The following is a 40,418-nucleotide window of genomic DNA, read 5'->3' as shown; positions in this document are numbered from 1 at the left end:
ACCCGACAAGCCCCTCACGCCATCGCGCGTTCGGGCAATAGCTCCGCGATCTGCACCGCGTTCAGCGCAGCGCCCTTGAGCAACTGATCGGCGGCGACGAACATCGAGATCGAATGCCCGCTGGGATCGCTGAGATCCTTGCGGATGCGGCCGACCAGCACGTCGTCCTGGCCGGAAGCGTCGATCGGCATCGGGAAGTAGTTCTTGGCGCGGTCGTCGACGATCTTGACGCCCGGTGCCTGCGCCATGATGGCGCGGACCTGGTCCTCGGTGATCGGCCTCTCGCATTCGAAGGTGATCGCCTCGCAATGTGCGCGCAGCACCGGTACCCGCACGCAGGTGACGCCGATCGCGATCTTCTCGTCCTCGAAGATCTTGCGGGTCTCCTTGATGACCTTGGTCTCTTCGTCGTTGTAGCCGGTCTCCGGATCGACCGCCGTGTTGTGGTTGAACAGGTTGAAGGCGTAGGGGTGCGGCATCACCTTCGGGGTGTAGACCTGTCCGTTGAGATTGGCGCGGGTGGATTCGACGAGCTCCTCCATCGCGGCGGCTCCCGCGCCGCTCGCGGCCTGGTAGGTCGAGATGATCACGCGCTTGATGCGGTTCTTCTGATGGATCGGCCACAGCGGCACCAGCGCGGTGATGGCGGCGCAGTTCGGGTTGGCGATGATGCCCTTGTGGTCGCGGATGCGATTGGCGTTGATCTCGGGGATCACCAGCGGCACGTTCGGGTCCATCCGGAACGCCGAGGAATTGTCGACCACGACAGCGCCGGACTTCACTGCAAGAGGCGCGAACTTCTTCGAGATGCCGCTGCCGGCCGAGAACAGCGCGATGTCGACGCCCTCGAAGGCGCGCTCGGTCAGTTCCTCGATCACGACCGGCTTGCCGCGGAAGCCGATGGTCTTGCCGGCCGAACGGGCGCTCGCCAGCGCCTTCAGCTTGCCGACGCGGAAGCCGCGCTTGTCCATGGTGGCGATGAATTCGGCGCCGACTGCGCCGGTGACGCCGACAATCGCGACGACGGGATCGTTACTCACTTTGTCCTCCATTCGAGTCTCGGTTGAGCATGATCTGATCGGAAAACCGGTTCCCACTTTCCCGGATCATGCTGTTGTGCTGCAGGCAATAAAAAAGCCCCGGACCTTCATCAGGCGGGGCTTCGGGTAGAGATGATGCGGTTCGACCGACTACGCGCGCACGCCTCCCGAGGCCCCGGAGAGCTCAGTGGTTTTGGTGGTGCGTTTGGTCGCGGTGATCATGGTGGCGACTTATGCGGGACAGATCGGCGTCCGTCAACGGCTTTTGGGCGAAAATCTGGCAGGGAAAAACCTTGGCCGGAGAAAACCTGGCGAGAGAAAACCTGGCAGCGTAGCCGGTCTCAGCGCCTGCGCGCGCCCGGCGGCTCCAGGATCACCTCTTTCAGATCGCTGCCGGTGAGCACCACGATGACGAAATTGAGCTTGCCGCGGTCGCGCATCAGGCCGCCGCTGATCGCCTTGCCCGACGTGGTGTGTTCGGCAACCCGCACCGCATCGGCGAGGCGGTGGCGGAGCGCCCTCAGCACCATGAGGTTGCCGCGGTCTTCGGCGTCGAGCGACGTCAGCGGCGAGGCGGCCTCGCCACCCACCACTTCGCCGGTTGCGGCGTCGATGGCGTGCCGCCAGATCCGGTCCTGCTGCATGGTCTTGACCCGGTACACCGCGGGAAACGATGCGCCGTCGAAGCTGATGTCGGCGGTGATCGAGCCGGCGTGCAGCGCCTCGGCGATCGCCATCGCCTTGCGCAGCGAGATCTGGGCGGACTGGAAGCTGTCGAGCTCGCGCCGAACCGCGTGCATGTCGAACGCGCTGTCATTGTCGGGCGGAGTGAGAGCCGCGGCCGCGGAGCTCGTGACCGCATGGGCCGGCGACGCCAAGGGAAGGGCCAGCGCGACGGCTGCAAGCAGCCCCGTTCCGAATGCCCAACGCCGCAGTGCGTGTAGTCGTCCCGTCGTCATGGTCGCATCCGTCGCGTCGAACCGCCGCCCCAGGCAGAGAACTAGGCAGAGAAGATGCGGCCGACCCCCGTTAGTCAGAGGTCGGCCGCCGAACGTTCAGACGAAGCGATGGCGGCTGCTCCGTCGTGACGATCGAAGTTTACAAGGCGACACAAAACCGTTGGGGGGCTGAACTAGGTCCCGCGTCTCTTTGCAACTAAACAATACGGTTTCGTTCTGTTTATTCAAGACTCATCACGGCAACGTGTAAGGCGATGAATCGATCCTGCGAAAGTTTCAGCGCGCCGGCCGGCGGCGCGCCTTGCTGGCCTCCCTGGCCGTGTCGTGCAGCCGGTCCCGCGGCCCGACGGCGCCGGCCAGGAACAGCCGGATCGAGACCTCCATCCGCGTCTCGGCCGCCTTCATGTCGATCGGGATCCCGAACGTCGCCATCCGGTGGGTGTGGCCGACCACCATGTTGAGGAAGGTCTCGGCCGCGATCGTGGTGTCCTCGAGATCGAGCACGCCCTTGTCGGCCAGATGGTCGAAGAAATCGGCGGTCGTGGACACGGCCTTCGACCAGCCCTCGTCGACGGCGAGCTTGGCGACCTCGGGGAAGTTGATCGCCTGTGCGGTCAGGATCCGGCTGAAGGCGATCGAGTCGGCGCTGCAATTGAGCACCAGCAGCTGTCGGCCGAGCTCGATCAGCCGTTCTTCGGCCGAGCCATCGCAGTTGCCGTCGCCCCGCGCTTCGGCCGCGGCGGCGGCGAGCGGGGCGAGCCAGCGCGCAATCTCGCGCCGGAGCACCGCCGTGAACAGGCCGCGCTTGTCGCCATATTGGCCATAGACAGTGGGCTTGCTGACGCGGGCGGCCTCGGCCACCGCATCGATCGACGTCGCATCGAAGCCGCGCTCGAGGAACAGGCGGGTGGCGACCTCGATCAGCCGCTGGTCGCGCTCGATCGCAGCGTCCCGGGTCGGCCGGCCGCCGCGTGACTTGATCACGCCGCGTTTGGCCGCCTTGTTGGCCGCCTTGGCCCTGGTAGCCGTCAATCCCATTTGCCCATTCATCTCGTTGTGCGCCGGACGGGTTCGTCCGGTCTATAACCCGCGCAGTGCGGATTCGTCCATGCGGCGGTACCCGGGGCAGGTCGCTCAGGGCGGCGTCGCGGTCCAGGCGTGCCCGGCGGCGGCCTTGTCGTAGCCGTACTGGTAAAGCGCGCGCATATAGCCGGTGTCGAAGCCCTGGGTTTCCGCGGCCGGGTAGTCGCGCTCGATATAGGACAGATGGAAGCCGAGGCGGTTGCGCCGGGCGAAATCATAGGTCGACAGAATGACGGAGCGGGTCTGCGCCTGCGTGATCGCGGAAATGCTGCGCGAGGCGACGTCGATCGTCGAATTCGACACCAGCTGGAAATTGCCCTCGAGCTTCTTGTTGACGAGGATGTAGATGTTCATGCGGCCATTGGCCGGCCAGGCACGCTCGCGGAACATCAGCGCGTCCGGCAGCGTCAGCACTGGTGCGGTCACGCCGCCGTCGACATGCATCTCCTGGAAGCGCCGGCCTTGGCCCTCGGCGTCGATCATGATCGGCGGAAACACCAGCGGGATGCTGGCGGAGGCCGCCATCACGTCGCGAAACAGCTGCAGCGCCTCGGGCGTGCCGACGGCTGCGATCCGTCCCATGTCCCAGATCACGGTGCGCTGGGTGTCGAGATCGGTGGTGACGATCAGCAGCTTTCGGCCCTTGGCGTTCTCGCGCGCCACCTCGCTCAGGATGTCGTCGCCGACGTAGCGCGCCACCAGCTCACGCAGCCGCTTGTTGCCGAACAGGCCGGAGCCGAACAGCACCCGCATCAGGCTCGGATCGTCCAGCAGGCTTTCGGCGATGCCTGACGTGTAGACCTCCTTCAGCGTCTCGTCATAGCGCGAGCCGAGGAAGGCAAATGGTGCAATCAGGCCACCGGTGCTGACGCCGGAGACGACCGAGAAGCTCGGACGGTTGCCCGCTGCGGTCCAGCCGTTGAGCACACCTACGCCATAGGCGCCGTCGGCGCCGCCGCCGGAGAGGGCGAGATAGGTCTTGATCGGGGCGATGTTGTCCTTCTCGAGCCGGAATTTGGATGCCGGCTCGTCGGCATAGCGGCGCAGGCCGTCGAGATCGAGCACCCGCGAATTGACGGCGTCGGCAGCCGTGTAGGGCGTCCGCGGCAGCGAGCTGCAGGCCGCAAGGGTGAAGGCGAGCCCGCACAGCAGGGCCAGTTGCCGCATCGCATGAGCTGTTGCCGTCCGATGGCGGACGCGGTCAGGCCGGGCGCTGAAAAGGGAGAACATCTCGGTCTGGTTTGGCGCGGATTGGAGTCGCGGCGGGAAGCTTGGTCGCCATATTGTTGACATAAAACGATACGGTTTCGTTTTGTTTAACCGACGTTCTGTTCCTGGGCAAGCGCTGGTCGGGCCGTTCGCGTTCACGAAGTCGCGGGGAAGCTGTTATCGGACGGGTTGATCGGGCTTCGGCGACACGCAATAAGCAGCCGCATGAATCTTCCCAATCATTTCGAGCTGCTGGCAACCGACGGTGCCGCGCGCACCGGGCGCCTGACCACGCCGCATGGCCCCGTCCGGACACCCGCCTTCATGCCGGTCGGTACCGCCGGTGCGATGAAGGGCATGCATTGGCGCGAGGTGCGCGACGCCGGCGCCGATATCGTGCTCGGCAATACCTATCATTTGATGCTGCGGCCGGGCGCCGAGCGCATTGCCGGGCTTGGCGGCCTGCAGCGCTTCACCGGCTGGGGCGGCCCGATGCTGACGGATTCCGGCGGCTTCCAGGTGATGTCACTCTCGGAGCTGCGCAAGGTGACCGAGAAGGCCGTGACCTTCCGCTCGCATATCGACGGCGCCAAGGTCGAGCTGTCGCCGGAGCGCTCGATCGAGGTGCAGCGGCTGCTCGGCTCCGACATCGCGATGCAGATGGATGAATGCGTGCGGCTGCCGGCCGAGCGCGCCGACGTCGAGCGTGCGATGCAACTGTCGCTGCGCTGGGCCGAACGCTCCAAGCGCGCCTTCGAGAGCGCACCCGACGGCTACATGCTGTTCGGCATCGTGCAGGGCGGCGATGTCCCCGATCTCCGTCGCGCCAGCGCGAGCGGGCTGACGGACATCGGCTTTCACGGCTACGCGATCGGCGGGCTGGCCGTCGGCGAGCCGCAGGCGGTGATGCTGTCGATGATCGAAGAGACCGCGCCGGCGCTGCCTGTCGATCGGCCGCGCTATCTGATGGGCGTCGGCACGCCGGAGGACATCCTGGAGGCGGTGGCGCGCGGCATCGACATGTTCGACTGTGTGATGCCGACACGGAACGGACGCCACGGCATGGCGTTCACCCGGTTCGGGCAGATCAATTTGCGCAACGCCCGCCATATCGACGATCCGCGCCCGCTCGATGAAGAGAGCCCGTGGCCTGCGGCACGCGACTATTCGCGCGCCTATCTGCACCATCTGGTGCGTGCGGGCGAAACACTTGGGGCAATGCTGCTGTCCGAAATCAACGTCGCCTATTACCAGGAACTGATGCAGGGCATCCGCGATGCGGTGGCAAACGGTACGTTCGAGGATTTCAAAACGAAAACGCGCGCCGGTTGGGCGCGCGGTGACATCGCTCCGAGATGAGCTATGTGATCAGTTGCACACGATCGGGATCGGTTTCACCGAGTGCTTGGTCACGAACCCGTAACCGCAATTGTCGCAGGTCCAGAGATAGCTGATCAGATTGTCGAACAGGTAAGCGGACGCCTCCGCCGCGACCATTGAGTCAGCACACACCGGACACGTCGGCAAATCGCTGCCGCGCGGATCGGGCCTGGACGCGACGGTCGACAGAACTTCAGCAAGTGCTGGCATGTGCGCCTCCCTTTGCGTTCTAAGCTGCACCTGACGAAAGTGTATATAGACCCGTTTGTTTGACCTTGTCGCAACACAAATGCGTAGGTTTTACGTTATTTGTGCGGGTTCTGATTTTGCGATGCAACGAAGATGCAGCGAACGTGCGTCGCAGCGGTTTCTCACTTGCGCGGCATGACGCGCTGCTCCACATGAGAGAAGACCGCATATTTCCAGTACATCCCGCAACAAGGAGCCGCCTGATGGACGCGCCGTCGACAACGAGTGCAGTGCAACCCGGACGCGGCCGCGTCTTTGACTCGATCGTCGATGCGATCGGCTCGACGCCGATCGTGCGGCTGCGCAGACTGCCGCAGGCGAACGGTGTCAACGCGACGATCCTCGCCAAGCTGGAATACTTCAACCCGGCGGCCAGCGTGAAGGATCGCATCGGGGCGGCGATGATCGTGGCGATGGAGAAGGCCGGCATCATCAACGCCGATACCGTGCTGATCGAGCCGACCTCGGGCAACACCGGAATTGCGCTTGCCTATGTCGCGGCATCGCGCGGCTACCGGCTGAAGCTCGTGATGCCGGAATCGATGTCGATCGAGCGGCGGCGGATGCTCGCCTTCCTCGGCGCGGAGATCGTGCTGACGCCGGCGGCGCAGGGCATGAAGGGTTCGATCGCGACTGCCGAAGAGCTCGTGCGCACGACGCCCAACGCGGTGATGCCGCAGCAGTTCAAGAACCTCGCCAATCCCGAAATCCATCGCCGCACCACCGCCGAGGAGATCTGGAACGACACCGGCGGCAACATCGATTATTTCGTCGCCGGCGTCGGCACCGGCGGCACCATCACCGGCGTCGGGCAGGTGCTGAAGCCGCGCAAGCCGTCGTTGCGCGTGGTCGCCGTGGAGCCGGAGGAGAGCCCGGTGCTGTCGGGCGGCCAGCACACGCCGCACAAGATCCAGGGCATCGGGGCTGGCTTCATCCCTGACATCCTCGACCGCTCCGTGATCGACGAGATCGTCAAGATCAACAGCGCGACTGCGATCGAGACCGCGCGCGCGCTGGCGCGCAATGAAGGAATCCCCGGCGGTATTTCGTCGGGTGCCGCGATCGCGGCCGCCTTGCAGATCGGCAAGCGGCCGGAAGCTGCGGGCAAGACCATCCTGGCGATTGTGCCGTCATTCTCGGAGCGCTATCTCTCGACAGTGCTGTTTGAAGGAATCTGAGACACAGGAATCCAGGATATGGCCGATCAGCCGAGGCGACCGCGAACCCTGAACGATGCCCGTAGCGAAGCCGAGGCGGCGTTCAAACGCGCCACCACCAAGGTCGCTGACGCGGTGCCAAAGACCGTGGCCGTCCCCGGTGTCCGGGAGCAGGTCACGCTGCGGATCGATCAGGACGTGCTGCAGTACTTCCAGGAGGGCGGCCCCGGCTGGCAGGACCGCATCAACGCGGCGTTGCGCAAGGCCGCCGGGAAGTAAGCCCCTTCGCGGCAGGGAGCCCGGGATCAACCCCGGGCTGCTTGCTATCACCGCGTAACAGCATTGCAGGTCGCGATACGCAGCGTCAGCTCGCGCGCGCTCGCCTTGTTGCGCCCGGCTTCAGGTTCAGCAGGTTGCCGGCCAGGATCATGGCCGCGCCGAGCACCGTATAGGCGTCGAGCTGCTCGGCATAGATCAGCCACCCGGCGATCGCGGTGAGAGGGACGCGGACGAAATCCATCGGGATCACGACGGTCGCGTCGGCGTGGAGCAGGGCGCGCGCCATGCAGTAGTGCGAGAACGTGCCGCAGAATGCGATCACGGCGAGCCAGCCCCAGGTGGAGAGCGGCGGCCAGGTCCAGACATAGAGCGCGGGCCCGATGCTGGCGAGCGACTGCACCACCAGCATCCAGAACATGATCGTCAGCGTCTGCTCGGTCCGCGTCAGCGACTTGACCACGGCGACCGAGATGCCGAAGCCGACCGCTGCGGCGAGCGCGATCAGCTGGCCCGGATTGATCGCACCGGTCGCCGGCCGGACGATGACGACCACGCCGACCACCCCTAGCACGATCGCGACGATCTTCCAGGATGTCATCCGCTCGCCGAGGAAGCTCGCCGCTAGGATCGCGGTCCAGATCGGCATCGTGAATTCGATCGCGACCACCTGGCCGATCGGGATCAAGGTCAGCGCATAGAACCAGCCGAGCTGCGCGCAGAAATGGATCAGATTGCGCGCGACGTGGACGTGGATGCGCGCGGTCTTCACGATCGCGAACCCGCCATTGAGGTGGATCAGCGGATACAGCATCACGAAACCGAGCACGCCGCGCACGGCCATCAACTGGAAGACGTTGACCTCGCGTGTCGCCTCGCGGCCGGCCACCGCCACGATCAGCATCAGCGCGAGCCAACCGGACATCCAGAGCGCTGCGCGGGTCTTTGAGGGTGTCCGATCCATGACGGGGGCAAGGTGCGACGGGACGCCCGGTATCAGCGAGCTGATACGAATTTGCAACGCGCAAATCTGCCGACGTGGTGATGCGTCGGACGCGCGATCGATGCTAAGCAGGACCGGAATAATCACATCAGGAGGATCTGCTCATGCGTGTCTTGCAACCGGCCGAATGGTCGAAACCCCGCGGCTTCGCGCACGGTGTCGCGTTCGACGCCCCGGGAAAATGGATCGTGCTGGCCGGGCAGACCGGTGGGGACGAGAAGGGCGAATACGCGCCCGAGATGGCCGCGCAGGTCGGCACCGCGCTGAAGCGCATCATCAAGCTGCTGAACGAAGCCGGAGCCGGTCCCGAGCACATCGTCCGCCTGACCTGGTACCTGACCAGCCGCAGCGAATACGAGGCCGCGGGCGCCGGCATTGGTGCCGCCTGGAAGGAGACACTCGGGCGCAATTTCCCGCCGTCCACGCTGCTCTATATCGACGGGCTGGTCGATCAGCGCGCCAAGGTCGAGATCGAGGTCACGGCGTTCGTGCCTGCCGCCTAGCGCCGTTGAGGCGTGAGCGATCGCCGCTATGCGGCCAACAAAAAGCCCTCGGGGATGACCCGAGGGCTTCTTCGTTGGCCTATCGATGGATTACTTGGTCAGTGTGATGTTGGCGCCGCGGAACTGGCTGTCGGCCCTGATCGTGACCGACTGCTTGTTGCCGGCGGTGCGCATCGCGATGTCGGCGTTGAAGCCGGGGGCGCTGGCAACGACCTGGAAGTTGCCGCCGCCGCCGCGACCGCGCAGGTCGCCGCTGACATTGCGGCTCGCCTCGCTCCAATTGCCGGTGAGCGCGCTGCCTTCAGCCTGCACGTCGGCCGCCAGGTTGAACTTGTAGGCGTCGCTGGCGCAGGTGAGGTTCATGGTCATCCTGGGGCCGCCGACGTGATAGGTCGCACGGCAGCGAATGCGCTCGCTGGATCCGTCGTCCAGGGTGACCGAACCGGCGCCCGACCAGGTGCCCGCCATGCCGGCGAACGGGGCGGACTGCGCATGGCCAGCATTGCTAGCCAGTGCAGTCACGAAAAACGCGGCGGCTGCAAATGCGGGCCGCCGCGCGATGGCGAAGAAACGCGATACGCTGGTGATCTTACTGACGGGATGCTTCCCATCGGCCGCTGCACGGTACGCCAGCTGATGCCCCATTCCACTTCCCCGATCCGGAGTTGCCACTGAGTTGTCCGTTCGCATATGCACCATTGATCGAGACTCGCACAAGACCCCCACTGCCGACGGTGCCGGAGATCGCCGCGCCCTGCGCCGAGATCTTTCCTTCAGCAACCGTCACGGTCGAGCTCTGCGACGGTTCGCAGCTGCCGGTCTTGGTGACCACAGTGACGTTCCAAAGGCCGTCATAGGGCTGCTGAGCGGTAGCGGGAGCCGCGGTGAGCGCAGCAGCCGCGGCGACCGAAGTGACCAAAATCAGGTCGCGAATGCGGATCGAACGCATGAATCAAATCCCTGTCATTTCGTGTGATGACGCGGCTTATCCTGTCACAATGTGTTCAAAATTTGCTGCGTCGCGGGAGTCCCCGAATGTTCCTGTGAACTCAAACACATCATGGTGAATTCGGTTCCGGGGCGGGAACGAAGAATCTGATCCCTGGCCCTCAGTTGTTGGTATTTTGACACCGTCGTCTGGATCAGTGTTTGCCGGGGCTCAGATTGGGCGCCTTGGTCGCAAACTGCTCATCCTGCGGCTTGGCCGGCAGTGCGCCGTTGACCTTGCCGTAGTCGATGACCTCGCCGAGCAGACGCAGGCCGAGTGGCGCGAGCGCGCGCTCCCACAGTTCGCGTGCGGTCTCGCCCTTCTTGACGAACACCCAGTCCTGCGCGGCGATGGCGCCGGCATCCATGCGGTCGGCGAGATGATAGATGCTGCCGCCGGCGATCGGATCGCCTTCCTTGATGGTCCATTCCACCGCTGCGATGCCGCGATGGCGGGGCAGCAGCGACGGGTGGTAGCCGATGCCGCCAAGCTTGGCCACGGCAAGCGCCTCCTTGCTGACGCGGGCGTGGCTGTGGGCAGTCACGATCAGGTCGGTACCGGGGGCGATCTCGGCGGCCGTCACCAGCTTGGGATCGGCCTGGACGACCACTTCAATGCCGGCCGCCTTGGCCGCTGTTGCCAGCCGGTCCTCGCCGTCATGCACGACCACCCTGACCAGCGTGACGTGGTGCTCGCGCAGCATGTTCAGGGTCGTCACGCCGAAATGGCGGGAACCGACAAGGGTAATGCGCATGGGGATCACTTCCGTGGGGTTTACTCAGGGATTGCTCAGGCGGCTGCTATGCCGATAGCACACCACGGCCGCCTGTTTCGCTGTCCTGCCGCTTATCAACAGGACCGCCGGGTGGCAAATCTCAGGCCGCCGGCTGTTTGCTCGCCAGAACTTTGTCGATGCGCCGGCCGTCGAGATCGACGATCTCGAAGTCCCAGCCCTGCGCGGTGGTCTTCGCGCCGGTGTCGGGGATCGCTCCGAACGCGTGCAGCAGGAAACCGGCCGCGGTCTGGTAGGGGCGCGGCGAGGGCAGCGCGATGCCGAGCAGCTCGCTGAACTCGAGCGCCGGCATCCAGCCCGAGATCAGATAGGAGCCGTCGTCGCGCCTCATATAGGAGGGCTCGGCCGGGCCTTCCTCGGTATGGAAGGCGCCGACGATCGCCTCGAGGATGTCGGCGCTGGTGACGACGCCCTGGAAGGTGCCGTACTCGTCGTGCACGAGGCCGATATGCACCGCGGAGTCGCGCAGGATCGCGACCACGTCGCGGGCGTCGACGGTCTCCGGAATGATCGGCGCATCACGCGTCAGCGCGCGGATGTCGGGCGTCTGGCCGGCGAGGTAGACGTCGAGCACGTCCTTGGCCTGCACGATGCCGAGCGCATGATCGCGGTTGCCGTCGAACACGACGCAGCGCGAGTGATTGCTCTTTTGCAGCGTCGCCAGGATCTCCGGTGCGGGGGCGGCGAGGTCGATCAGGCTGACTTCGTGGCGCGGCGTCATCACGGCGCCGACCGGAAGATCGCCGAGCCGCATCACGCCGGCGATCATCTCCTTTTCGCCGGGCTCGAGCACGCCGGCATTCTCGGCCTCCACCACCAGCGTCTTGATCTCGTCCTCGCTGACGCGGTCCTGCGCGTCCTCGCGATGGCCGAGGACCCACAGCAAGAGCTTGCCGGACCGGTCGAGCAGCCATACCAGCGGCAGCGACAACCGCGCCATCATGGTCATCGCGGGGGCGACCCGCACGGCGATCTGCTCCGGGTCACGCAGTGCGATCTGCTTCGGCACCAGCTCGCCGACGATCAGCGAGGCATAGGTGATCACGCCGACGACGATGCCGACGCCGGCGGCGTCGGCGACGTTTGCAGACAGCCCGAGCTCGAACAGCCATTGCGAGAGTCGCTGACCGAGCGTGGCACCGGAAAACGCGCCCGACAGCACGCCGATCAGCGTGATCCCGATCTGCACCGTGGAGAGGAATTTTCCGGGATCGGAGGCCAGCGCAAGCGCGCGGCGCGAACCGCTGACGCCGCGTTCGACCAGCGCCGCAAGGCGCGCCGGACGGGAGGAGACGATCGCGAGCTCCGACATCGACAACAGACCGTTGACGACGATCAAGACCGCCACGATCGCAAGTTCCAGATAAATCACGGGAGTCCCTAAGCTTTGGCGGCGTCGGCCGCGCTCCGACGCCCAATATAGGCATACCGGCGCGATTTTGCTGTGCCTCGTCGGGCGCCCCCGCACAAGCAGAGGGTGCGTATGGCGCGCATGCAGCAGGAGATCGCGGCATTTTGGCACGCGGGCTGGTGACACGAGATGCGGCGGTGAATGCCGGCACGCTCCGGCCCCGGCGACGAAAGCGCCGCGACCTCTAGGCCAGGATCCGCAGCTCAGGCTTGGCGAATGTCTTGCCCGCTGCGGCCGGCTGACTCAGCATGTGCCTGGAAGCAGCCTGCAACTGCATGCGCAGATCGGCGTTGCATTGCTTCATCTGGTTGCGCAGCTCTCTACGGGAGAAGGCGGTGAGTGTGGGGTCCGCAAGCTGCTGCCAGGCGTTGCGGAGCCATTCCTGCAGCTCACGAATGTTCTGGTCCAAAACCTTCTGATCCACGCCGGGCTGGGTCATGCAGCCAAATCCCACGAAGTGATCAGTTGCAAAGTAACGCTGATTCGCGTCGCTTCACCTAGCGCTATGTTGCTTCACGCGCGTGTATGATGGGGGAGATCGGATGCGGCAGGCGTGCCGGCGCCGGCATCAGCACGCGTCGGTGCACAGCAATCCGGTACAATCGCGTGCGAGGCGTCGGTCGGCTTCGCACGTCACGGCGACCGATCCGGCAGGCGAACCAGAGAGCAACGACCTCGCTTCCGCGGGTGATAGTCGCGCCGATTGGGAATTCGGAGGGCGATGGCCTGCCGCCCGCGAGCGGCCTAGCGAGGCTGATTGCCTTCGGGCTTGCCTTCACGCGGAAGCTTGACCGGGACGTGTGGCGAAGTGCTCACCACGCGCGGGCTTCCGTCGGAATGGGTCTGACCGTTGAGCAATGTCTCGAGAACCAAAAAGAACTTTTCAGAAAGCATGGGCGTAGCCCTCGTCGTTCAATGTCCTTATGTCGCGGCGCTCCGCGGAAAATTCGATCAACTAAATGCGAGTCGCATCGGCATGGCGATGCTGCGGCGCAGTGCCTTCGATACGCAATCCGGAAGATTACCGGTGCCGGCGCCGTCAACCCATCGAGGCTTGCGCGAAATAGTTGCCAAATTCCTAACGATTGCTGGCGCTGCACGTGATGGCACTCACCGTTCCTTCAAGGATGCACGTTAACGATAGGGGTATGGATCGTGACCAGGATATCGACGAGGGATTCGGATCGGCGCTTCGCCGCAACTACGGGCGACTGGCCTGGTGGATCGTGCGGCTCAATCGCGTGTTCGAGCCGTCGCGGATGGCTGATCCCCCGCGTACCGAGCTGCCGTCGCGCACCGCCGTTCCGCCACGGCGGCCCTTGCCGCCGCGCCCCGAATAAACCTCACCAGGATACCGGCGCCTCCTGTATCGGCCGCCCGGCCGGACTGCTATTCCTGCGCCATCCGCGGGCCCCACGGGCCCGCCGTTTTTGGGGATGCGGCCGTGCGGCCGCACTAGCTGCGAGGAACGAACGCAATGATTGAGACGGTTGGCATTATCGGCGCCGGGACCATGGGCAACGGCATCGCGCAGATCTGCGCGGCCGCAGGACTGAACGTGACCATGGTGGATATCTCGGACGCGGCAGTGCAACGCGGCCTGAAGACGGTCGGGAGCAGTCTCGATCGCCTGGTCTCCAAGGAGAAGATGACCGCCGCCGATCGCGACGCGACGCTAGCGCGGATCACCGCGACCACCGACAAGTCGAAGCTTGCCGCCTGCGATCTCGTGATCGAAGCCGCGACCGAGAACGAGGAGCTCAAGGTCAAGATCCTCAGGGATCTCTGCGCCGGGCTGAAGCCGAGCGCGCTGGTCGCGACCAACACCTCGTCGATCTCGATCACCCGCCTTGCGGCCTCGACCGATCGTCCCGACCGATTCATCGGGATGCACTTCTTCAATCCGGTCCCGGTGATGGCGCTGCTCGAACTGATCCGGGGCTTGCAGACCTCGGACGACACGGTCGCCAAGGCCGAAGCGTTCGCCAAGCGCGTCGGCAAGGTCGCGATCACCGCGAAGAACAGCCCGGGCTTTGCGGTCAACCGCATCCTGTGCCCGATGATCAACGAGGCGATCTTCGCGCTGCAGGAAGGCATTGCGACCGCGGAAGAGATCGATGCCGGCATGAAGCTCGGCTGCAACCATCCGATCGGACCGCTCGCGCTCGCCGACCTGATCGGGCTCGACACCATGCTGTCGGTGATGGAGGTGTTCTACACCGGCTTCAACGATCCGAAATATCGGCCGGCGCCGCTGCTGAAGGAGATGGTCGATGCCGGCCATCTCGGCCGCAAGACCGGGCAGGGCTTCTACAGCTACAGCAAGTGACGTCCGCGCGCGGCTGATCCCCGTAGTCATCCGGGATGGATCGCGCGCGCAAGCTCGCGTAACCACGACACCTGATCCGCCACGAGGCGGGGGACATCAGACACGAGGCCCGGTCTCCTAGGCACACCGGGCCTCGTGTTTTTTGTATGTCCCGATCCCATGCGGAGTGTGCCTTTGGCCCCCGACGTGCGGCGTGACGCCCGGGTCACAGCTTCTTGAGGCCGTGCGCAGAAACCTCGCAGATCGTGCCGGCGTACCTACATCGAGGGCTGGGTGCCGATCGACGAAGGAAGCAGGATCATGCGCAAGACGAGTTGGGCGATTGTCGCGTTCGCGGCGCTCGGAACGAGCTGGATCGCCGGCTCCGTGCAGCCGGCGGCGGCCGACCCCTACGACTATCCCTGGTGCATCCAGGGCAGGGACGAGGGATATCCCGGCTATTGCGGCTACCAGACCTACGAGCAGTGCCAGGCGTCGGCGTCAGGCCGGGACGCCTATTGCGGCATCAATCCGCGCGTTGCGTTCAGCCAGCAGCGGATCGCGCCGCGGGCGACCCGGTAAAGCACGGTGCGCATGTCGGCCGGGCAGCCATCAGGCACGATGGTTGCATTGCCGATGGCTGGACAATTCCCCCTGCGTTGGAGAGTACATGGGCGAGATCATCAGGTTCATCTCGAAGTCTGAACTGGAGCGTGCGCGCCTGATCCGCGAGGCCCGGGCCAACTACGAGCGGATCTTTCCATCGGTCGATTCGGCCGATGCGCAGGGCGCCGCGGTAGAGGGCGACGGCAGCGAGGCGACGTCGAAGCCGTAGCAATCATTGCCCGGGGACAAGGCGGACGCCGCGATGTGGAAGCAGACCTGGCAGCGCTTGTGGCAGCGGTGGTGGCAGACGTGGACGATCGACAAGCCGGCCGCGCTCGGCGACTGGCTATGGCTGGTCCTGGTCGTCGAGCTCGCCGCCTTGCTGGATCGGCTGACCTTGCGGAAGCTGATCGCGTTGATCCCGGTCGTCATCCTGATCGTCGCCTATTTGCACCGGATTCCGCTTCCTCCCGAATTGATGCTGGTTGGCGATGCGCTGGCCTATATCGACATCTTCTCGATGATCTTCCTGATCGGCCTGTTCACGCGTCTCGCGACCGTCATGGCGGTCGTGAGGCAGGCCATCGCGTTCGTTCGCGACATCGCGGGGCGGGTGCCGAAGGCGCTGCACAGGCTCGACATGCGTCATCGCCGTGCGACCGACAGCGCGCGCCGCAGGCGGCTCACGCGCGCCGGGAATGACGATGATGACGGCGCCGTCGTCGCTGGCCTGGCCTGGGCCTAGGCGGTGCGGCGATGAGAAACGCGATTGCGCGGCCTAACGGGACCGGTGGTCCGCTTGATCGCCGTCACCGGCTACGAGCCGGGCAGGGCTGCTCGCGGACGAGGTGTCCTGGCTGCGCCGGTGCGAGCTCGACAGATCGGTCGGCCCCTGCCGGGAGCGATGAAACGCGAAGCCCATCTGGACACTCCAGATACCGAACAGCAGAGCGCCTGCCACGCAGGCTGCCACGAAGACCCAATCGCGTTTCTTCATCTGGTTCAACAAAGCCAACTCAACGCTGCGCCGTCGCCATCCTCGCGAAGATGCCCTTGCACTCCGGTCGAGAGTTGCTGCGTCCGAAGCAAGACTCACGCATACTGAAGCGATCGGGTGCACTTGTCGATCAGCCCGACGCGGCGTCAGCGCCCGGCGCGCGTCCGCGTCCGGCGCGCATCCGCGCGGGTCACGGAGCGGTGATTATCAAATCATGCGTTCAGCAACATTCCGACCAGATAGTCCGGCGTTCGCAACAATCTTGCCAAACTTTCACTAGGCCGTTGGCGCAGTGAGTTCGAAACTGCAGAACGCAATCGGACGAATCGCAATGACTGAACTTGAGGAGCTTCGATACTTCGAGCACCAGTGCCTGGAAATGGCCAAGCAGTCGACGCTGCCGGATGCTCGACGTGCGCTCCAGATCCTGGCCCGCAACTACGCCACGGCGGCCGAAATGCTCGAACGGCGCGCGCAGTCCGCCAACACGGCGCTCGCCCAATTGTTTCGATGCCTGCGGCTGTGAGCCGCGACGGCCAAACCTAGGGACCGTCGAGATCCTGCTGCCTGACGAGATCCGTCATCAGGACGAGCAGCTCGCGGCCTAGTTGATCACTATCGATCTCTGACGGATTGGCCAGCAGCCCTTCCATCTTGCGCGTCCATACCGGGCCGGCAGTGGAGCCGGCATAGGCCATCGACCAATCGGGGAAGCGTCGCGGCGTAGACGGCCTGAAGGTCAGAAGGGTGATGTTCCGGTGCCTCGGATCGGATTCGATCGCGCCGAAAATCTCCTCGACGGCCGCCCGCTCGCCTTCAAGGACCTGGCAGAAATAACCCTGGCTGAAGAGCAGCGCGCCGGTCACGCCGAGCCTCGCATTCTTCGCGCGCGACTGCGCCAGGATGCTGCGAATGATCTCGCTTGCGGAACTGTCGTGCACATTGCTGTTGCTGCGACTGACGTAGATCAAGGCATGCTCGGTCAGCGACATCTCAAATTGCCTCAGCGCGTCAAAAAGGAAGAAGTCCCGCGCTCGACACGCGGCAAAATGAAAAGGGCCGCGTCACGTCACGGCCCCGACCGGCAAATCTGGAAACTGCGAACTGGATGGAACCAGTCCCGGTTCCCGGCTGGTAGCGCGGTTCGCGACTGAAGTGGAATCCGGAGAAACACGGGACCGCAAACGGCTCTACCGGTCTTCTGCGCTTGCCTGGCGTGGCGTCGAACGCGTCACAGGTTGAACAGGCGTTCATCAAAGTTCCGCAGGAAAGTTTCGAACCTGTTCCTGCAACATGCGCGGACGCCAGCCGTTAGCAGGGTACTGGAAAGGAGGATGTCATGACGAAGTTGACTTACGCTCTTGCTGCAGCGGCAGCCCTCTCGATAGCGGCACCCACCATTGCCAGCGCGCAAGGTGTCGGCGTCTATATCGGCAGCAGCCCCGGCTATTACGGCTATCGATATGACGGCCCGCGTGTTTACCGGGAGCACGATCGCGGCTGGCACCACGGTTGGTACCATCATCGCGATGACTACCGTGACCGCGGCGTCGTCATCCGTGGTCGTGACTGGGACGACGATTAGCGGATGACGGACGCATCTCGCACGATCAGCACAATCAAGGGAGGCCTCGCTTCGGCGAGGCCTTTCCTTGTCGGCATTGTCGGCGAGCTCAACGCAGGGACGCCGCCGTCGTGCGAACAACGTTTCATTAACCCGACTCACCCACGTTCATGTTGGGCCGTCTGGATGGGCCGCTATGCAGAAGGCCGTCACGAGGTGCTCCGTGGCGGCCTTTTGCGTCCCGACAGTGCTGAGGGAGACGACCGATGGACTACGGCGCCTTCACCGACGCCAGCCTGAAGATGATGTACGAGGCCGTCCGCGGCGCGCTCAAGGCCGACGATGAATTCGAGGCGAGCGGCGAGGAGCCGAAATTCCGCGTCCGCGCGACGCCGGAGTGGAAGCGACATGCCGGCAGCCTCGAGGCGGAGATGCTGAAGCGAGGGCTTCAGGTCGATATCATCGACTGGACAGGCGGGCAGGGCGAGCTGCCGTTGTCATCCTGAACGACGTCGACCTCGATCGACGCTGACCTCGCCGCTGCGTTCAGCGCTGTGCGATTGATTCCGCAGCAGCACCAACGCCCATTCTACCCTTTGGGAATCGGTTTCCCTCCCGCAGGACTTATCGGCTTCGGATCCGCCAGGGGCGGAGGGCTGATGGACGGAAACGGAATCTGATCTGTTTCGTTGGTTGATTTTGCCGGTCGTGTCCTGGGACGAACCTCGTCGTCCAATGACGGACAAGTCTTCTCCCAGCCCGGACCATAGGCCGTGTCCAGAAAATCGACCTGATCCGTCGCGAAGGTCTGCACGATCCGCTGCCTGCTGCAGGCGGAGACGATTGTGCTTCTCGGCTCCTTGCCGAGCGGACCTGTCAGCGAATAGCGCAGTGTCACCGGCGCGCCGCAGCGATTGACGACGGTCCATGTCTGCAAGGTACCGTCCTTCGTCTTAATCGGGCCCGTGAAGCAGCTTTGTGCATTGGCAGTTGCGGCAAATGCGCAAGGCGCAAGCCAGACTGCGACGGCCCTGGCGAGTTTCATGTGCCGGCTCCTCACGCACGAAGACCCACGGAAACAATCCGTGTGCGCATATTGCCGGGATTGCCGGCGCTGTTGCGGCGACGATACAGAGGTACGAGCGCAACGATGCTAACCAACCTGCATCTGAACCAGGATGGGGTTGTGTCGTGTCGGGATCTGATCAGTGGAACGGTGCGAATAGTTCGTACTCGTCTGCCCAGGCGCCGCAGCTGCGCGATGAGCAGCAGCAGTTCGACCACTATCACAAGTTCGACGACGCCATCGCGCGATCGGCGCAGGGTGGCTCGAAAACCGTAATCTGGGATCGCTACAACCCGCCGGTTCGTTGATCCCTTCAGCGGCCGGGCATCCTGCCGGCGGAGGCATGCTGTTCCGACCGTCCCGAAAAAGTACGCCGCCGGGCCCGAAATGATTTGTCCCGGCGGCGCCCTGTTTCAATCTGGGGACTGCAATCCCAGCAGAGAACGTAATCGCAAGTTCAGTGCCAGTCGGATCAGCCTGGCTCAGGTTTGCCGGTCACCGTTCATCACGTCGGCACCTATCGCCGGACGAAGCAGGCCAAGCCGAGCACGTGTGCACGGTCCGAACTGACTTCCGGCTGGCTTGGGTCTTTTTCTGTCTTAAGTGATTGATTTAATTGGTGAGTGCGGAGGGACGCGCGCCCTCGACCCGTGATTAATCCGGAATGCTCCGGGCGTCTGCTTCAATGACCAGAGCGATGATCCCGCGTACCTGTTTCGGGATAAGTGCTGGCTCCGCAGGCATAGCTCACTCCGCAGTGTCGGCCGTTGTCAGGGCGCGGCGCGTTAGTGACGGTCACTCCGCCTTCCCCCTGCGCGGAGCCACGATGGTCGCGGACTGAGGCAACTTGTGGCGCAGCGAAAGAATGAGCGCTCATGCCTCCGCCACCGCCGTGACCACCTGCGAACGCCGACGATCCCGAGAGAAACGTGATGGTCATACCAACGGCAACAATAAACTTGTTCATCTGATCGCTCCCTTTGCTGACCGGATCATTCCGGCGATGGGAGGACCTTATGCGCAGGCCTCGACGCGCGATGTGACCGACGTCACGTTCGCCTGAGGGAGCTGTCCTCGGCGAGTTCCGCATAGATCAATAGCGAATTGTACAGGACAATTTGCGGACGCTCTCCTGCACGCAGCGGCACGCTACAGCTTGGGCGAAGTTTTCACCTCTGGCAGAGGTGACTTTCTGGGGAGGCTGGTTGGCTATATCCGGAATGGCGAGAAGAGCCCCGCTTTCGGCGGCGGCAATCCACTCGGCATCACATCCAACTTCCTGAAGAGAGCCATTGGCTTGTAGCCAAGTGTCGCTCAACCAAGGATGAAACGGCAAGCAGTGGTTCTACGGGGCGCGATTTGTGAACTGGTTCACAAACGGCGCCCTCGATGGCTGCTAGAGCGACCTCGCTGGGGGATTTCAGGGGCCCGGTATCAGGCGCCGTCGGGACAGCCCATTTCGAACCCGGCGGCGTAATTTTTTATGGGCTGTTGGTGGTGATGATCAGCAAGTTGTTCAGGACAGGCGTGGAGCAGAACGCCACCACAAGAGCAATGTTGTACGGGTTGTTGCTACGCCAAAGCAGCCACATCATGAAATAGGTTAAGGCCAGCTTCGGCATAAGCCACCAAGGACCTAGCCATGTTTGCGCAATGTGCATAAACGGGTTCGACTCGCCACCGCCGGTAGTCAAAATTATATTGGTGGTGAAGAGATCGGCTAGCCCGAGAAGTAAAACGGCGAGCACCAGAAGCGTCTTGGCTACGTAACCGGGCCCTAAGATGATTTCGTAGGCGAATGCGACCCCCTCAGGATCGTTCTGCTTGAACCAAGACTGCGCGGCGTCACTTGTTGCAAAGAGCTTTAGATGCTGAGGGTCGCCAACGTTCTTGCTTGTATCAGTGTAGGCCCAAATCTTCATATCGCCATCTCAAATAGGCAAACCCACTTTAAAGCCGCAGCTTTGCGCATTTGGGCATGTGCTGCAGCAGGATGTGCGCCGCGTGGTGGCCGCTATTCGTCGCGTTTGAATTTAATCGGTCCAAGTACGGTCTCCGCACCGCTCGCATTCAAACGTATGAATGACAACTCCGCTTTCAGATTCCATGATCGTTCTGACGAGGGTGAGTTTCGCTCCGCAAAAGCGGCAGTCATGGTGTGATCGGTCCGGGACAGTTGCGATCTTCTCAGCTCGAAATAGATCCACGGTGCCGCGCAATCGGTTTTGGAAATGGTGCCGCTCTCGCATTCGCGAAACCGGAATGCGCTGTATTTCCAATTGTCAGGCGGGAGCTCGATTAACGCCGGGCGGCCCACGTAGGCCGCCAAAGCATAGCCTGCCATTCGCGACGGGTCCGAGGCCCATGGAGTCATACTCCTGAAACCTACGCTACGGCGATTCACGCCCGCGGGGTGTGGCGCAATCCACACTGTGGACAACAATGCAATTTACTCGGAACGCGCGGCGCGACGCTTGCCCGCAGGCAGCGGCAGGGAATCCGTCAACATCTGCCTTAGATTTTCAGCCTGTTCCTTCGTCAGCTTCTCCGCGAACCGGCCTCCCTTTTCCAATTGCGCTGGCCCTTTGAGTTCTCGATCGTAGACCATCCAGCCGGAGCCTCCTGTCCGAACGAGAAACCTAGCCTTTTGAGATGCTGTGCTGTTCAACGATACCTCCCCATTGATCCGGGGTGCCGTCTCAAAAATACACCGCCTAGCGGCGTCTATTCCTGGGACACTAAATCCTCAGCAGGAAATCTAATGCAGGGGTCGTGCCATCGATTGGGTGGGTGTCGCGGACGGAGCCTTGACCGATTGATGGTGGGTGGAACGTTGCTGCCCGCTAGGCTTCGTGGATTGCCGCCGGGACGCGAAGCAGCTGCAGTTGCAATCATGAGCGACCACCCAACCAAGATCACGTTCGGCGAAATGCGCAAAACGAGCGCGACGCGCATCATCGTGTTCTGCAAGGACTATCGGTGGCTCACACAACGTCACGATCGACGCATCGAAATGGTCGGACGAGATGCGTCTGTCCGATCTCGAGCCGCGCTTAAGGTGGACAGGGGGGGCGAATCCGCCAGGAGCGGCCCCAGCGACCCTTTGGGTGTCCTGGGAGGCTTGGAGCGCTGGAGCCGCTTACTGGCCCGTTTGGCGCATGCGAGCCGGTTCTCAAAAAACCGGGACACTGAAATTCCCAGCGTAAATCTAACTGCACGGCCCGTGCCGCCGCCTCGGCGCTTCTGGCGCGCGCGCCGACGCCGTTCGAGTAAATTCTACAAGCAGCCAGGCTTGAGCCGCATCGACCGCAAGAGACCGTCCAGCCCGTTTCCGCTGCAGTCGATGGTCCGGATAGGTTTTTCTGCCGGTACGGCTTCAGATGGTTTGCTGCTGGCGAGCCGCTTTCTCTTCCTCACATTCGGATTGGTCGCATTATGCTGCCGTGGAGCGACGACAGGAGCGGGAGGCTCCAAGATCGTTTTCGTTTGTGGGGCAGGCGGTGGCGGTATCGATGCGATCGGTGCTGGCTGTGTCGGGGGGGCGCTGGTCGCGGTAGAGCCGACCGCCCGCGGCTCTGGGACGAGCGAAAGCCGATCGGCCTTCTTAGCGCGCTCCGCCACTGGATACTCGACGATCGGTGCCGGCGCCGGATCTCCCGCAAGCGCTGCAACTGCACCCATTCCGGCCGAGCCCACTGCGACGGCCAAAACCCGGATAATCCAAAACGATGCAAGCCGGTGGCTGGTCCCGGACATCTTCATTTTTGCGGACATGGCGCGGACACAAAAGTCATCGCAGTAGACGGGTCTTCAGGAAGATCAGTAACACATTGATAATTTGCAAGTTTTGGTGAGCGCGGAGGGACTCGAACCCTCGACCCCATGATTAAAAGTCACGTGCTCTACCGCCTGAGCTACGCGCTCACTCACCTGAACATCGGATCCGGACCGAGCGGTGAAACCGCTCCGGATCATGCTCCAGCCCGCGCTGTGTAGGGGGCAGGGCCCATCGGGTCAATAGCCGATGGGCAGTCAATTGTGCACCGTTGCGGCGGATTTGCCGTTCCAATGCCTGTGCTTAGGGCCGTTTCTTGAAGTAGCTCAGTTGTCGCGGCCGATTTCCGAACCGACCGGCTGCGAGGGGGCGGCGACCGAGGGCAGGCTGACCGGGCGCAAGCCGATCAGTTCCGCGGTGCGGATCGCGCTGTTGCGCCAGAACGCGAACTCGTTGATCCGCGAATTCTCCAGGATCGCGATCGCGACCGCTGCCAGGAACGGCAAGCTCTGCAACACCAGGACACCGGCAAAGATGTAGATCTCGCGCACCTGCTTGTAGCCGTTGGTGACGACCAGCACGGCGGCGCCGATCAGGAGCAGCACGCCGATCACGGCTTCCCAGAACGCCTGGAATTCGATCGACATCCGCGACAGGCCGCCCTTCGAGGTGCGGGCGAAGGCGAGGTGCTCGGTGATCAGGCCCTGCGCCACGGCGCGCGACACCGTCCACTGCACGCTCATCGCCGCGATCATGGCGCCCAGCATCTGGCCGGCCTTGATGTTGACCCGCAGCCGGTAGAGCGCGACGAAATGCACCAGCGAGACGATGAAGGAGGCGATGATCGGCAGCGTCAAGATCTTGTCGGGGATCGCGATGTCGGCGAAGGCGACGATCGGGACCCAGATCAAGTTGAGGATCGCGACCACGACGCCGAGGCTTTCGGCCCCGAGCCAGTTGAGCCAGCCGAGCGAGAATTCGCGGCGCTGATCGGGCGTCAGCCGGCTCGCGCCCGGCAGGAAGCGCCGCCAGTGCTTCTTGACGATCTGGAAGCCGCCATAGGCCCAGCGGTGGCGCTGCTTCTTGAACGCCTCATAGGTGTCGGGCAACAGGCCTTCGCCGTAGCGCACATTGGTGTAGTGCGTGAGCCAGCCCGCCTGCTGGATCGAGAGGCCGAGATCGGTGTCCTCGCAGATCGTGTCAGAGGACCAGCCGCCGGCCTTGTCCATCGCGGCGCGGCGGATCAGGCACATCGTGCCGTGCACGATGATGGCGTTGAACTCGTTACGCTGGACCATGCCGATGTCGAAGAATCCGGCATATTCGCCGTTCATGATGTAGTGCATCAGCGAGCGGTCGCCGTCGCGATGCTCCTGCGGCGCTTGCACCAGGCCGACACGCGGATCGGCGAAGGCCGGCACGAGATCCTTCAGCCAGTCGGGGTGCACGACATAGTCGGCGTCGATGATGCCGATGATCTCGGCATCCGCGGCGGTCCGCTCCATGGCGATCCGCAGCGCGCCGGCCTTGAAGCCCTGCACCTTCTCGGCGTTGATGAACTTGAAGCGCTCGCCGAGCTGCCGGCAGTGATCTTGGATCGGCCGCCAGAACTCGGGATCCGGCGTGTTGTTGATGATGCAGACGCACTCGAAATTCGGATAGTCGAGCCGCGACACCGCATCGAGCGTCTGCTTCAGCATCTCGACCGGTTCGAAATAAGCCGGGATGTGGATCGAGACCTTCGGAAACTTCACATTCTCGCCGATCGTCGCGGGCGCCAGCGGCGCGCTCTTGCCGATCAGCCGGCGCGGGCCGCGGCCGAACGCCACCGCCGCGATCTCCTCGATCCGCGCCATCGCGATCAGCACCAGCGGCACCAGCAGCACGAGGCCGAGGCTGAGCGCGAAGGCCGAGCCCCAGACGAAATAGTGCGTGGTCCAGTACGAGAACACGGTCGCAGCCCAGGCGCCGACGCCGTTGGCTGCCGCCGACAGCAGCAGGGCCTGCATCACGGTCGGCTGGTCCAGCCGCAGGATCGGCAGCGACATGAACAGGCCGACGAGAACCGCGACCAGCGCGATCTTCCAGTAGTTCAGGTCGGTGACCGGGCCGGTCCAGGCGAACTTCGCCTCACGGTCGGCATTGAGGATGCCCCAATAGGGACCGACGCCACCTTCGAAGAACTTCCAGGGCTGATCGATGGCTTCGACGATGTTGTAGTCCATGCCGATGGCTTCGGCGCGGGTGACGAAGTTGCGCAGCACCGTGGCCTGCTGGAACGGACCGGGTTCCGCGCTACGCAGATTGTAGCCCTGGCTCGGCCAGCCGAACTCGGCGATCAGAATGCGCTTGCCGGGGAAGGAGTCGCGCAACAAATTGTAGCGGTCGACCGCCTGGTCCACCGCCTGCTTGTCGGTGAAGTTTTCCCAGTACGGCAGCACGTGCGCGGCGATGAAGTCGGACGAATTGGCGAGCTGCGGATGGTCGCGCCAGATGTTCCAGATTTCACCGGTCGTGACGGGAACGTTGACCGATTTCTTGACGCGCTGGATCACCTTGATCAGCCGGTGCACGTTGTTTTCGGCGATCGCCCACTTGATCGCCTCGGCGCGCTTGTCCTCGGGCTGCGTTTCCGCGTCGTGCAGGCGCTGCGCCTCCTCGCGCAGGATCCGCTCGGATTCCTCCGGCGGCACCCCGACCTCCGGAACCGAGCCGAGGTTTTCCAGCGGGACCTGCTCGCCGCGGAACACGGTTTCGTTGCCGACCACGATGCCGATGACGTTGCTGTTGCGCTTGGCGAGGTTGATCGCGGCGTCGATCTCGCGGTTGTTGCGGTTGGCGTCCTTGTCGATCCAGGCGCCGACCGTGACCTTCATGCCGAACTCGGCGGCAACCGGCGGCACCAGTTCGTTGCCTTCGGTCGACGAATAGAGGCGAACCGCCTTGGTCAGCGTGGAGAGCTTCCTGAGATCCGTGCGCACCTTCTCGGTGTCCGCGGCAACATCAGCAACGGTGTGGCCCGACTCGAACGGAGCGTAGGACAGGCTCGGCAGCGTGCCACGGAAATCGGGCGCCGCCTGCTTCTCCTGGAAGAGACCCCACAGAGCGGCGTGAGCGGCGGTGACAAGCAACAGGACGGCGACGACGGCGCGCATCGCGGTTAAACCATACGGGGCCTGAGATTGAGGACTAAGCGAACCCGTCCCCTGGGTTCGACCAACATGGCGGCGGAGGGAAAGATATCTCCGCCATCCGATTTAACAACTGGTATGCCGCAATGGCGTTTTAAGGGCGCAAGCCGTTCCAGCCGCGAAAAAAATCGCGGCCGGACCCGATCGGGCGAGGCGCCTATTTCGACGCCGGCGCGGGTGACGCCGACGGGGTCGGCGCAGGCGAGGGCGACGCTGCCGGCGTGGGCGCGGCATTGCCGGCCGTCGACGGCGCCGGGCTGGGCGCAGCGGCGGCTGTCGCGGCCTGCGGCTGGGCGCCCGGATTGATCCAGCAGGCATGGATGCGGCCGTCGAGGCTGCCGCGCACCTTGTCGTCGATCTGGGCGCCGAACCGGGTCAGGCAGCGGAACGCGGCCTGGACGTGGCCGCCGGGGCAGCCGAACCGATCATAGAGGTCGAGGTGGCGGAACGCGGTATCGAGGTCGTCGTTCCACATCAGGCGGACCACACGGCGGCCGAGCCAGACGCATTCCGGGTTGCCGGCCGGGCCGTTGATGGCCTGCTGGGCCTCGACGAATTCCTCGACCTTGCGCTGGTTGGCTTCCCGCGCGGCATTGGCATTGGCGTCGGCCTGTCCGGGCTGCTGTTTGGCCTGGTCCGGCGGATTCGGTGTGCCGCTCTGGGCGAAAGCGCCGCCGGCTCCGGTCAGGAGCGCAAGACTGGCCACAAGGCCGGTTACGGCAAGATGACGCAAAGCAGTGTTCTTCAACTCAAGCAGCCGTCGACGCATGTATTCCCCGATAATGTTCCTGCCCCCGCGGGATCATCCTAACGGCTCGCGTGATGCCGTCCAAATAGGTCTCCAGTGCGGCGGAGACTCTGGCGGAGTCAGATGACTGGAATTTGGTATTTTGTCCAGCAAACTCACAACTTTATCGATCCAGTGCGAAACTGCCGCAGGACAACCATGGTATTGACCTAATCCTACTCTTGGCAGACGGGCCGTGACCGGCTAATTCGACGGTCCCCCGGAGGATGGAACCGATTTCGCTTCGTACGCCGTTGGCGCTTCTCCTGATCTCGCTCGCCGTGATTGCTTCAGTGTGGTGGTGGCTCGCTACGCCGATTACGCTCGCGCGTGCGCCGATCGATCCTGCCGCAAAACTGCAATGCGTGTCCTACACGCCGTTCCGCGGCGCCCAGACGCCGCTCGATCCCACCACCCAGATTCCGGTCGAGCAGATCGAGCAGGACCTTGCCGATCTCGCCAAGGTCACCGACTGCGTGCGCACATATTCGATCGAGAACGGCCTCGACCAGGTGCCCGGCGTCGCGGCCAAGGTCGGACTGAAGGTGATGCAGGGCATCTGGCTCAGCAGCAACCGCTTCAAGAACCTGCAGCAGATCGCGATCGCGGTGCGGCTCGCCAAGGAATATCCCGGCGTCGTCACCTCGCTGATCGTCGGCAATGAAGTGCTGCTGCGCGGCGAGATGACAGCCGCCGATCTTGCCGGCAACATCCGCGCGGTGAAGGCTTCGGCCGGCAATATCCCGGTCACCTATGCCGACGTCTGGGAATACTGGGTGAAGAACCGCGAGATCTATGACGCGGTCGATTTCGTCACCATTCACATCCTGCCGTATTGGGAAGACATCCCGATCAAGGCCAAGTACGCCGCAGCGCATGTCGACGATATCCGCAAGCGGATGGCGGTGACGTTCCCGGGCAAGGAGATCCTGATCGGCGAGACCGGCTGGCCGAGCCAGGGCCGGATGCGGGAGGGCGCATTGCCGTCGCGCACCAACCAGGCGCGGGTGGTGTCCGAGATCCTCGACCTCGCCAAGCGCGAGGGATTCCGCGTCAACCTGATCGAGGCCTATGACCAGCCCTGGAAGCGCAAGCTCGAGGGCACGGTCGGCGGCAATTGGGGCCTGTTCGATTCGGTGAAGCGGCAGGTGAAGTATCCGCCCGGCGTTGCGATCACCAACTATCCGGAGTGGAAGCTGCAGATGGCGGGCGGCATGGCGCTGTCCATCGCAACATTCCTGGTGGCCTGGCTGACATTGCGCCGCCGGCCCTGGACGCCGCGGCCGTCGGCCTGGATCGCGGTCGCCATTTCGGCGACGACGGCGGGGACGCTGCTCGGGATCGCCGGCGACAAGATGTACTACGAGAGCTACGGCACCAGTGGCTTCCTGCATTGGGGCGTGCTGCTCGCGGCCGCGATCATCGCGCCCTTGCTGACGGCGCATGCGCTGATCGCCGGACGCTCGCTGCCGACCTTCCTGGAACTGATCGGACCGCGCGACTATCGCGGCAAGGGCGCGATCGGCGCGCTGCTGGCGATCGTGCTGGCCATCACCACGGTCATCGCCGCCGAGACCGCGCTCGGCTTCGCCTTCGATCCGCGTTATCGCGACTTCCCGTATGCCTCGCTGACCATGGCGGTGGTGCCGTTCGCACTGCTGACCATGCTCAACCGCCCCAAGGAAGGCATCCGGCCGCTCGCCGAATCCGTGTTCGCCGGCGTGCTCGCGATCGCCGCCCTCTACACGATCTACAACGAGGGCACGATCAACTGGCAGTCGGACTGGACTTGCGTGATGTATCTCTTGCTATCAGCTACGCTGTGGCGGGCGCGGGTCGCGCAAAACCCAGGATGAACAGCCCGATCGCAAGCCCGGACAACACGACGTTGTAGAGCACGATCCCGAGCCCGGCGGCGATCAGCCCGCCGGTGAGCAGCACGATCGAGGGCCGCATCAGGTTCAGCAGCGCAATCACCAGCGCGGCGATGCCGAACACCGAGTTCTTGAACAGCACGGTCGAGAGCGCGCGCGCCTTGCACAGCATGGTCTGCGTGCCGGCGTCGCAGGCCAGCGCGACGGGCGAGAACTCGATCGCCAGATAGCGCACGTAGAACGCGTAACCGACGGTGACGAAGCCGACGACCATCAGGAACTGGACCTGATAGGGGGAGAGGCGGAACGGAGGTTTTGTCATCGCGGCACTATGGTCGGGAACGGGGGCTGGGACAAGCTCGGTCGAAGCAGCGAAATCGGTTGAGAATTTGGCCGCAATCCTTTGCCGCACATGATTATTGGCTGTTTCGCCGGAACATCGACGAGATTGTCGCAGGCTCCGGCTTCTTTTCCTCCGCAACCGGTTGCGGCGGCGGGGCGAGGGTGGTGCGCTTCGGCGCCAACCGCCGGTGCGGCTGCGGCGGCCTGATGCCGGCGGGCGGCTCGTTCAGGGCCAGCCGCTGGCCGTCATAGATCGCCGTCTCGCAGGTCCGTTGCACCAGGCTGAGGCCGGCGCAGATCCGGGCGGCGGTCCCCGCGTCGTTCAGTGGTCCGGCGACCAGGCGCAACTGCATGCCGAGCCCGTTGCTGTTTTCCTTGATCACGATGATCGGCCGCAGCGCGGCCAGCGGCGCGTTGGCCTTCGCCTTCAACAGGCCGCGCCACAGCGCGCGCAGTCCATTGACCGAGTTTGCCGTGCCGAGATCGACGCCGAACTCGGTGCGGTGGATTTGCGCCTTCGGCGCGTCGTCTTCGACGTCGGAGTCCGGATCCGGCGTGATCACTAGCGGCGGGATCGGCGCGGCGCTGACGTCATTGGCGGTCGGCGGCTTGACCGTTTCGACCGTCTTGTTCGCCGCGGCATCGAGCGATGCCAGCAGCGGCTTCTCGGCAGGCGGCTTGTCGGCGACCGGTGCGGAAGCCGCCGCTGACGCGGGAGCTTTTGCATCCTCGGCACTGGCTACGGCGGCCGCGGCGCTCATCGGACTGGCAACGGATGGGATGTTGGGAGAAGCCGGCGGCGGATTGTCGACTGCCGGCGGCTTCTCCGCGGCAGCCTGTTGCCTGGTCGTAGCCGGCGTCGGCTTCTTCTCGGCCACCACGGGCTTTTCGGCCACGGCTGCCGGCTTCTCGATCGGTGCCGAGACCTTGCTGTCGGGGGATGCCGGCGCCTTGTCGGCCGCGACCGGTTTGTCCGATGCGGCGGGCGGCGTGGTTGCGACAGCGGCGACGGCGGGTGCCGCAGGCGCCGCATTGGCCGAGGCCACGTCGGGCGACGCGGCCGATTTTGCTGGCGTCGGCACGAGTGCCGCCGGCTGCTTGCCGATCGTGCCGGTCACGGAGTCGAGCCCCTGTTCCAGCGTGGTGACGCGCGAATAGAGCCGGTCGCGGTCACCGTTGAGCGTATCGATCGCGGAAGCGAGCCGGCGCGTCTCGTTATGGCTTTCCTTCGCCAGCGTCTGCAGTTGCTGGGCCTGTCGTGCGATGTCTGATGCGGCGACCAGGTCGCGCCGCATTGTCAGGGCCGACTGGTTCGCCATCACGGCGACGACGACGGCGCCGACCGCAGCCACGCCCCACGAGCCGAGCCGCCACAGCATGCGGCGATCGAAAGCATCCTCCTCGGCCAAAAAGCCGGAGGTGCTCTCGGTGTCGAAATCCGCCAGATTGTCGCGATCTTTGGCCAAAGCCCGCTTGGCCCTCCTCAAGGCCCGCCGAATCACGAGGCAAAGATTAACAGGAAATGGACCGGGAACTTGAATCCGGAGGACCATGAGGCGAAACGGTTTCTTCTGCCGGGGAAAACAATTAAAGACGGCCTCCAAGAAGGCTTTGAACGTAGGCTGTGAACGTAAGCTTGGCGCGGCGAACTTCGCGCGATATCGGGGATTTTCGAATGACTGCGCGAACCAGCCTGACAGTGGTGCTTGCGGCCGGCGAGGGCACGCGGATGCGCTCGTCGCTGCCGAAGGTGCTGCACCCCGTCGCCGGGCAGGCGCTGCTGGCGCATGTGCTCAATGCCGCCGCCAGCGGCGAGGGATCGCAACTCGCGGTCGTGATCGGCCCCGACCACGAGGCGGTCGCCGCCGAGGCTCGCCGGGTGCGGCCCGACGCCAAGGCCTTCGTGCAGCGCGAGCGGCTCGGCACCGCGCACGCGGTGCTGGCCGCGCGCGAGGCGATCGCAGGCGGTGCCGACGATCTGCTGGTCGCGTTTGGCGACACGCCGCTGATCTCGGCCGAGACGTTTGCGCGGATGCGCGCGCCGCTGCGTGACGGCGCCGCGCTCGCGGTGCTCGGCTTCCATGCCGCCGATCCAACGGGCTACGGCCGGCTGGTGGTCGAGAACGGCAGACTGGTTGCGATCCGCGAGCAGGCCGACGCGAGCCCCGAGGAGCGCAAGATCGCGCTGTGCAATGCCGGCGTGATGGCGTTCGCCGGCAAGACGGCGCTCGCGATCATCGAGAAGATCGGCAACGCCAACGCCAAGGGCGAATATTATCTGACGGACGCCGTCGGCATCGTCAGGGACATGGGACTGGAGGCCGTCGTGATTGAAACCAGCGAAGACGAAGTGCGCGGCATCAACACCAAGGCGCAGCTCGCCGAGGCCGAAGCCGTGATGCAGGCGCGGCTGCGCAAGGCCGCGCTCGAGGCCGGCGTGACCCTGATCGCGCCGGACACCGTCCATCTCGCAGCCGACACCAAATTCGGCAAGGACGTCGTGATCGAGCCGTTCGTGGTGATCGGACCGGGCGTCTCGATCGACGACGGCGCCGTGATCCATTCGTTCTCGCACATCGTCGAAGCCAGCATCGGCAAGAAGGTGTCGGTCGGTCCCTATGCGCGGCTGCGGCCCGGCACCTCGCTCGGCGACGGCGCGCGGATCGGCAATTTCGTCGAGACCAAGGCCGCCGTGCTCGAGGCCGGCGTCAAGGTCAACCATCTCTCCTATGTCGGCGACGCCCATGTCGGCGCCAATTCCAACCTCGGCGCCGGCACCATCACCTGCAACTATGACGGTTTCCTCAAGCACAAGACGCTGATCGGCGAGGGCGCCTTCGTCGGCACCAATTCGTCGCTGGTCGCGCCGGTCACGATCGGCAAGGGCGCCTATATCGGCTCGGGCTCCGTCATCACCAAGGACGTCCCCGACGATGCGATGGCGCTCGAGCGCAGCGAACAGTCGATCCGCGAAGGCGGCGCAGCGCGCTACCGCGCGGCGAAGCTGAAGGCGAAGGCGGCGAAGGGGAAGTGATCAGCGTATCCGAACCCGGATGTCATCACCCGCGAATGCGCGACATCTCGTGCGTCCTGAAATGAAAGAGGCCGCCATGAGGCGGCCTCTTTCGGACCTGCTTAGTATGAAGCCTGCCCTCCGTTGCGCGAACCAATAACATTATGTCTGGCCAGACATTCGCAACGTGGTCGAAATGGTGCCCGAGCTTGCTTGACGCTGTCTTTGATGGACATCAAACGCTCAGAGCAGGCCACCATTAGCCTTCCGGCGCATCTGCTCGCACGAGCCCTGGACAAACTTTGCCAGCCATTCGAAGTTGATGAGCAGGCTTTCCGCCACTCGGCGTTCTACCGACCCTGGCTCTAACGCGTCTGCCAATCGACGTTGACGTTCTGCGCGATCGCGGCAGGCCACGGCCCTGCTTTCGACGAACTGGAGCTCCTCCTGTGCGTCGCCTAGCTTTTTCTCTTCCTCGATCAGTATTCGGGTGACCGTCGCTCTCGTTTCGTCCGATGTGTCGTGGGCCTTCAGAAGGTCCAGACAGTGGTCGATGTTCGCACGCGCGATGAAAGTATCCATGGACGTAATCCCCACTAGCTTCCCGTCCAAGTGTGAATCCTGCTCCGGCTTTGTGACAACGGCGAGTCAATTTAGCGGGAAAGTTGCACCGTGGAACTACGGATCGGGCTGCGGGCTCGCTCGCGCAACACATGCAGTTTGTGCCAGTTGGTCATGCGGAGCCGGGTTGATCTCGCTCAAGTTGCTCGGCGGTAGGTGGGCTAAGCAATGAAGGCGTAGTCCCCCCTATGCGAACAATGCCCCCGGAAGGCCGCTGGCGCTCCAAGGCCAGCGGCTTTTTCCCTTGGGTCGGCGCCTAGACGGCCTGCTGCCGTCGGCCGCCTAGACCAGTATTGGCGCTGATCAGATAGCATCGCCCTGCGTCGGTGAATTGCATGTCCTGATCATCTTGACGGTGAAGCTGTCGGCCCGCTTGTTCTCGATGCAGAGGTGTCATTCTTCCTGGATGGCCGGTTCGGTGGCGAGTACTGGCTTGAAAGCGAACCACGTTCCAAGCTCGTCAAAAGCGCGCTTCAGGCCGAGCTTGGTGCAGGACGGCACCGACGCCGCCGGGTTCAGAAACGCAACGACGGCCGGATCATCGTCGGCAATCTCTTCAAGCACGCGATCAGGCTGCTTGCAGCCGAACCATCCGACGATCGCGCCCGCGCCGTCAGGTTCTGCAAATCCCATATCGATCAGCCCTCCATTGGATCGAACCAGTCGCGCTAGCAATGCGAAGCGTCGATGAGTTATTCGCCCGGCAACGACGTTCGCATTCACGTCGGTCTACCAGAGGCGCAGGGAAGCCGGGGGCCGATCGCGCGTCCTTGTTGCCAATGCGCGAATGTCTGACTACGCTTTACCCAAGGTAGCCCTCAAGCGCTCGTTCGATCGGCCGGACGCTCATGCCCAAATTCCTCCGCATCGGAGTCCACCAGCGAACGTGTCCGGATACACGTCGAAGGCGTGGTGCATTCGGCGCGCCGGCACGACGATTTTCTTGAAATGGGGCGCCGTCGAGGTTCAGGGCGCTGGAACCGGGCGAAAGGTCTACTGGACGTTCCCACCGCAGGAAAAAACCATTCGTTGCCGCACGGTGCAGCGCGCCCAGGACTACACCAAGGCGGCCGTCGCGCGGCGGCGCAGCCATAGCTACGAACCGCTGGCGGGAAATATCGCCAACCGGCGCCGGACCGCCGATCGAGGCTCGGAGCTCAAGCAGGCGCTCGCCACGATCCTGTTCGTCGATATCGTCCGGTCCACTGAAAAGGCCGCGCGGCTCGGCGATTCGCGTTGGGCGACGGTGATGAATCATTATTACGCCGCCGTTCGTCGCGAGCTGAAGGCCTTGCGCGGCAAGGAGGTCGTGACGACGGGTGACGGCGTGCTGGCAACGTTCGGCAAGCCTGCGGCCGGGATCCGCTGCGCGACCGCGATCCGCGAGGCCGTGCGCACGCTGGGGCTCGAGATCAGGATTGGGCTGCACGCGGGCGAGTACAAGGTGAGCGGAGCCGAGGTCATCGGTCTCGCGTTTCACATCGGCGCGCGCGTCGCCGCGAAAGCTCGTGCCGGCGAGGTTCTGGTCTCGAGCGCGGTCAAGGACCTGATGCTGGAGTCCGAAGTCGTCTTCAAGGATCGCGGCACACATCAGCTCAAGGGCGTGCCGGCGCGCTGGCGGCTGTACCGGGTCGAGCATTAGGCTGCCGGTGCTACGTGAGGTCCCGGAATCCATCTCACCCCTTGTTCTGAGGCCTGTGGATGCCGGACTCGACGCTAACGCGTCGCCCACAGGTGCGCGATTGCACACCGGGGAATGACGAGCGGGTTATCTACCGCGCGCCGAGGATACGCTGCCACAGCGTGCCGCCGACGACCTTCCAGCCGAGATAGAAATACGCAACGATCAGCGCGAACAGCAGCAGCGCGGGAGCGCCGGTCAGGTTGAAACCGTCCTTGGTGGTCTGGCCGGTGGCGGCCCCGATCGCATAGCCGCCGCCGAAGAACACGGTGATGAAATCGAGGAAGCCGGCAAGGCCGCGGCGCCAGAACGGTTTTGCGAGTGGCGGGGGCTGATCGTTCGACATCGCAAGGCTCCGCTGCCTACCACTTGAGAATGACCGACACCGCCGATCAGGTGAAGGCGACCTCGATCCGGTTGTCGGCCTTTCCAGTGATCCGGCACGCTCGCGACAGCGCGTCGGCGGCGATTGCGAGCTTGAACTGGTCGGGAATCCCGGAGGTCGACAGCACCTCGATCGTTGCGGTGTCGCGCGACAGGCCGCGCACCGTGCAGTCGATCGTGGAATGGCCGGCATTGAAGCTGATCGTGCCGGCCTTGAACACGCGCCGCGCGGTCGGCGCAATCGACGGTGCGCGGTCGACCCAGGCCAGCGCCTGGTTGCGGCCGGCCTGCTTGGCGCCGTACATCGCAAGGTCGGCGTTGCGCAGCATGTCGTCAAAGCAATTGCCCGGCGAGAGCACCGCGCCGCCGAGGCTGCAGGTGACGCCGATGGTGCCGGCCGGTGTCTCGATCCGTGTCGCCGCAACGGCGGCACGCACCTTCTCCAGCACGCCCATCGCTTGCTCGAGTTTGGTGTGCGGCAACAGGATGCCGAACTCCTCGCCGCCGAGCCGGCCGATCAAATCGGAGCCGCGCAGCGCGCAGCGTGCGGCCTCCGCCACCGCCGCCAGCACCATGTCGCCGACCGCATGCCCGTAGGTGTCGTTGACCCGCTTGAAGTGATCGACATCGAGCACCGCGCAGGCGAGCGGGCTGATATGCCGCGTCGCCAGCGCAGTCAGCCGTTCGCCTTCGCCGCGGAAGGCGCGCCGCGACGAGCAGCCGGTGAGGGCGTCCTGCATGGACAGGTTCCGCAGCTTCAATTCATCGACGGCGATCGCGGCCAGGTCGACCAGCATGCTGGTCTCCTCGGCGCCGAAGTCATCGCGAGGGCGTGTGTCGATGGCGCACAGGCTTCCGATCACGGTGCCGGACACCTTGAGCTGTGCGCCGGCATAGAAGCGCACGAACGGCGCCCCGCGGACGAAGATGTTGTCCGCGAAGCGGGCGTCGCGCAGCATGTCGGGGACGACCAGCGGCTCATCCAGCGTGATGGTCACATTGCACGGCGCGGGCCGCCGGTCGGTTTCGCGCAGGTCCAGTCCGTCGGAGGCCTTGAACCATTGCCGGTGGCCGTCGATGAAGGTCAGCGTCGACATCGGCACGCGGAACATCTTGCGGCATAGCGAGGTCAGGCGGTCAAAGGCCAGTTCACGCGGCGTGTCGAGGACGTCGAGTTCCGCGAGCTTATCGAGGCGACGTGCCTCGCGATCATGCGCAGTATCCATCGGGGTACCTCCGGCGGCGGCACCCTCGCCGAAAGGCGTTAATGCTGCGTTGACGCGGTTAACGGCGTTTGCCCGCGGCGGTTTCATCGCCTTTAGGTGGCGGTGGTGCAAAACGCACCATGCGCAAACATGCCGCGACTGTTCTGACCGGAATCTTTTGCAGCCTGGTGACGTATTTTAGCGCCGCGCGTCTCTACCAATGGGCAGAGACCGGACAGCTGGTGGTGCTGGCCCGGAAGACATCCGATCAACCGGAGTTCATGTCCTGGGGCGACGATCGGGTCAGCTTCGTGCTGCTGTTCGCGCTCCATCTGTTTTTCCTCAAGACCGGACTGCACGGCATGCTCGTCACGTGCCGCGACGTTTGGTTGCGTGGTCGGGGTTGGGAACCGTGAGCGAATATCTAATCCAGGCATTGATCGAAGCGATCTTCACAAAGACCGGTCGCGGGCTGTGGGGCCTCGTCGGCGTGCCGCCGTACGAGATCGTGGCGATGATCAGCGGAATGATATTCTGGGGCCTCGTGGCCATATTCGCCTACGCCAGGATGCATGGGTAGAGCCAAGCTGGGCCGCCGACGGCAGTGCCGCCGACGCACTCTTGCCAAATTAGTTAGCCCCGATTAACCAGCCTTTCGCATCAACCTTGCCGCTTAAGACTGTCGCAATCGGCAATAATTATTGAGTATCTTGCGACCGGCGATTCCCGTTAAGGGACCGTGTCGCCGCTTTGGCAAATTTTCGGCGATTTTTGGGGACATTGAACCGCATGTGCGGCATCGTCGGCATTCTTGGACGCGCTCCGGTCGCGGAGCAACTGGTGGATTCGCTGAAGCGGCTCGAATATCGCGGCTATGATTCCGCCGGTGTCGCGACGCTTGAGAACGGCGTCCTGGCGCGGCGCCGCGCCGAGGGCAAGCTGAAGAATCTGGAAACCCGGCTGGAGGCCAAGCCGCTCGGCGGCCACACCGGCATCGGCCATACCCGCTGGGCCACCCACGGCAGGCCGACCGAGAACAACGCGCATCCGCACGCCACCGAACGCGTCGCCGTCGTGCATAACGGCATCATCGAGAATTTCCGCGAGCTGCGCGAGCACCTCGAAGCCAAGGGTGCGAAGTTCGCGACCGAGACCGACACCGAGGTCGTGGTGCATCTGGTCGACAATCTGCTCAAGGGCGGCGTCGCGCCGGTCGAGGCGGTGAGGGCGGTGCTGTCGCAGCTGCGCGGCGCGTTCGCGCTCGGCTTCATCTTCGCCGGCGAGGACGATTTGATGATCGGCGCCCGCAACGGCCCGCCGCTCGCGGTCGGCCACGGCGAGGGCGAGATGTATCTCGGCTCGGATGCGATCGCGCTCGGGCCGTTCACCGACACGATCAGCTATCTCGAGGACGGCGACTGGGTGGTGCTGAACCGCAAGGGCGCGACGATCTTCGACAAGGACAACGCCATCGTCCATCGCGAGGCGATCAAGCACACGACCGCGACGGCGCTGGTCGACAAGGCGAACTATCGCCACTTCATGGCGAAGGAAATCCACGAGCAGCCGGAAGTGGTCGGGCATACGCTCGCGCGCTATGTCGACATGGCGACCGAGCGCGTCACCATGCCGGTCAAGCTGCCGTTCGACTTCAAGGACATCCAGCGTATCTCGATCACCGCCTGCGGCACCGCGAGCTATGCCGGCTTCGTCGCGAAATACTGGCTGGAGCGGCTGGCGCGGCTGCCGGTCGAGCTCGATGTCGCCTCGGAGTTCCGCTACCGCGAGGCGCCGCTGCGCAAGGGCGATCTCGCGATCTTCATCTCGCAGTCCGGCGAGACCGCCGACACGCTGGCGGCGCTGCGCTACGCCAAGGCGCAGGGCGCGCACACGCTGTCGGTCGTCAACGTGCCGACCTCCACGATCGCGCGCGAGAGCGAGACCGTATTGCAGACGCTGGCCGGTCCCGAGATCGGCGTCGCCTCGACCAAGGCGTTCACCTGCCAGCTGATGGTGCTGGCCTCGCTCGCGGTTGCCGCCGGCAAGGCCCGCGGCGAGCTGTCCGATGCCGACGAGACCAAGCTGGTGCACGGCCTTGTCGAGATCCCGCGGCTGATGTCGGAAGCGCTGACCACCGAGCCGCAGATCGAGAAGTTGGCGCGCGAGATCTCGAAGTCGCGCGACGTGCTCTATCTCGGCCGCGGCACCAGCTATCCGCTGGCGCTGGAAGGCGCGCTGAAGCTGAAGGAAATCTCCTACATCCACGCCGAGGGCTACGCCGCCGGCGAGCTCAAGCACGGCCCGATCGCGTTGATCGACGAGCACATGCCGGTGGTGGTGATCGCCCCCTACGACAAGGTGTTCGAGAAGACCGTCTCCAACATGCAGGAAGTCGCCGCCCGCGGCGGCAAGATCATCCTGATGACCGACGCCAAGGGCGCCGCGGAGGCCACCATCCAGTCGCTGGTCACGATCGTGATGCCGGACATGGGGGCGACCTTCGCGCCGATGGTCTATGCGGTACCGGTGCAGCTACTCGCCTATCACACTGCCGTCGTGATGGGCACCGATGTCGATCAGCCCCGGAATCTGGCCAAATCGGTCACGGTCGAATAGCCGCAAGGGGGCCCGTCACGCGGCCCCTTCAAAAATCCGCTGGAATGGCTTAGCTGGGTGGTGGACTACGGCCGCTTCGACGACCCTGGAACCGCAATGACCTCCGATCAAGTGCCTCCTGACCCGTCTGGCGAATTGCATCCGGACCATCCGCGCGGGCTGATGGCGCGTTTCCGCAACTATTTCCTGACCGGCCTCGTGGTTGCCGGGCCGGTGGCGATCACCCTGTATTTGACCTGGTGGTTCGTGAACTGGGTCGACAACCTGGTCCGCCCGTTCGTGCCGACCGCCTACCGGCCGGAGACCTATCTGCCGTTCGGGCTGCCCGGTTCCGGCCTGATCGTCGCAGTCATCGCGCTGACGCTGCTCGGCTTCCTCACCGCCAACCTGATCGGGCGCACCCTGGTCGATCTCGGCGAGCGGCTGCTCGGGCGGATTCCTGCGGTGCGTGCGATCTATCGCGGCCTGAAGCAGGTGTTCGAGACGCTGTTCTCCGGCAACGGCTCGAGCTTCCGCCGCGTCGGGCTGGTCGAGTTTCCCTCGCCCGGGATGTGGTCGATCGTGCTGATCTCGCAGGCGCCGAGCGCCGAGCTCGCCGCCAGCTTCCCCGGAGGCGAGGAGCATATCTCGGTGTTCCTGCCGTGCGCGCCGAACCCGACCACCGGCTTCTTCTTCTATGTGCCGAAGAGCAAAATCATCGAGATCGAGATGAGCACCGAGGATGCCGCGACGCTGATCATGTCGGCCGGCGTGGTGCAGCCCGGCACCAACGATCAGAAGCGCGCCGCGGCGCTTGCCGGCATGGCCAATGCCGCGCGGATCGCCAACCAGGCCTCGTTGCAGCCGGCCGCGCCGGCCAAGGTCGAGGGCTGATCCTTCAGCCCGCGCCGATCAGCGGCACGGCCTCGTCGCGTTCGTAGAGGTAGAGCAGGACGCGCAGCGCTTCGCCGCGCTCGCCTTTCAGCTTCGGATTGTCCTTCATGATCCGCAGCGCCTCGTCGCGGGCCTGGGTGATGAGCTGGCCATGCACCTCGGAGCGCGCGATGCGGTAGCCGGGCAGGCCGCTCTGGCGAATGCCGAGCACGTCGCCTTCGCCGCGCAGCTTCAGATCCTCCTCGGCGATCCGGAATCCATCCGTGGTCTCGCGGATCACTTTCAGCCGCGCCGTCGACATCTCGCCGAGCGGTTCCTTGTAGAGCAACAGGCAGGTCGAGGCCTCCGAGCCGCGGCCGATGCGGCCGCGCAGCTGATGCAGCTGCGCGAGGCCGAAGCGCTCGGCGTTCTCGATCACCATAATGGTCGCCGCCGGCACGTCGACGCCAACCTCGACCACCGTCGTTGCCACCAGGAGGCCGATTTCATGCGCGGCGAACTGCGCCATGACGCGGTCTTTCTCGGCGCCCTTCATCTGGCCATGCACCAGGCCGACGCGATCGCCGAACCGCTGCTGCAGGCTCTCGAAACGTTCGGTGGCGTTGGTGAGGTGCTCGGTGCCTTCGGCCTCGGATTCATCGACCAGCGGGCAGATCCAGTAGACCAGCTTGCCGGCGCCGAGCGCGCGGCCGACGCCGTCCATGACGTCCTCGATCCGGCTCATCGGTACCGCGCGCGTATCGATCGGCTGGCGGCCGGCGGGCTTCTCACGCAACTCCGAAACATCCATGTCGCCGAAATAGGTCAGCACCAGCGTGCGCGGGATCGGCGTCGCGCTCAGCACCAGCACGTCGACGGCCTCGCCCTTGGAAGTCAGCGCGAGGCGCTCGCGCACGCCGAAGCGATGCTGCTCGTCGACCACGGCGAGCGCCAGATCCTTGTAGACGACGTCGTCCTGAATCAGTGCGTGAGTCCCGACCAGCAGATCGATCTCGCCGGCCTCGAGCCGCGCCAGCAGCTCGCGGCGTTCCTTGCCCTTCTCGCGGCCGGTGAGGATCGCAACCCGCATGCCGGCACGCTCGGCCAGCGGCGCGATGGTTTTGATGTGCTGGCGCGCCAGGATTTCGGTCGGCGCCATCAGCGCCGCCTGCTTGCCGACCTCCGTGACGGCGGCGGCCGCCAGCAGCGCCACCACGGTCTTGCCGGAACCGACATCGCCCTGCACCAGGCGCAGCATCCGTAGCGGCTGGCGCAGATCCTCCGTGATCGCCGCGACCGCCTCGCGCTGCGACTTGGTCAGCGCATAGGGCAGGGCATCGATGATCCTGTTGCGCAGATGGCCGTCGCCGGCATTGCGCACGCCGGCAGGGCGGCGCAGCGTGGCGCGGATCAGCGCCAGCGCGAGCTGGCCGGCGAGCAGTTCGTCGAACGCAAGCCGCGACCAGAACGGACCGTCGGGCAAAA

47 protein-coding genes, 1 tRNA gene and 1 pseudogene (1 of these 49 only partly in view) are annotated in these 40,418 nt (G+C 64.4%); 23 read left to right on the top strand and 26 right to left on the bottom strand.

Annotation, left to right across the window (positions count from 1 at the left end; translation table 11 throughout):
* Window positions 1-14: 14 nt before the first annotated feature.
* The 4 genes from ALC15_RS32490 to ALC15_RS32475 form a co-directional block, all read right to left on the bottom strand.
* Window positions 15-1,052: an aspartate-semialdehyde dehydrogenase gene (locus tag ALC15_RS32490; RefSeq protein ID WP_050630817.1), complete on the bottom strand. Its 1,038-nt coding sequence runs from the start codon at window positions 1,050-1,052 to the stop codon at window positions 15-17.
* A 329-nt stretch (window positions 1,053-1,381) separates the two neighbouring features.
* Window positions 1,382-1,999: a PepSY domain-containing protein gene (locus ALC15_RS32485; protein ID WP_050630816.1), complete on the bottom strand. Its 618-nt coding sequence runs from the start codon at window positions 1,997-1,999 to the stop codon at window positions 1,382-1,384.
* 276 nt (window positions 2,000-2,275) lie between these two features.
* Window positions 2,276-3,037, bottom strand: a complete 762-nt coding sequence (locus tag ALC15_RS32480) for a TetR/AcrR family transcriptional regulator (protein WP_050630815.1) — start codon at window positions 3,035-3,037, stop codon at window positions 2,276-2,278.
* Between the two features lie 96 nt (window positions 3,038-3,133).
* On the bottom strand, window positions 3,134-4,249 hold the full coding sequence (locus ALC15_RS32475; RefSeq protein WP_050630814.1) for a patatin-like phospholipase family protein: 1,116 nt from the start codon (window positions 4,247-4,249) through the stop codon (window positions 3,134-3,136).
* 267 nt (window positions 4,250-4,516) lie between these two features.
* Here ALC15_RS32475 and tgt point away from each other — a divergent pair, with 267 nt between their 5' ends.
* Window positions 4,517-5,650 (top strand): tRNA guanosine(34) transglycosylase Tgt, encoded by a 1,134-nt coding sequence (tgt, locus tag ALC15_RS32470; protein WP_050630813.1) that lies wholly within the window; start codon window positions 4,517-4,519, stop codon window positions 5,648-5,650.
* A gap of 9 nt (window positions 5,651-5,659) precedes the next feature.
* On the opposite strand, the gene ALC15_RS32465 is transcribed toward tgt, so the two are convergent.
* Entirely contained in the window at window positions 5,660-5,881 is a 222-nt protein-coding gene (locus ALC15_RS32465) for a hypothetical protein (protein ID WP_050630812.1), read from the bottom strand.
* Between the two features lie 242 nt (window positions 5,882-6,123).
* Between ALC15_RS32465 and cysK the strand changes: the two genes are divergently transcribed.
* Both cysK and ALC15_RS32455 read left to right on the top strand, forming a co-directional pair.
* Complete coding sequence (gene cysK / locus ALC15_RS32460) at window positions 6,124-7,098, top strand: cysteine synthase A (RefSeq protein ID WP_050630811.1); 975 nt, start codon at window positions 6,124-6,126, stop codon at window positions 7,096-7,098.
* An 18-nt stretch (window positions 7,099-7,116) separates the two neighbouring features.
* Window positions 7,117-7,356: a BrnA antitoxin family protein gene (locus ALC15_RS32455; protein ID WP_029082626.1), complete on the top strand. Its 240-nt coding sequence runs from the start codon at window positions 7,117-7,119 to the stop codon at window positions 7,354-7,356.
* 85 nt (window positions 7,357-7,441) lie between these two features.
* Here ALC15_RS32455 and ALC15_RS32450 read toward each other — a convergent pair whose 3' ends face one another.
* On the bottom strand, window positions 7,442-8,317 hold the full coding sequence (locus ALC15_RS32450; RefSeq protein WP_050630810.1) for a DMT family transporter: 876 nt from the start codon (window positions 8,315-8,317) through the stop codon (window positions 7,442-7,444).
* 143 nt (window positions 8,318-8,460) lie between these two features.
* Here ALC15_RS32450 and ALC15_RS32445 point away from each other — a divergent pair, with 143 nt between their 5' ends.
* The gene (locus ALC15_RS32445; protein ID WP_050630809.1) at window positions 8,461-8,859 is read left to right on the top strand and encodes a RidA family protein; all 399 of its coding nucleotides are present in this window, start codon (window positions 8,461-8,463) and stop codon (window positions 8,857-8,859) included.
* 90 nt (window positions 8,860-8,949) lie between these two features.
* Here the strand turns inward: ALC15_RS32445 and ALC15_RS32440 are convergent, their stop codons facing one another.
* The 5 genes from ALC15_RS32440 to ALC15_RS32425 form a co-directional block, all read right to left on the bottom strand.
* Window positions 8,950-9,504, bottom strand: a complete 555-nt coding sequence (locus ALC15_RS32440) for a hypothetical protein (RefSeq protein ID WP_050630808.1) — start codon at window positions 9,502-9,504, stop codon at window positions 8,950-8,952.
* Window positions 9,449-9,808, bottom strand: coding sequence for a hypothetical protein (locus ALC15_RS42345; protein ID WP_244486345.1), 360 nt, complete (start codon window positions 9,806-9,808; stop codon window positions 9,449-9,451). The genes ALC15_RS32440 and ALC15_RS42345 overlap by 56 nt, the downstream gene beginning before the upstream one ends.
* 193 nt (window positions 9,809-10,001) lie before the next feature.
* Window positions 10,002-10,601 (bottom strand): formyltransferase family protein, encoded by a 600-nt coding sequence (locus tag ALC15_RS32435; RefSeq protein ID WP_050630807.1) that lies wholly within the window; start codon window positions 10,599-10,601, stop codon window positions 10,002-10,004.
* Window positions 10,602-10,722: 121 nt separating this feature from the next.
* Window positions 10,723-12,012 (bottom strand): hemolysin family protein, encoded by a 1,290-nt coding sequence (locus ALC15_RS32430; protein WP_050630806.1) that lies wholly within the window; start codon window positions 12,010-12,012, stop codon window positions 10,723-10,725.
* A gap of 223 nt (window positions 12,013-12,235) precedes the next feature.
* Complete coding sequence (locus ALC15_RS32425; protein ID WP_050630805.1) at window positions 12,236-12,490, bottom strand: hypothetical protein; 255 nt, start codon at window positions 12,488-12,490, stop codon at window positions 12,236-12,238.
* A 411-nt stretch (window positions 12,491-12,901) separates the two neighbouring features.
* On the opposite strand from ALC15_RS32425, the gene ALC15_RS45590 reads away from it, so the two are divergent.
* From ALC15_RS45590 to ALC15_RS32395, 7 genes are all read left to right on the top strand, one after another.
* A complete protein-coding gene (locus ALC15_RS45590; RefSeq protein ID WP_210168613.1) occupies window positions 12,902-13,189 on the top strand; it encodes a hypothetical protein in 288 nt (95 codons plus the stop codon).
* A gap of 10 nt (window positions 13,190-13,199) precedes the next feature.
* Window positions 13,200-13,391 carry a hypothetical protein gene (locus ALC15_RS32420; RefSeq protein WP_050426568.1) on the top strand — a complete coding sequence of 64 codons (192 nt, stop codon included), beginning with the start codon at window positions 13,200-13,202 and terminating at the stop codon, window positions 13,389-13,391.
* Between the two features lie 137 nt (window positions 13,392-13,528).
* Entirely contained in the window at window positions 13,529-14,380 is an 852-nt protein-coding gene (locus tag ALC15_RS32415; protein WP_050630804.1) for a 3-hydroxybutyryl-CoA dehydrogenase, read from the top strand.
* A 300-nt stretch (window positions 14,381-14,680) separates the two neighbouring features.
* On the top strand, window positions 14,681-14,941 hold the full coding sequence (locus ALC15_RS32410; RefSeq protein ID WP_050630821.1) for a DUF3551 domain-containing protein: 261 nt from the start codon (window positions 14,681-14,683) through the stop codon (window positions 14,939-14,941).
* Window positions 14,942-15,029: 88 nt separating this feature from the next.
* Window positions 15,030-15,194: a hypothetical protein gene (locus ALC15_RS44960; protein ID WP_167350186.1), complete on the top strand. Its 165-nt coding sequence runs from the start codon at window positions 15,030-15,032 to the stop codon at window positions 15,192-15,194.
* A gap of 33 nt (window positions 15,195-15,227) precedes the next feature.
* Entirely contained in the window at window positions 15,228-15,710 is a 483-nt protein-coding gene (locus ALC15_RS32405) for a hypothetical protein (protein WP_050630803.1), read from the top strand.
* Between the two features lie 583 nt (window positions 15,711-16,293).
* The gene (locus tag ALC15_RS32395) at window positions 16,294-16,488 is read left to right on the top strand and encodes a hypothetical protein (RefSeq protein WP_050630801.1); all 195 of its coding nucleotides are present in this window, start codon (window positions 16,294-16,296) and stop codon (window positions 16,486-16,488) included.
* 16 nt (window positions 16,489-16,504) lie between these two features.
* On the opposite strand, the gene ALC15_RS32390 is transcribed toward ALC15_RS32395, so the two are convergent.
* On the bottom strand, window positions 16,505-16,954 hold the full coding sequence (locus ALC15_RS32390; RefSeq protein WP_050630800.1) for a BLUF domain-containing protein: 450 nt from the start codon (window positions 16,952-16,954) through the stop codon (window positions 16,505-16,507).
* 347 nt (window positions 16,955-17,301) lie between these two features.
* On the opposite strand from ALC15_RS32390, the gene ALC15_RS42340 reads away from it, so the two are divergent.
* Both ALC15_RS42340 and ALC15_RS32385 read left to right on the top strand, forming a co-directional pair.
* Window positions 17,302-17,547 carry a hypothetical protein gene (locus ALC15_RS42340; protein ID WP_094194240.1) on the top strand — a complete coding sequence of 82 codons (246 nt, stop codon included), beginning with the start codon at window positions 17,302-17,304 and terminating at the stop codon, window positions 17,545-17,547.
* 245 nt (window positions 17,548-17,792) lie between these two features.
* Window positions 17,793-18,032, top strand: coding sequence for a hypothetical protein (locus ALC15_RS32385; protein ID WP_050630799.1), 240 nt, complete (start codon window positions 17,793-17,795; stop codon window positions 18,030-18,032).
* 83 nt (window positions 18,033-18,115) lie between these two features.
* On the opposite strand, the gene ALC15_RS32380 is transcribed toward ALC15_RS32385, so the two are convergent.
* Window positions 18,116-18,571: a hypothetical protein gene (locus tag ALC15_RS32380; protein ID WP_050630798.1), complete on the bottom strand. Its 456-nt coding sequence runs from the start codon at window positions 18,569-18,571 to the stop codon at window positions 18,116-18,118.
* Between the two features lie 146 nt (window positions 18,572-18,717).
* On the opposite strand from ALC15_RS32380, the gene ALC15_RS43630 reads away from it, so the two are divergent.
* A complete protein-coding gene (locus ALC15_RS43630) occupies window positions 18,718-18,900 on the top strand; it encodes a hypothetical protein (RefSeq protein ID WP_128089647.1) in 183 nt (60 codons plus the stop codon).
* 557 nt (window positions 18,901-19,457) lie between these two features.
* Window positions 19,458-19,655, top strand: a complete 198-nt coding sequence (locus tag ALC15_RS43625) for a hypothetical protein (protein WP_128089646.1) — start codon at window positions 19,458-19,460, stop codon at window positions 19,653-19,655.
* A 418-nt stretch (window positions 19,656-20,073) separates the two neighbouring features.
* Here the strand turns inward: ALC15_RS43625 and ALC15_RS32375 are convergent, their stop codons facing one another.
* The 3 genes from ALC15_RS32375 to ALC15_RS45205 form a co-directional block, all read right to left on the bottom strand.
* Window positions 20,074-20,514: a DUF5658 family protein gene (locus tag ALC15_RS32375; protein WP_050630797.1), complete on the bottom strand. Its 441-nt coding sequence runs from the start codon at window positions 20,512-20,514 to the stop codon at window positions 20,074-20,076.
* 92 nt (window positions 20,515-20,606) lie between these two features.
* Window positions 20,607-20,936, bottom strand: coding sequence for a hypothetical protein (locus tag ALC15_RS43620; protein ID WP_128089645.1), 330 nt, complete (start codon window positions 20,934-20,936; stop codon window positions 20,607-20,609).
* A 105-nt stretch (window positions 20,937-21,041) separates the two neighbouring features.
* On the bottom strand, window positions 21,042-21,200 hold the full coding sequence (locus tag ALC15_RS45205) for a hypothetical protein (RefSeq protein WP_198961035.1): 159 nt from the start codon (window positions 21,198-21,200) through the stop codon (window positions 21,042-21,044).
* A 285-nt stretch (window positions 21,201-21,485) separates the two neighbouring features.
* Between ALC15_RS45205 and ALC15_RS45585 the strand changes: the two genes are divergently transcribed.
* The gene (locus ALC15_RS45585) at window positions 21,486-22,394 is read left to right on the top strand and encodes a hypothetical protein (protein ID WP_128089644.1); all 909 of its coding nucleotides are present in this window, start codon (window positions 21,486-21,488) and stop codon (window positions 22,392-22,394) included.
* 46 nt (window positions 22,395-22,440) lie between these two features.
* On the opposite strand, the gene ALC15_RS32365 is transcribed toward ALC15_RS45585, so the two are convergent.
* From ALC15_RS32365 to ALC15_RS32355, 3 genes are all read right to left on the bottom strand, one after another.
* A tRNA-Lys gene (locus ALC15_RS32365) sits at window positions 22,441-22,516 on the bottom strand.
* 177 nt (window positions 22,517-22,693) lie between these two features.
* Window positions 22,694-25,522 (bottom strand): glycosyltransferase, encoded by a 2,829-nt coding sequence (locus tag ALC15_RS32360; protein WP_050630795.1) that lies wholly within the window; start codon window positions 25,520-25,522, stop codon window positions 22,694-22,696.
* Between the two features lie 193 nt (window positions 25,523-25,715).
* Window positions 25,716-26,327, bottom strand: coding sequence for a hypothetical protein (locus ALC15_RS32355; RefSeq protein WP_050630794.1), 612 nt, complete (start codon window positions 26,325-26,327; stop codon window positions 25,716-25,718).
* 245 nt (window positions 26,328-26,572) lie between these two features.
* Between ALC15_RS32355 and ALC15_RS32350 the strand changes: the two genes are divergently transcribed.
* Window positions 26,573-28,201, top strand: coding sequence for a glycoside hydrolase family 17 protein (locus ALC15_RS32350; protein WP_050630793.1), 1,629 nt, complete (start codon window positions 26,573-26,575; stop codon window positions 28,199-28,201).
* On the opposite strand, the gene ALC15_RS32345 is transcribed toward ALC15_RS32350, so the two are convergent.
* Window positions 28,161-28,541: a hypothetical protein gene (locus tag ALC15_RS32345; protein ID WP_050630792.1), complete on the bottom strand. Its 381-nt coding sequence runs from the start codon at window positions 28,539-28,541 to the stop codon at window positions 28,161-28,163. The genes ALC15_RS32350 and ALC15_RS32345 overlap by 41 nt on opposite strands.
* Window positions 28,542-28,635: 94 nt before the next feature.
* A complete protein-coding gene (locus ALC15_RS32340) occupies window positions 28,636-30,027 on the bottom strand; it encodes a hypothetical protein (RefSeq protein WP_050630791.1) in 1,392 nt (463 codons plus the stop codon).
* 209 nt (window positions 30,028-30,236) lie between these two features.
* Here ALC15_RS32340 and glmU point away from each other — a divergent pair, with 209 nt between their 5' ends.
* Window positions 30,237-31,595: a bifunctional UDP-N-acetylglucosamine diphosphorylase/glucosamine-1-phosphate N-acetyltransferase GlmU gene (gene glmU / locus ALC15_RS32335; RefSeq protein WP_050630790.1), complete on the top strand. Its 1,359-nt coding sequence runs from the start codon at window positions 30,237-30,239 to the stop codon at window positions 31,593-31,595.
* Window positions 31,596-31,817: 222 nt separating this feature from the next.
* Here the strand turns inward: glmU and ALC15_RS32330 are convergent, their stop codons facing one another.
* Window positions 31,818-32,156 carry a hypothetical protein gene (locus ALC15_RS32330; RefSeq protein ID WP_063781902.1) on the bottom strand — a complete coding sequence of 113 codons (339 nt, stop codon included), beginning with the start codon at window positions 32,154-32,156 and terminating at the stop codon, window positions 31,818-31,820.
* Window positions 32,157-32,588: 432 nt separating this feature from the next.
* Complete coding sequence (locus ALC15_RS32325; protein WP_128089643.1) at window positions 32,589-32,918, bottom strand: hypothetical protein; 330 nt, start codon at window positions 32,916-32,918, stop codon at window positions 32,589-32,591.
* Window positions 32,919-33,043: 125 nt separating this feature from the next.
* Between ALC15_RS32325 and ALC15_RS32320 the strand changes: the two are divergent.
* Window positions 33,044-33,837 (top strand): annotated as a pseudogene (locus ALC15_RS32320) (adenylate/guanylate cyclase domain-containing protein).
* A gap of 130 nt (window positions 33,838-33,967) precedes the next feature.
* Here ALC15_RS32320 and ALC15_RS32315 read toward each other — a convergent pair.
* Both ALC15_RS32315 and ALC15_RS32310 read right to left on the bottom strand, forming a co-directional pair.
* The gene (locus ALC15_RS32315) at window positions 33,968-34,222 is read right to left on the bottom strand and encodes a hypothetical protein (RefSeq protein WP_050630787.1); all 255 of its coding nucleotides are present in this window, start codon (window positions 34,220-34,222) and stop codon (window positions 33,968-33,970) included.
* Between the two features lie 46 nt (window positions 34,223-34,268).
* A complete protein-coding gene (locus ALC15_RS32310; protein ID WP_050630786.1) occupies window positions 34,269-35,486 on the bottom strand; it encodes a GGDEF domain-containing protein in 1,218 nt (405 codons plus the stop codon).
* Window positions 35,487-35,605: 119 nt separating this feature from the next.
* Between ALC15_RS32310 and ALC15_RS32305 the strand changes: the two genes are divergently transcribed.
* The 4 genes from ALC15_RS32305 to ALC15_RS32295 all read left to right on the top strand — a co-directional run bounded on the left by ALC15_RS32305 (window position 35,606) and on the right by ALC15_RS32295 (window position 38,954).
* Window positions 35,606-35,881 (top strand): hypothetical protein, encoded by a 276-nt coding sequence (locus ALC15_RS32305; RefSeq protein WP_050630785.1) that lies wholly within the window; start codon window positions 35,606-35,608, stop codon window positions 35,879-35,881.
* Entirely contained in the window at window positions 35,878-36,045 is a 168-nt protein-coding gene (locus tag ALC15_RS44300) for a hypothetical protein (RefSeq protein ID WP_157860958.1), read from the top strand. Before ALC15_RS32305 ends, ALC15_RS44300 begins: the two co-directional genes overlap by 4 nt.
* 209 nt (window positions 36,046-36,254) lie before the next feature.
* The gene (gene glmS, locus ALC15_RS32300) at window positions 36,255-38,081 is read left to right on the top strand and encodes a glutamine--fructose-6-phosphate transaminase (isomerizing) (protein WP_050630784.1); all 1,827 of its coding nucleotides are present in this window, start codon (window positions 36,255-36,257) and stop codon (window positions 38,079-38,081) included.
* A gap of 96 nt (window positions 38,082-38,177) precedes the next feature.
* Window positions 38,178-38,954: a DUF502 domain-containing protein gene (locus ALC15_RS32295; RefSeq protein ID WP_050630820.1), complete on the top strand. Its 777-nt coding sequence runs from the start codon at window positions 38,178-38,180 to the stop codon at window positions 38,952-38,954.
* Between the two features lie 4 nt (window positions 38,955-38,958).
* Here the strand turns inward: ALC15_RS32295 and recG are convergent, their stop codons facing one another.
* Window positions 38,959-40,418, bottom strand: the 3' portion of a protein-coding gene (gene recG / locus ALC15_RS32290; RefSeq protein WP_050630783.1) for an ATP-dependent DNA helicase RecG. It continues 649 nt past the right edge of the window; the window shows 1,460 of its 2,109 coding nt (coding positions 650-2,109); its start codon lies off the right edge, out of view; the stop codon is at window positions 38,959-38,961.

This window comes from Bradyrhizobium viridifuturi (assembly GCF_001238275.1).
Taxonomy (GTDB): domain Bacteria; phylum Pseudomonadota; class Alphaproteobacteria; order Rhizobiales; family Xanthobacteraceae; genus Bradyrhizobium; species Bradyrhizobium viridifuturi.
The sequence above is the reverse complement of the archived record's forward strand: the minus strand, read 5'-3'. Positions and strand labels throughout refer to the sequence as shown.

Coding starts and splice junctions, on each gene's coding strand:
- ALC15_RS32490 (WP_050630817.1), bottom strand. CDS start 1,052: ATGGAGGACAAAGTGAGTAACGATCCCGTCGTCGCGATTGTCGGCGTC.
- ALC15_RS32485 (WP_050630816.1), bottom strand. CDS start 1,999: ATGACGACGGGACGACTACACGCACTGCGGCGTTGGGCATTCGGAACG.
- ALC15_RS32480 (WP_050630815.1), bottom strand. CDS start 3,037: ATGGGATTGACGGCTACCAGGGCCAAGGCGGCCAACAAGGCGGCCAAA.
- ALC15_RS32475 (WP_050630814.1), bottom strand. CDS start 4,249: ATGCGGCAACTGGCCCTGCTGTGCGGGCTCGCCTTCACCCTTGCGGCC.
- tgt (WP_050630813.1), top strand. CDS start 4,517: ATGAATCTTCCCAATCATTTCGAGCTGCTGGCAACCGACGGTGCCGCG.
- ALC15_RS32465 (WP_050630812.1), bottom strand. CDS start 5,881: ATGCCAGCACTTGCTGAAGTTCTGTCGACCGTCGCGTCCAGGCCCGAT.
- cysK (WP_050630811.1), top strand. CDS start 6,124: ATGGACGCGCCGTCGACAACGAGTGCAGTGCAACCCGGACGCGGCCGC.
- ALC15_RS32455 (WP_029082626.1), top strand. CDS start 7,117: ATGGCCGATCAGCCGAGGCGACCGCGAACCCTGAACGATGCCCGTAGC.
- ALC15_RS32450 (WP_050630810.1), bottom strand. CDS start 8,317: ATGGATCGGACACCCTCAAAGACCCGCGCAGCGCTCTGGATGTCCGGT.
- ALC15_RS32445 (WP_050630809.1), top strand. CDS start 8,461: ATGCGTGTCTTGCAACCGGCCGAATGGTCGAAACCCCGCGGCTTCGCG.
- ALC15_RS32440 (WP_050630808.1), bottom strand. CDS start 9,504: ATGGGGCATCAGCTGGCGTACCGTGCAGCGGCCGATGGGAAGCATCCC.
- ALC15_RS42345 (WP_244486345.1), bottom strand. CDS start 9,808: ATGCGTTCGATCCGCATTCGCGACCTGATTTTGGTCACTTCGGTCGCC.
- ALC15_RS32435 (WP_050630807.1), bottom strand. CDS start 10,601: ATGCGCATTACCCTTGTCGGTTCCCGCCATTTCGGCGTGACGACCCTG.
- ALC15_RS32425 (WP_050630805.1), bottom strand. CDS start 12,490: ATGACCCAGCCCGGCGTGGATCAGAAGGTTTTGGACCAGAACATTCGT.
- ALC15_RS32420 (WP_050426568.1), top strand. CDS start 13,200: ATGGATCGTGACCAGGATATCGACGAGGGATTCGGATCGGCGCTTCGC.
- ALC15_RS32415 (WP_050630804.1), top strand. CDS start 13,529: ATGATTGAGACGGTTGGCATTATCGGCGCCGGGACCATGGGCAACGGC.
- ALC15_RS32410 (WP_050630821.1), top strand. CDS start 14,681: ATGCGCAAGACGAGTTGGGCGATTGTCGCGTTCGCGGCGCTCGGAACG.
- ALC15_RS44960 (WP_167350186.1), top strand. CDS start 15,030: ATGGGCGAGATCATCAGGTTCATCTCGAAGTCTGAACTGGAGCGTGCG.
- ALC15_RS32405 (WP_050630803.1), top strand. CDS start 15,228: ATGTGGAAGCAGACCTGGCAGCGCTTGTGGCAGCGGTGGTGGCAGACG.
- ALC15_RS32395 (WP_050630801.1), top strand. CDS start 16,294: ATGACTGAACTTGAGGAGCTTCGATACTTCGAGCACCAGTGCCTGGAA.
- ALC15_RS32390 (WP_050630800.1), bottom strand. CDS start 16,954: ATGTCGCTGACCGAGCATGCCTTGATCTACGTCAGTCGCAGCAACAGC.
- ALC15_RS42340 (WP_094194240.1), top strand. CDS start 17,302: ATGACGAAGTTGACTTACGCTCTTGCTGCAGCGGCAGCCCTCTCGATA.
- ALC15_RS32385 (WP_050630799.1), top strand. CDS start 17,793: ATGGACTACGGCGCCTTCACCGACGCCAGCCTGAAGATGATGTACGAG.
- ALC15_RS32380 (WP_050630798.1), bottom strand. CDS start 18,571: ATGAAACTCGCCAGGGCCGTCGCAGTCTGGCTTGCGCCTTGCGCATTT.
- ALC15_RS43625 (WP_128089646.1), top strand. CDS start 19,458: ATGAGCGCTCATGCCTCCGCCACCGCCGTGACCACCTGCGAACGCCGA.
- ALC15_RS32375 (WP_050630797.1), bottom strand. CDS start 20,514: ATGAAGATTTGGGCCTACACTGATACAAGCAAGAACGTTGGCGACCCT.
- ALC15_RS43620 (WP_128089645.1), bottom strand. CDS start 20,936: ATGGCAGGCTATGCTTTGGCGGCCTACGTGGGCCGCCCGGCGTTAATC.
- ALC15_RS45205 (WP_198961035.1), bottom strand. CDS start 21,200: ATGGTCTACGATCGAGAACTCAAAGGGCCAGCGCAATTGGAAAAGGGA.
- ALC15_RS45585 (WP_128089644.1), top strand. CDS start 21,486: ATGAGCGACCACCCAACCAAGATCACGTTCGGCGAAATGCGCAAAACG.
- ALC15_RS32360 (WP_050630795.1), bottom strand. CDS start 25,522: ATGCGCGCCGTCGTCGCCGTCCTGTTGCTTGTCACCGCCGCTCACGCC.
- ALC15_RS32355 (WP_050630794.1), bottom strand. CDS start 26,327: ATGCGTCGACGGCTGCTTGAGTTGAAGAACACTGCTTTGCGTCATCTT.
- ALC15_RS32350 (WP_050630793.1), top strand. CDS start 26,573: ATGGAACCGATTTCGCTTCGTACGCCGTTGGCGCTTCTCCTGATCTCG.
- ALC15_RS32345 (WP_050630792.1), bottom strand. CDS start 28,541: ATGACAAAACCTCCGTTCCGCCTCTCCCCCTATCAGGTCCAGTTCCTG.
- glmU (WP_050630790.1), top strand. CDS start 30,237: ATGACTGCGCGAACCAGCCTGACAGTGGTGCTTGCGGCCGGCGAGGGC.
- ALC15_RS32330 (WP_063781902.1), bottom strand. CDS start 32,156: ATGGATACTTTCATCGCGCGTGCGAACATCGACCACTGTCTGGACCTT.
- ALC15_RS32315 (WP_050630787.1), bottom strand. CDS start 34,222: ATGTCGAACGATCAGCCCCCGCCACTCGCAAAACCGTTCTGGCGCCGC.
- ALC15_RS32310 (WP_050630786.1), bottom strand. CDS start 35,486: ATGGATACTGCGCATGATCGCGAGGCACGTCGCCTCGATAAGCTCGCG.
- ALC15_RS32305 (WP_050630785.1), top strand. CDS start 35,606: ATGCGCAAACATGCCGCGACTGTTCTGACCGGAATCTTTTGCAGCCTG.
- glmS (WP_050630784.1), top strand. CDS start 36,255: ATGTGCGGCATCGTCGGCATTCTTGGACGCGCTCCGGTCGCGGAGCAA.
- ALC15_RS32295 (WP_050630820.1), top strand. CDS start 38,178: ATGACCTCCGATCAAGTGCCTCCTGACCCGTCTGGCGAATTGCATCCG.